The following is a 43,154-nucleotide window of genomic DNA, read 5'->3' on the forward strand; positions in this document are numbered from 1 at the left end:
TTCTTTTATCGATCCAAAATCAAATATTTCTTCACTGAATTGCAGGGGCTTCGCTACTTGCGCAAAAACACCTGTACTGCACACCAGACAAAAGAAGAAGAATTTAATACGCATCATTTCAATTTTTAATATCCTACAAATTTAAAACTAATTCGGTTCAGCTTTATTTTATTTCTTTGCAGTATGGCAAGAATTCTTACAGGCATACAAAGCAGCGGAAGACCTCATCTTGGGAACCTGCTGGGTGCTATCATCCCGGCAATACAGCTTTCTCAAAAACCAGGAAATGAATCATTCTTTTTTATCGCCGACCTGCACTCACTAACAACCATCAAGGATGCAGCGATTAGGTCGGCCAATGTTCGGGCAGTTGCTGCTGCATGGCTGGCTTTTGGTTTCGACATTGAGAAAAATTATCTGTATCGACAGTCCCGTATTCCTGAGGTTTGTGAGTTGGCGTGGTATTTAAACTGCTTCACTCCATTTCCCATGCTGGCAAATGCACATTCATTTAAAGATAAGTCTTCCCGTTTGGCCGATGTAAACGCCGGTTTGTTTACATACCCTGTCTTAATGACCGCCGATATCATTTTATATGATGCGGAATTTGTACCTGTCGGAAAAGATCAGCGGCAACATGTTGAAATGGCCCGCGATATTGCTACTGCTTTTAACAATACATTCGGTGAGACCTTCGTCGTACCTGAAGCCAAAATTGAAGAGCAAGTAATGACTATCCCGGGAACGGACGGGCAGAAAATGAGCAAATCTTATGGCAACATCATCGATATTTTCTTACCAGATAAAGAACTCCTGAAACAAATAAAGTCGATCAAGACCGACAGTACGCCAATGGAGTCTCCAAAAAATCCTGAAGGGGATAACGTTTTTGCTATCTACAGCCTACTAGGAACGGCAGATCAAAAAGAATCACTCCGACAAAAATATCTCGGCGGTAATTATGGGTATGGACATGCCAAGCAAGAGTTATATGAATTGATTGTCACTAAATTCAAAAAAGAGCGTGAAGCTTTTAATCATTTCATGAACAACCCTGATGAGTTGGAAAAGAAATTAGAAATCGGAGAAGGAAAAGCGCGGGTGATTGCAGTGGACGTTTTAAACAGGGTAAGAAAAAAATTAGGCTTCCGGTAAAGAGGAAGCCGATTGAATTCAAAATGTTTGTCCTGCGTCGACCAAAATCGTCTTAGACTTTCTCAGAAGTCCAGACCACTTGCTGTTTATCTTTATTGACGCTTAAAATAATCCGCGTAGGGTTAGGTGCAAGAATCAAACGCGTATCTTTTCCGGGCAACTTGTCAACTTCCACGGGTATACCTTGTCCCAGATATCCTATAGGCATCAACACATCATTGTCGGGACAATATTCGTCGTGCACTTGTTGTAAAGCTTCTTCCAGGTATTCTCCATATTCATCTTGGAAATCATCCTCCAGATCATGCAATTCTTCTTCAAGATTATCGTAAGTGGGATCGTTATAATTAATTTTGCTCAACTCCTCCCGCTTCCTGATTATTTCCAATAGCGCTTTATTCAGGGCTTTAACATCCATATCTGTATTTTTCGTAAAGATTAAAGAAATCGCCGAATTACAAAAGATTTATAATGAGGTCATGAAATAATAATTGACAAAAAATTTTGGTAAAAAGTCAAATATGATTTTGCCTTCTTTATTTTTGGCACACTATTAAAATATTCCAATGGATAAACTGTTACAACTTGTTCAAAGTAAAGCGCAAACGTGGCTTAATAGTCCTGTTATTGATGAGGCAACAAAATCGGAAGTGACTTCCCTTCTGTCTAAAAACGATTCGAAAGAACTAATTGATAATTTTTATAAGGACCTGGAATTTGGGACCGGCGGCTTGCGGGGAGTCATGGGCGCGGGATCCAATTGCATGAACCAGTATATGGTGGGCATTGCCACACAGGGGCTTGCGAATTATTTGAATAAGACATTTCCTGGAAAAAAGATTAAGGCAGCAATTGCGTATGACAGCCGAAACAAAAGTGCTTTTTTCGCACAAGTAACAGCCGATATTTTTTCTGCCAATGGCATCGATGTTTATATGTTTTCCGAACTCCGTCCGACGCCATTACTATCGTTTGCTATTCGCTATCTCCAGTGCGATTCAGGTATTGTAATTACGGCTTCTCATAATCCAAAAGAATACAACGGATACAAGGCATACTGGAATGACGGCGCGCAGGTGGTTCCGCCTCACGATAAAAACATTATCAATGAAGTGAAATTGATTACCTCTTTTGAACAGGTAAAATTTAAAGCCGATAAATCCAAAATACATACCATCGGACCAGACGTGGAAGCAGCTTACTACGAAGAAGTAAAAAAGCTGATTCCCAATAAAGCAGTCATCTCCAAGCATAAGCATATTCCATTGGTGTACTCAAGCATTCATGGTGCCGGTATTACCATGGTTCCTGAGTGTTTAAAACAAATAGGGTTCACCAATATCCATGTCGTTGAAGAGCAAGAAAAACCGGATGGGAATTTTCCAACGGTTCAGTCTCCAAATCCCGAGGAAAAATCCGCGATGGAGTTAGTGATTAAAAAAGGTAAAGCTGTTGGAGCAACCATGGTGATGGCAACAGATCCTGATACAGACCGTGTAGGCATAGGGGTACGCAAATCAGATGGCGATTTTATCTTGTTGAATGGCAACCAGGCGTTCAGTCTGATGATGTATTTTATCCTGAAAAATTTGAAAGACAAAACGGATGCATACATCGCTAAGACTATTGTAACTTCTGAACTTGTTGATACGATGGCGGCCAAGCTTGGCGTCGAATGCTACAATACGCTGACCGGTTTCAAGTACATCGCTGAATTAATGGGTAAGTTGGATGGTGAAAAACGTTTTGTGGCTGCAGGTGAAGAAAGCTATGGCTATATGGTGGGTGATTTTGTCCGCGATAAGGATGCTGTTTCTGCCTGCGCATTTTTTGCAGCCATGGCAGCAAGCGCTACCGACGAGAATAAATCCATGTACGACTGGTTAATCGATATGTATGTGGAGTTTGGTTATTATAAAGAAACTTTGCTTAACATTACGAAAAAAGGCCAGCAGGGGGAACAAGAAATAAAATCCATGATGGAGAAATTTCGAAATAATCCCCCTGAAACAATTATTGGAAGTAAGGTTGCCCGTTTGTTGGATTACAAAACGTTACAAGAGAAAAATTTATTGACTGGTAAAACAAGTGCGTTGAATTTTCCAGTCTCCGATGTGCTGCAGTTTTATTTGGAAGATGGTAGTAAAGTATCTGTGCGACCCTCTGGTACGGAACCAAAAATTAAATTTTATATGGCTGTACAAGCACCGTTAAAATCACGGGAGGATTTTGCAGCTGTTACAGCTCAACTCGATAAGAAAATTAAAGGTCTCGAAGAATACTTACTTTCAGTTTAATGCGGTTAGACATGATCATCATCCTTGAAACACTCTTAAAATTATTCGATCGCGATTTACAACGGCTGGAGGAAGAAATTAATCTATATCCCTCTGAAGAAGCTATTTGGAAAGTTAGTGGCGATATAAAAAATCCTGCCGGTAATTTGTGCCTTCACATTTGCGGCAACCTGCAGCACTACATCGGCGCTAATCTCGGGCGAACTTCCTATGTTCGAAATCGTGATTATGAATTTGCAGCAAAGGACATTTCAAAGGCAGCGCTGAGTGCTGAAGTTCAAAAAACGAAACAAGTCGTTCGCGAAACACTCGAAACGCTTAAACCCTCTAGCCTGGAGGCTGAATATCCGGAAAAGGTTTTTGAATATTCAATGACAACAGCCTATTTCCTGATACATCTCTCCTCCCATTTGGGATATCACCTTGGACAAATTAACTATCATAGAAGGATTCTTCAGTAGAGAATGCGGTCGCCGGCGTCGGTCGCCAAGATCGGTGATCGTTAATTATTTTCCATGTGCTAAGTAATCATCGCGTAACCCTTCTGGCTCCGTCTGTCATCGTTCGAGCTTTCGTAACGCTTCGATCGAGCTTCCATCATCCTTGCATAAAATCAGCTTTTATGCAACAACCCTGCATCCAAACGGGTGCTTGACGGAAACTCCATCGAAGGTAAACGCTAGTCAGATCGGGGCGCACGGCTATCAATGGGAATGCTCGAAAGTACGTTGGCTGTTTGATATCGAAACCATGCCCACCTCTCACTTCATGGCAGTCCGGGAAATAAGACGACAGACCTTTGCGCAATTTTCCCGTTCCCAATATCCTGATTACCTTTGCGGATTGCCATGAAAAAAGTCGCGTTTTACACACTGGGATGCAAGCTTAATTACTCTGAGACCTCCACAATTTCAAGGTTGTTTGAAGAAAAGGGCTACCGAAAAGTCGAGTTTACAGAGACACCTGATATTTTTATTATCAACACCTGCTCTGTAACAGAAAATGCCGACAAGAAATGCCATAAAATTGTGCGGGAGGCTCGAAGTATTTCCCCTGATGCTTATGTGGCTATAATTGGATGTTATGCCCAACTAAAACCGCAGGAAATCGCCACTATACCCGGCGTGGATGCGGTGCTGGGTGCAGCCGAAAAATTCAGGTTAGTAGAATTACTGGACGGTTTTGTAAGACCGCCGGAAGCACAGGTTTTTGCTTCGGATATTGAAACAGCAAACAGGTTCAACACATCCTATTCGCTGCACGACAGAACCCGTACGTTTCTTAAAGTACAGGATGGATGTGATTACTCATGTTCTTTCTGTACGATACCATTGGCACGCGGGGCAAGTCGAAGTGATAGCATTGCCAATATTGTCAGGACAGCAACTGAAATTGGAAAAACAGACGTACGAGAAGTTGTACTCACGGGGGTAAACACGGGCGATTTTGGCATCCAGGAAGGAAAACGTGTAGAGCGATTTATTGATCTCATCAAGGCGCTGGACAACGTGCCGGGTATTGACCGTTTCCGGATTTCATCTATCGAGCCCAATCTTCTTACCAACGAGATCATACAATTTGTTGCAGAATCAAATAAGTTCGTCCCGCATTTTCATATTCCATTACAGTCGGGCTCCAATAAAGTGTTGAAGCTCATGAAGCGACGGTACCTTCGTGAATTATATGTTGATCGGGTAGCGGAAATAAAATCATGGATGCCCAATGCCTGTATCGGTGTTGATGTCATCGTTGGGTTTCCCGGAGAGACACAAGAGGATTTTTTGGAAACATACGAGTTTTTGAATAACCTGAATATTTCTTATCTCCACGTATTTACCTACTCCGAACGCGAGAATACGTTGGCGGCCACCTTAAACGATGTTGTGCCTAAACATATCCGGGCAGAACGCTCTAAAATGCTGCATATCCTTTCCGACAAAAAGCGCAGAAAATTTTACGAGGAAAATTTAGATCGGGAAGCAATTGTTCTTTTTGAGAACGACATCGAAAATGGAATGATGCATGGCTTTACCGAGAACTACGTTCGCGTCACCGCCAAGTACGATCCGGTGCTGGTGAACGATTTGAAAAAATTGCGTCTAAAGCTTATCAACGAAAAAGGACTTGTTGAATTAGAAGAACCATCTATCGAAATGCTGGCGCATCGATAGGATTGCCCTCCCACATTCGATCCGGCACAACCAATCTATCTAACGCCATCGCCAAATGCATTCGTTTGAATCAATTCCCGACCGTTTAAGGAATGATCCACACGGGCTCTAATCTTAACATAAGTTATTGATGATCAATCCAATTAGCGCCGGTTTGCAACGTTTTAAAGGGTAGATTCGCGATGCGGGAAAGAATAAAGTTCTTATTTTAGGAACAAGCCCGAAAGCTTATGTGTTTAAAAAATCAAGGAACACAACCATACTTACACGATTAATATAATCAACGACTAAAACGGTTGTAGGAATTTTAAGCAAAGTAACTTAGGCCCATATTTTAACCCCGTATTAAAATGATAACTGTATTTTTTATTGGTGTTTTGATCGCCATTTTTAATAGCATTCAAAAACTTCATGTTCGGCCCGTATTTGTTAGAGTTAAAGCGAATAATAACAAGCGGAATTTCAAATGACTAACCGATTTTAAGAAATCTTCGGTTCTTCAATTTTTGTAATCACCCCGTCCTTAAGTTCGATTCTTCGATCTGCCATCTCGGATAGATGTTCGTTATGGGTAACAATGATAAAAGTCTGTCCCGTTTCTTGTCGAAGTTGAAAGAAAAGGCGGTGCAGGTCTTCTGCATTTTTGGAATCCAGATTACCGCTCGGTTCGTCTGCCAGAATCAAATCCGGGGCGTTGATCATAGCCCGCGCTACAGCAGTTCGCTGCTGCTCCCCTCCCGACAATTCAGAGGGTTTGTGATGAATTCGATCTTCCAATCCTAACATTTTTAGCAATTCTTCACCCCGTTGCCTTATTTTCCTTTCATCTTTCTTCCCAATTAGGCCAGGGATGATAACATTTTCCAAGGCTGAGAATTCCGGCAGGAGGTTATGAAACTGAAAGACGAACCCTAAAGATTTATTACGGAATGCAGCAAGATTTTTTGCAGACTGGCTGAATACATCTTTATCATGAATGAAAACTTTGCCTTTATCCGGGCTATCAAGCGTACCCAAAATATGGAGCAATGTACTTTTACCCGCGCCTGAAGCACCAACAATTGCTACAATCTCACCTTTTCTAATTTCGAGATCAATTCCCTTAAGCACAGCCAATTTACCGTAGGATTTTTCAATCTGAGTGGCGCGTAACATTGTTTGAATTTACGTGTTTCTTGAAATAAAGCCGTAAATAAACTAGTTTCGCCCCAAACAAAAAATTTCATGAACATCCACGAATACCAAGGAAAAGAAATTCTTAAGAAGTACGGGGTAACAATTCAACGCGGCATAGTTGCTGATACTCCGGATAGTGCTATTCAAGCGGCAAAGGAACTTCAGGCAGAAACTGGAACGAAATGGTTTGTCATCAAATCCCAGATACATGCTGGTGGACGTGGAAAAGGAAAGATCAGGGAGACAGGCTCGCACGGCGTCGTATTAGCAAAAAGTATCGCGGAGGTACCGGATAAAGTAAAGGCCATACTGGGGGGCACACTAGTAACGCACCAAACAGGCGCAGAAGGAAAAAAAGTAAATAAAGTATTGATTGCCGAGGATGTTTATTATCCCGGGGAAGCTCAGCCAAAAGAATACTACCTGAGTATCTTGCTTGACAGGTCAAAGGCTTGTCCCGTGATCATGGCATCAACTGAAGGCGGTATGAACATCGAAGAAGTTGCTGAAGAACATCCTGAAAAAATTATAAAGGAATGGATCGATCCTGTTGTTGGACTGCAGCCATTCCAGGCACGTAAAATTGCTTTCGCTTTGGGATGGGAAGGAAATGCTTTCAAAGAAGGTGTGAGATTCATCAACTCACTTTACACTGCATACCTCGGCTTGGATGCTTCCATGTTTGAGATCAACCCGTTACTGAAAACATCCGACAATAAAATTCTTGCGGTAGATGCTAAAGTAAACCTGGATGACAATGCGTTGTACAGACATAAAGATCTGGCTGAATTGAGAGATATCACAGAAGAAGATCCTTTGGAAGTAGAGGCAGGTAAAGCCGGGTTAAACTATGTAAAGCTGGACGGCAATGTTGGATGCATGGTAAACGGTGCCGGACTTGCCATGGCGACAATGGACATTATCAAACTGTCGGGCGGAGAACCCGCTAACTTTTTGGACGTAGGGGGTGGAGCAAATGCTGAAACTGTTGAAGCTGGGTTCCGTATCATTCTAAAAGATCCTAATGTAAAAGCTATTCTGATCAACATCTTTGGGGGAATTGTTCGGTGCGACCGTGTAGCCAATGGCGTTGTGGAGGCTTATAAAAAGATTGGTGATATTAAGGTGCCGATCATTGTACGCTTGCAGGGAACAAACGCTGAAGAAGGTGCAAAAATTATTGAGCAATCAGGATTAAAAGTATTCTCTGCCATATTGCTTAAGGATGCTGCTCAGAGAGTTAAAGAAGTATTAAGTTAAATCATTTTTTATCAGTCCTCTAAATTGTTTATATTCACCAAAACTATAGTCTGAAGAAAAGGATGAAGAAGCTTTCAATACTCGTTCTGATTGGATTAACCACACTTCCTTTTGCAGGTAACGCTCAAAGCTTTTTCGCTCTTCGCAGAGATCGAAATTTCCTGGTAAGTATAGGAACAGGTACAGCAACTTACAAAGGGGAAATGGTGAACCCTGGTGACTTTGGGAGTCTACGTCCAAACATTGCCATTGGTGCCGAATATTATTTGAATAGTCGGTTGAGTGCCCGCGCCGAGCTGACCTACTTCCAGCTAAGAGGTGACGATAAAAAAGCTGATGATGATCGATGGGAGAGAAATCTTTCATTTAAATCGGGTAATGTTGAATTGGCATTGTTAGGCGCGGTCAACCTTAGCCCTATGGGCTTACGGTTTTACCAACGCTCTGCCTTAAATATTCATGCTTTTGCCGGCATTGGTGTATTGTATTTTAATCCTAAAGCAGAGATCGACGGAAAGACATACGCCTTGCAGCCGCTTCAAACTGAAGGAAAAAAGTATAGCCGTATTCAACCCGTCATACCGTTTGGATTAGGTGCGCGGATCAAACTGGATCCATTCTTCAACATTTTAATTGAAGGTGGGTACAGGATTACGTTTACCGATTATTTAGACGATGTCAGCATTCGTCGCTATCCTGATCCTGCCACCCTGAAAAACGATTTAGCGCGCCGGTTATCCGATAGAAGACCTGAAATTGGAACACAACCAGATAATCCCACACGAGTTGGTGTCCGTGGCAATCCTAAAGAAAATGATGGCTATTTGATTTTAAATGTTACGTTACAATACTACTTGCCTCAAATGATATTTGAGAATTATAACAAGTTGTATAACGTGAAGCGTAAAGGATATTATCGCAAGCCTAGAAAAAGTTAGTCTGTCTATCAATGGTAGGCAAGATCGCTGCTAACTTCATAAGATCACTTGATGCCTACTCCATCAATATACTCTGGTATTTCTTCGTCTCGCCCAATGTATTGGCAATTCCTTTGGACACCGATAAAAGCGGCTGAGGATCAATATGAACTGGAAGCCGCAGCTTGGTTTCAAATCGCTCGCGTAAGCCTCTTAGCATCGCACTGCCGCCGGTAATATGAATGCCATTTTCATAAATATCACTGGCAAGTTCAGGTGGACAAGTTTCTAACGTCTGGACTACACTATGCTCGATAGCGCTTATTGATTTTTCCAACACGAATGCAATTTCACTGTGATTGACTTTTTTTGTCACAGGAATACCTTCTACCAAATCCTTACCTTTTACAATTAAAGGCTGCGGTATCTCCGGAGGATTATCCATCACCGCGCCCACTTTTATTTTTATCTGTTCAGCAGTTTTTAAACCGATTGCCACATTATAATTTCTTCTGAAATGATCTTGTATTTCTTCGTCAAAAGTATCCCCCGCTACTTTAAGAGATTGAAAAGCGGCAATCCCTGAAAGAGAAATCACAACAATTTCTGTTATACCTCCACCAATATCAATGATCATTTTTCCGTTAGGCTCGCGGATGTTTAACCCGATGCCCATAGCCGCTGCAATAGGCTCATAAACCATGTAAGTATGTCTGGCGCTGAATTGGTCCAGCACATCCCTTAATGCACGTCGTTCAACCTCCGTTGTGTTATATGGAATTCCTGAAATGATGCAGTCATATCCGCTCATAAAAGAACCGCAGCCACACGCCTGACCTACCATTTCGTGAATCATCTGGCGCGCAGAATCATAATCGGCTATCACGCCGCCTCTCAGCGGTTTAACCGGTCGCAGTTCCTCATGATTTTTTTCAAACATATTATAAGCCTTGTCGCCAACGGCCTTTACGGCGTGGCTTCCCGCATCAAAAACAATGTATGAAGGTTGAGAGAAAAGAACACTCTGACGATTACTCACGACGGTATTGTTATTACCCAAATCAAGTGCTACACTTTTGTTCTTAAAGAAATTAAAATTCATGGTTAAAAAGTGTTGAGGTGTTGAAGTTCGAAGTGTTGGAGTTTGTTAGACTCTATGCAAGCACTGGAACTCTTAATCATTCTGCCGGGGTTAATCTAATTTGCTGTTGTTTGTGATGGTGTAAAAGTCGTAACTTCCCTGACTATAACCAACCTTAAATATTCTATGTCAGACCATATACAAAAATCGCGAAGATCTTTTATTAAAAAGGCTATAGGTAGTGCAATTATTACCGGTGTACCTTCCACCATCATTGCACATCCGGAAAGCTACATTGAAACATTGTCGCCCGCTAAAAAATTCATGGCCAACGACCAAGTTAATATTGCGGTAATTGGCATGGGTATCATGGGCTTTAGCAATGCAAAAACCTCTGTACAAGTACCTGGAGTGAAGCTGGTTGCTGCCTGCGACTTATACACCGGGCGCCTTGATCACGCGAAGGAGGTATATGGCAAAGATTTGTTCGTAACTAAAAACTATCAAGAAATTCTCGATAGAAAGGATATAGACGCGGTTTTTATCGCCACCACCGACCATTGGCATGACCGGATTTCCATAGACGCCATGAACAAAGGCAAACACGTGTATTGCGAAAAGCCTATGGTTCATAAACTCGATGAGGGCGCAGCGGTCATCGCTGCACAAAAGAAAACGGGCAAAGTAATGCAGATCGGAAGCCAGCGGGTAAGTTCAATCGTTACGGAAAAGACGCGTGAAATCTACGAATCGGGTGTGATTGGCGAACTCGTCCTCGTGGAAACATGGATGGATCGGCAGGGAGGAAATGGCGCCTGGCAATATTCAATACCAACCGATGCAAATGCTGGCACTGTTGACTGGGAAAGATTTTTGGGTGATGCGCCTAAAGTAGCTTTTGATCCAGTACGCTTTTTCCGGTGGAGAAATTATCAGGATTATGGAACGGGCATCGCAGGAGATTTATTTGTACATCTTTTTTCAGGACTGCATACAGTCATCAGTTCCAAAGGCCCGAATCGTATTTATGCAACGGGTGGGTTACGGTACTGGAAAGACGGCAGAGATGTTCCGGACATTATCACAGGTTTATACGATTACCCGGCTACCGACAAACACCCAGCCTTTACGTTACAAATGAGAGTCAATTTTGTGGATGGCGGAGGTGGAGGTGAAAGGTTACGCCTTGTAGGAAGTGAAGGCGTAATCACCATGGGGTGGAACGAGGTCAAAGTAACGCTGAGTAAAACGCCGAAAGCTCCAGGCTATGGCGGATGGGATTCATTCAATACGTTTACCGAAGCCCAACAAAAAGAATACGAAAAGTGGTACCAGGCAAAATACGGAAACATCGCCAAAGAAGAGGCAAAGCCAGGTCCGGAATATCGTGCACCGCAGGGTTACAGTGCCAACACCGATCACCACGTTAATTTTTATAAAGGCATTCGCGAGAAAGCACCAATCAAGGAAGATGCATTATTTGGAATGCGCGCCGGTGGACCTGCATTAGCAAGCAATAAAAGCCTGTTTGAGAAAAAGATAATTGAATGGGATCCTGAAACAGCCACAGTAAAAGCTAGCTAAAACATGCGGCGGTCGCAAGCTTCAAGTACAATTTGGGGCTTGTGACTTAACACATATAACTTCTCAGTTGGACCACCAAAAAAATATGCCGGGTCGTATTATTGACACCATTAGGATTGGATTGAGTTTAGAAAAGCAGCGGGACTATAGGAATATAGTACTGGTACAGGTTATTATTATTGTATTTGGTCTTACGTTAACTGAATTTTTGCAGAATGGATCCCAAACTCCAATCGCAAAACTTATTATTACCATCTTCTCTATTTTCGGCATCACTTACGCTTTCTTGCTCTGGGATCTGCTAAAGAACTTCACTAAGAACAAGCTGCTGATACGTATTTACTTCGTCATTCTTATAGGCATTACGTTGATGGGTTCACTGGTGGAATTTCCTTACTATAAATTTCTTGAGGTCACAAACAGACAGCTCTACCTTTTTATTATTCACGGGTTGTTGTTTCCAATTGAGATCACCGTTATCACCTTCGCCATTCGAGATATCTTCTCCGGAGAATTTCTCACGCCCGACAAGCTGTGGGGCGCAGCTTGCATTTTTCTCATGACAGGAATTTCATTTGGCAGTTTATATGACCTGATCTGCATCGTTACACCAGGAAGTCTGGGAAAAGAAATTGAGTCAGGACTCCCCAATTACGCAGAGTGTGTTACGTATAGCTTAAGTATCTTAGGCGGTACCGACGGTGGATATCCTAATGTGAGCAGACTTATTCGTAACATCGGCGTGCTTGAAGCAGTATGGAGTAATTTATTCGTAGTTTTGATCATCGGCAAACTTATGGGATTGCCGCGACCTCCGAAAGAATGATTGTTGGAGGTTCAAGCTCAATTGGCTTAGGCTTCAAACAATAGGTACCCGCCGCACGTCAAAATTATTACGGCATCTTATAACACACATCTCGTTAAACCACAAACCATATGAATAATAGAAAATTTTTGCCCTTCATCATTGTAGGTATAATCGCCCTCTTTATTGTGATGGGAATTTCATCCAGTATTTTTTACACACTTGAAGCAACAGAACGCGCTGTGATATTTTACAAATTCGGCAGCGGCCTTGATAAAGAAAATGTTTTTCAACCGGGCTTTCATATGAAAGCACCATGGAATGACCTTATCGTCTTTGAAGTATCCGAAATTACATCCGAAGAAAACATGGACATCAATGACAAAAACGGCTTGCCTATTCATGTGGATGTAACAGTTCGGTATACACCTTACAATGACAAAATCGGCTTCATCTACGAAAAATTTAAAACCGACTATGCCGGTCGCCTGGTGATACCCGAAGTAAGATCCATGACGCGTCAGGTGCTGGCTCGTTATACGGCTGAAGAAATCTATTCTACTAAACGCGCTGAAGTCGAGAATACAGTTAAGAGTGAAACAGAAAAGGTTTTGAACGCAAACTTTATCGACGCCAAAGCTGTGTTGATCCGATCGATCAAGCTTCCCGATCAGATTCGAATGGCCATCGAAAGCAAATTACAACAGCAACAAGAGGCCCTCGCCTACCAATACCGCCTGGATAAAGAAAAAAGTGAGGCAGAGAGAAAAAGAATTGCTGCCGAAGGTGAGTCGCGTGCAAACAACATCATAAACAACAGCTTGACCAATAACTTGTTGAAAATGAGAGGTATTGAAGCAACGCTCGAACTATCCAAATCCCCTAATTCCAAAGTAATCGTCATCGGTTCGGGCGCGGATGGAATGCCATTGATCCTGGGCAACAATTAAAAATTCTTTTTTTAGCGTAATTTTTCGCCGTCAACAATCTAGCCTGTATCTTTAAAACCGCTGATAAACTATTAAACATGTCTAAAACTGCTAAAACTGCTGAACTCATAATTGACGGAAAATCATATACATTACCCCTGATTGAAGGAACAGAGAATGAGGTGGCGATCGATATTAGTGAGCTCATGGAAAAAACCGGCGCCATTACGTTGGACCTAGGTTATAAGAATACAGGGGCAACTAAAAGCGCAATCACTTTTCTCGATGGCGACAAGGGGATACTTCGTTACCGCGGTTATGGAATCGAAGAATTGGCTGAAAAGTCAAACTTCCTGGAAGTGGCCCACCTGCTGATTTTCGGAGAGCTTCCGACAAAGAAACAATTCGATCAGTTTAGTCATGATATTAAAACACACACACTCGTTCACGAAGACATCAAGAAAATCCTGGATGGCTTCCCCTCTACAGCCCATCCTATGGGTGTACTTGCATCCCTGTTTTGTTCCCAGACTGCTTTTTATCCAGAATCTTTAGACCCCAATCGCCCTACCGACGGAATTTATTTGAGCATTGTACGATCTATGGCAAAGATGCCAACCTTTGCGGCATGGGCTTATAAAAATGCAATGGGCCACCCTGTTAACTACCCGGATAATCGGTTGGACTATTGTGCCAGGTTCCTCAAAATGGTGTTTTCGTTACCTGCTGAAGAATATCAAGTAGACCCCGTAATTGTTGATGCCTTAGATAAGCTGTTGATTTTACATGCTGACCACGAGCAGAATTGTTCGACGTCAACGGTAAGAATTGTAGGCTCATCGAAAGCAAGCATCTACTCCTCTATCTCAGCAGGGATCAATGCCTTGTGGGGCCCGCTGCATGGTGGTGCCAATCAGGAAGTGATTGTCATGCTGGAGAACATCCGTAGAGATGGAGGGGATACGGAAAAATGGATCAACAAAGCAAAGGATAAAAACAGCGGCTTCCGTTTAATGGGATTTGGACACCGTGTGTATAAGAACTTCGATCCACGCGCAAAAATAATCAAAAAGGCAGCGGATGATGTTCTCAAAAAATTGGGGGTAAATGATCCTGTTCTGGAGATCGCACTTAAGCTGGAGGAAGCTGCATTAAAAGATCCTTACTTTGTCGAAAGAAGACTTTATCCAAATGTTGATTTCTACTCTGGCATTATTTATCGTGCTCTAGGCATTCCGGTAGAAATGTTTACCGTCATGTTTGCCATGGGAAGACTGCCAGGTTGGATAGCGCAATGGAAGGAAATGAGAGAGAATAAAGAACCAATTGGAAGACCAAGACAGATCTATACGGGCGCAACGTCGAGACCATATTTGGAAATAGGTAAGCGAAGTTAACTCAACGGTTTGGCGTGCGACGTCTTCGGTTCTTTTCTCCTTAGGAAATGCAAACTAAGACATCGGGTCACATCATTACAAAATCACAACTCGAAACAACGGGCCTCAATCATCAACGATTATGTTAAAAGAACAATTTGAAAGTGCTGCTGCCCGGTCAAAGGAATTTACCAAACGACCTAGCAATGAAGAGTTGCTGGAGCTCTATGCACTTTATAAGCAAGCCACCGAAGGTGATGTGAACGGCGAGCGACCTGGAGGTTTTGATTTTAAAGCAATCGCCAAGTATGACGCGTGGGAAGAGCTGAAGGGAAAAACGAAAGAACAGGCCATGCAGGAATATATTGACCTTGTCAATAAGTTGCAGCAACAATACCTTTAAGCCTGCTTGCTGCGCTGCCAATCACACGGATAGAGTTTCATCGCGTGAATAAATAACCTACGTGAATCTTTTTTTTCAACCACAGATCCCTCAAGGTATACTGCATCTTGATCCGGACGAATCCCGCCACGTCGTTAAAGTACTCCGAAAAAAACAAGGTGATCAGATCCGGTTAACGGATGGAAAAGGTGTTTTCTATGATGCAGTCATCACCAATCCGGATTCTCATCGCTGTGAATTTGCTGTTCAGAAAGAGACCCACGAAACCCAAAAATCTTTTAATATTCACATCGCCATCGCTCCCACGAAAAATACCGATCGCATGGAGTGGTTTGTTGAAAAATCTGTGGAGTTCGGAATTGATGAAATAACCTTAATACAATGCGATCATAGCGAACGTCAACATTTAAAAATCGAGCGGTTACAAAAAGTGGCGATTAGTGCCATGAAGCAATCGCTCAAAGCCACGCTTCCAGCTATTTATCCTGTAACGACATTTCGAAACATCTTATTAACTTCTTCCGCTACTGAAAAGTATATCGCTTACGTTGACAATGATAATCCACATCAACTGAAAAATCTCATCAGACCGAATACGTCTTACCTTGTCATGATCGGACCTGAAGGAGATTTCTCGGCGGAAGAAATTATGCTGGCCGAGGAAAGAGGTTTTATAAAAGTGGGCCTTGGCCCCTCACGCCTTAGAACAGAAACCGCCGGATTAGCCGCGTGCCATATCCTGAATTTGGCAAACACACCCTGATGCTTTACATTGTGTTCATAACACGAGCAGCATGGTTTTAAACTATATCTGGATTTCATTTTTTCTCATTGCTTTTATTGTAGCGCTCATAAAACTAATTGTGTTTAACGATGCTACAGTTTTTCCCGCCATGCTGCAGTCGACTTTCGACATGGCAAAAACCGGATTTGAAATTTCAATAGGGCTGGCTGGTGTAATGTCCCTTTGGTTGGGACTTATGAAAATTGGCGAGCGCGGTGGAATGATTCCAATTCTCTCGCGGGTAGTCGGACCTTTTTTTTCAAGATTGTTTCCGGAAATTCCTAAGAATCATCCAGCCACAGGTTCCATCATCATGAATTTCAGTGCAAATATTCTTGGATTGGATAACGCTGCCACTCCCCTGGGACTTAAGGCGATGAATGAATTGCAGGAAATCAATCCCAACAAAGACACGGCATCGAATGCGCAGATTATGTTCCTCGTACTCAATGCTTCAGGATTAACGATCATTCCAATCTCTATCATGGCGGATCGCGCGATGTTGCAAGCTGCAAATCCAACCAGCATTTTTATTCCCACCTTGATCGCAACGTTCTGCTCTACGTTTATCGGCTTGCTCTATGTTTGTATCCGGCAAAAAATAAATCTATTTGATCCGGTTATCCTCGGATACATTGTTGGAATGTTGCTACTCATCGTCGGAATTGTATTTTATTTTTCCGGACTAACGCCGGAACAAATACAGCAGCAGTCGTCGCTCCTTACGGGTATCATTATCTTTTCAATCATCGTTTGTTTTATAGGGTTAGGATGGTGGAGAAAGATCCCTGTTTTCGAAACATTCATCGAAGGTGCTAAAGAAGGATTCGCCACCTCTGTTAAGATCATTCCATTCCTGGTTGGAATCCTTGTCGGCATCGGCGTATTCAGAGCTTCAGGCGTATTAAACTATATCGAAGACGGAATAGCCTGGAGCTTGGCAGCGATGGGGCTAAACACCGATTTTGTACCCGCCTTGCCCGTTGCCTTGCTCAAGCCATTAAGCGGTCAGGGTGCGCGCTCTATGATGATTGAGGTCTCGAAAGTATACGGTCCAGATTCCTTTGTAGCGAACATGGCGAGCATCTTCCGGGGCTGCGCTGAAACCACATTGTATTTGCTTGCGCTGTACTTTGGCTCTGTAGGGGTCCGGAACACCAGGTATGCTGTAACAGGCGGGCTAATCGCCGATCTGGCAGGCGTTATAGGAGGGATTTTCGTTGGATACCTTTTCTTTCACTGATCATATCCAACGTATACTGGGTGATACCCACTGGATTTTTTTGAAATCCTGCCATCACCATGCAACAGCCGTTGGCTGGTAACCAACTTCGGCAAAATTTATTCCGTGAGTAAGGGCATTTGTGCTGCTTATTAATTCTTCCATTAATGCTAAAAAAGCACATCCGTTTGCGTAAATTCTACATCGGAATTACCTTGAAATATGGAAAAGAAAGCAGAGATACAAAAAACGATATACGACAATGCCAAGAGCCATTTTCTTGGCAATTTCCCTGATTCATTGCCGATAGAACAAGCTTACGTCCACATCGGTATCTACCTTGGGTGGATCATAGATACCGGGCTGTATTCAGAATATTTTGAGGAAGAAGCCTCCAACCAGATCTTCCGTTTCAAACGCCGCGAAATTTCATGTACGATCTTAAGTGAAATTTGGGATGGCTACCTTGGATTCGAATTGTTTAGCAAGCAAGGAAATATGTTCACTTACTATTACTATGGGGGTGGACTATACAGAAATGATTACGATGAAATATTAGTAAAAGCTCTTCCTTCTATTTACCATGTTACTGATAGTTGGGAAAACTATGAGAAAATGAAAGTCCGGATTGATATGCGCTATTCGGATTGGAAAAAATTAGTCGGATCCTGATTACTTCAATTTACCGTTCTTATCCAACACATTTTGTTGCGTATCTCCTTTAAGAGTAAGCTCACTTGTTTCAGGTTTGAATAAGATTTCCGTTGGCACAAAATCTAATTGATAGTTTGTACTCCATGCCAAACCATCGGAACGGTATATTTTCGCGACGGTAGCTGCAATTTTTCCATCGTCAGTTTCCTTTTCATTGTACAACAACACAAAATACAGTTGTCCGCCGGCATCAGCCGATACAATTCCTTTTATAGAATCAAGTTCCTGAAGTTTGAAGTTTTGTTTATCAACGGGAAAGTCCACTTTGATGTCGATGACACGTGACGGAACGATTGTAGCAAAGTATCCGGACACTTCCACTGAGTCCGTATAGTGAAGGCCAGCCGTATATTTTTCTTCAACGATAACCAACGGCTTATACTTCATCGATGAGGCATCCGCCATCGCTGGAATAGAGTCGCTGGCGGCAATGATCCAACGCAATGCATTTTCAATCTGCAGTGACTCCGACGCTTTCTTTCGCTTCTCCCTTTCGGCGTATTCCTTCAACGCCTTGATGTAACTTTTCAACACAACGGTGTTGCTGTATGCGCTGGTAATGAAATGAGCATAATCCTCGGCTTCACGGTCAATATCCTCACCCATCATCTTTGTTGCAATACTGTCAAGTTTATTTAAGTGTTGCAACTCTTCCTGTAAGAGTTTCCGCCGGTAATGAATGTCGGCGGAATCGCGATGAGACTTATGTTCCAATAACGTGGAGCGATATTCAAGATCAGATACCTTCAGTGTAAAGACATCCATCGGCAATGGATCCTTATCATACTTTTTCAATTTCTCGAGCAGTAACTTGTCAATCAGCTTGGTGAGCTCGTTTTTTACCGATACCGAATCCTTGTTTAATTTTTCCCTTAACTTATTAATTTCCACATCATAGGATACCAGCATGTCGCGCATCGGAAAAACATCTTTTTCCACAGCCACCTTTACCAGATCGGCAAATTTTCTATAATTCCATACTTCAACGTCATCTAAAAAGAAATTGGCAGGAGATGTTCCATCGGTCGCATAATTATTAATGTCATTTAACGAAAGGGCCTGGTCATAACCTGTACGACCAATGGTAGTGGAACTGGAACGATAGTTTTCAAAAGTTTTTACACATGAATCAAATCTGACAGCCAGCGCATTCAGTTTCTTCAAAAGATTTTCATCTGCTCTCAGATATAGTGATTGTTCTTCAGGATATGCCTTTTTAATGGAGGTAAAAGCAGCAACGCATCTTTTGTACAACGTATCCGCTAGCGTAAAATAATGCTTAACCATTTTAACACGATCAATCCGTTCGCGAAGACCTTCCATTTTCTTTTCCAGGTCAAACTGTATGTCAGACAGCTTTACGCCAAATTCACCCGTACGAAGGTCCCTCCTGTTGTAGGCCTGGTAAAACTCGTCGTTCCGCTTAAGTTCCTTTTCGGTAATCGACTTAAATGCTTTATCATAAAAGTAAATGGCAGAATCCATATTGTTAATGGACCGCTTGGTTTGTTTTAACACATCGTCTTTCGCCGATTTCTCCTGATAGATAATACCCATGTACAAGTATGCATTGGGATTATCATCTGTCTCCTTCAGGTATCTTTTTAGAAAAGGTTCAGCTTCTTCATAGCGCTTGGTATTCAACAAACTGAATATATCTTTATACTTTACCTTTTGACCAAAAGCCGCGGAAACAACCAATGACAGGAAAAGGAACTGTATCAGCGTAAATTTTGTCATTATAGAGTTAGATTATCCTCGAAATTAAATAAAATTAAGAGATTAGGGTAAACAAACGCATAAGACTTCACCGAATGAAAATGTCATTTAACAATCAAAAGCTGTTAACCATCTGGAAAAGCATCCGGCCCTGGGTATTTACCCTGGCTTTGCTTGCATGTCTACGCTATACCGGCCTGCTTGCGGGGGTATCGTACGTTACCGGAAGCATGCTGCTCAAGACGGGCGTTATGAATGCCAATACGGAGGAAACGCCAGTTGCAAAATCTTTTAACTACGATTTCAAAGTGAAAGATCTGAACGGAACCGTTATCGACTTCAATGATTTTAAAGGAAAAACTATTTTCTTAAATGTGTGGGCTACCTGGTGTGGACCATGTCGCGTGGAAATGCCTTCGATTCAAAAGTTATACGAGAAAGTTGATGGTGAAAAAGTTGCTTTTATTATGCTGGCGGTTGATGATAGAAAAAATTTCGATAAGGTTGTAAACTTCATTAAAGAAAAAGAATATTCATTTCCCGTATTTGTGCCGCACGAATATTTACCAGAGCAATTGATGGTGCGTACAATTCCCACAACTTTTATCATTAACACAGAGGGAAAAATTGTTACGAAAGAAACAGGTGCAGCCAATTATGACACAGAAGAATTCAAAACATTTTTAGAAAAGTTAGCGATCGATTCAAATGCGAAAAAATGATTTTGTAAAAAAAAATGAGTACCGGATTACGCATTCTTTTTAACAAACTTCCACGGATCCCACGCATTCATATAATCTTGTTTGCTGACTATTAATGCTTTTTCGACTGCATGTTCAAGGAGTGGCGTGAACGCATAATCATAGCAGATATAGTAAATCTGCTTGTTTGCAGTGACGAAGATCGAAGAAAAGATTCTGACATCATACCCCATTGCATCGAGCACCTCCCTCCTAACGGTCGCTTTTCCAACCGGACATAATTTTTTTAGGATTGCACGATTTTTACGCAAAGTTTTATTGACATCCAGAATAGGACGCTCAGCAACAGTTTTCTGTTTGTTGTTAGCCATATAACGACACTGATCTGAGCAATATTTTTTATCGGCTCTGCCAGTCACAGGGCAGTTACAAATAGGGCATTTGATTTTACTCACAACGTTCTAATGTTTCACTTACCAACGGACTTTTTTTACGCACAACGATTTAGTATTCGGGTATATCCGAATTTACACGGGTAATAACACGGTTAAGATAAGGTGTTTTTATAGGATTGTCTACACATCACAAAAAACAAAACCTTATGAATCAACTACCAGTAATCACCTTACGTCATTTGATGATCAATGGTACCAAATACATTGGGATGCAATTTTATGCTTCCAAAATTGTTCATGCACTTATCAAAACATTAGATTCACCAAAATGGTCGCCTGTTCACAATATGGTTTATATCGCCAACACTCCCGCAAACCTCTATTCGATCTTTAAAACCTTCAAAGGATCCGCATGGATAAATTGCCGGTACTTTTATAGAAACAAGCCGGTATTTCCGCACGCGCAAGCTGCCGACCTCAGTTCGCTAAAAGAAAAAATGATAGGGAATAAGCCGGCTTGCCCTGCTGAATACATCGCGTTGCTGGAGACAAAACACTACAGCCTCAACACTGCCAAAACCTATACCGGACTTTTCTCCGAGTTCATGCACTACTTCGAAGGCAAGCCGCTGAATGAAATAGACGAGACTGATATCAAAAAATACATGCACAAAATTGTAAAGGATGGCAAATCACTTTCACATCAAAATCAGGTTATTAATGCCATTAAATTTTATTATGAACAAGTGCTGGACATGCCTCAGCGGTTCTATGAAATTGAAAGGCCTAGGAAAGCACAGAAATTACCTTCCGTACTCAGTGAAGAAGAAACTCAAAAACTCATTGACGTAACGATTAACTTAAAACATAAGGCCATCCTTGTCACCATTTATTCGTGTGGGTTAAGGTTATCTGAGCTGTTAAACTTAAAGTTAACCGACATTCAAAGTGACCGCCGCTTATTATTAATCAGAGATGGAAAAGGAAGTAAGGATCGCCATACCCTTCTCTCGGAGACTACCCTTGCTTTATTACGAAAGTATTACGTTGCTTATAAACCTAAAGAATATTTATTTGAAGGTCAGGATGGAGGGCAATATGGAAGCAAAAGTGTTCAAAACATTGTCAAACATTCTTTACGGTTAGCAAACATCAAACGACCGGCCTCCACCCACACCCTCAGACATTCCTTTGCCACACACCTTCTCGAAAACGGAACCGATTTGCGATACATACAGACGCTTCTAGGCCACAGTTCACCCAAGACTACGGAGATCTATGCCCATGTTTCTACAAAAGGTCTCCGGGATGTTGTAAGTCCGATAGAAAAATTAAAAATTAGCTTTTAAGAGCCGACAGATAAAAAAGAAATATGCGAATTCGCATATATTTGGTTGGCTAAACGTAATACGTATAGTAGGTTGTTATGCACAATGGCTCTTATGACAACTTGGCCACATATTAAAATTGACAACTGGACTGACTTTGTTAAGTTCATAGACTCTCTCAACGTTGAGAGTAGTTACTTGTCTCATTGGGCTTTTCGTGGACAATCGGTTTCTAGTTGGACATTAAAATCTTCGATCTCTCGACTACTTGAGAGACATAGTATCGGGCGACAGCTTGGTGACAGATTTGAATTAACGATTTTTCGCGAGTTTCTTTCGAAAGCGCACTTATACGAAGATTTTAAGCTTCGACAATTTGAGACCGGGAACACATTCCTCACTTTTACAATAATGCAGCACTACGGCTGTCCAACGCGATTATTGGACTGGACGTCTTCACCATATGTTGCACTGTACTTTGCAGTTAATAACGACTTTTCAAATGATGGTGCCGTGTACCTATTTAATGAGACAGCTTTAAACAATGAGAATAAAGATGAAAGGTTTACCAACGGGGACGCGATTTTCTTCAATGACGAAGAGAGTGATCATATTCAAGTCTTTATGGCAAACTTTGCAACACGGAGACTAAATTCACAGCAAGGTGTTTTTAGCATTGGAGCAAATATTGACAAAGACCATGAGGAGTTGATCTATAAATCTCTGATTAATAAAAACACGAAGGAGAGATCATACTTTGTTAAATTAATAATCGACAAACAAATTAAGATCGAGTGTCTAGCAAAATTAAAGACTATGAATGTCCGAGCAGACCAATTGTATCCTGACCTGTATGGATTTTCGTCTTCCTTGAAAGATTTATTAGAGATAAGAGGTTGGGAAAAAGGACAGCAGTAAGAGCCACTGTGCATAACAACAGCTATAATACATATGCTATATCGTAGGTTCTTAAAGTGTGTGCTATTAAATTTCGGCAGCAACGTGGGACAAAGATGTAGGTATTTACACGCATACGTCTTATAGCTAGGCGTTGAACAAAACCTTCGGTAGATTTGCTGGGTTTTCACGGAATAATCATCTTCAATAATTCGTAACTTCAGTCATAAACTTTAAATTTTATGACTATGGAAAAAAAACACTGAGGCAACAGATGTTGCAGGAGATGCGGATCAGGAACTACTCAGAACGTTCCATCGCATGTTACATTCACTGTTTAAGCAGGCTTTCGCTTTATTACAAATGCTCACCTGATCGTTTGAGTTTAGACCAGGTTAAATCGTACCTACATTATTGCATAACAGAGAAACAGGAATCGACTTCGACGTTAAACCAAATTATCAGTGCTGTTAAAATTCTTTTTGTTGACGTTCTTCATCGCTCATGGGAACCTGTTAACCTCAAGCGGCCACGAAGAGAAAAAAAGCTTCCTGTTGTGTTTTCAAAGGAAGAGATGACTGCCTTTTTTGAGGGCATAAAAAATCTAAAACACAAATCCGTTTTTATTGTCGCCTATTCTTCGGGATTGCGGCTTAATGAGGTACGTATGCTTAAGCCAACTGATGTCGATAGTGATCGAATGCAAATTTGTATTCGAAACGGCAAGGGAAGAAAAGATCGGTTTACTCTTCTATCGGAAAAGACCTTGGAAATACTTCGCAGGTATTATAAAAAATTTCGTCCAAAGAAATATTTGTTTGAAGGTCGAATTTCAGGAGAGCCAATGCATCCCAGGACGATCCAAAAAGTTTTTATGGATACTGTCTTAAAATCAGGAATAAAAAAGGATGTTTCCTTCCACAGTTTACGACATTCTTTTGCTACACACTTACTGGAGCAGGGTACAAATCTAAGATTGATTCAGCAACTGTTAGGACATAATTCTCTCCGTACTACTTCGGTTTACCTTCATCTGAGTCGTTTTGATCCTAAAGATGTGAGCAGTCCTTTTGATAATCTCTAAGCATAATATATGGAAAATTCAAGAGATAATAGTTTAGAGCTAGCTACTGTCTTCAAGCAATACGCCCATGCATATGAGGCAAGCATCAATTGTGTTCAAGCCAGCGTAAGGCATACAATGCGATTATGCATTGTCGTACAGCTGCATTAGGATCGCATCAGTCTGTTTGTGATAAGTGTGGCTTTAAAAAGATAAGCTATAATTCATGTCGCAATAGACATTGCCCAAAGTGTCAATACATCAAGCAACTTCTATGGGTAGATAAACTGAAGAGCCGCTTGCTACCTACTCGGTATTTTCATATTGTTTTTACAGTACCTGAATTTCTAAACAGGCTTTTTTACATCAATCAACGAGCATGTTATGATATGTTATTTAAAGCATCCTCTTATGCTATTCAAAAAACGGCTTGCAATCCTGTTTTTCTAGGCGCACAAAGTGGCAACGTATCAGTCTTGCATACATGGGGTCAGTCTTTAAATTACCATCCTCATATACATGCCTTAGTGCCTGCAGGTGGAATAGATGCAGATGGTCAAGAATGGATAAATGCGTCCAAAAAATTCTTTGTACCGGTGAAAGCATTATCAAAGATTTTCAGAGCAAAGTTTTTCGAGCTATTACAACAAGCCATTACTAAGGAGATGCTGGTTATTCCTCAGCAAGATAGTTTACTATATGGCGCGCCAAAGAGCTTTAAAAAAATGGTTTATCGCAAGCTCTGGAATGTGCACATAAAAAAAACTTTTAAAGGTGCGGGACAAGTGATTAATTATCTTGGCAGGTATACCCACCGGGTGGCAATTAGCAATAATAGACTTCTGTCAATGAGTAATGACATCATCCAATTTCGGTGGAAGGATTACCGAGATAATCGACAGAAGATTATGAACTTGAATGTACATTGTTTTATCAACCGTTTCCTTCAGCACATATTACCATGTGGCTATTATAAGATTCGGTATTATGGAATCTTTGCAGCCGTTCATTCCAAAACAAGCATGGTTCAATGCTTTGCTCTGCTAGGAGCTGCACCTGGCATTTCACAATATGAAGGGCTTCCAATGTTGGAAATGTTACAGTTGATAACAGGAAGAAATCTTATTAAATGTTCTCAATGTAAAAATGGAATTATGATTCCTATTCAGATGGCCGCTGAAGTGCCAGAAGACTCATAGATAAATGTAGAGCTGTTCTTTGAAATAAAATTAATCTTCAAGAATGGAAAAAAATCCATAAGGGAAGAAGTGTGCTTAAATTATCGCAGCATATGAATTGAATCCCATCATTAAATCTATATTGTTCAAACCGGCATTGTTACTTTTCTACATGTTGTGCCGCTCTCCGAAAAAACAGAAAAGAATACCCATAGCCAAGAGGTATCGTTCAACAACGTTTTACACGAAATCCATGAACGCATGTAGCAAAATCAAATTGTGCCATTCCATTGCTAATCTTCCTTTAAAGAATTATTTTTTTGCCTGGATTTCGTATAAAACACTTTTTTGTTAGGCAACATAAAACTAAAAGCATGGACACTCGTACTGATTATTCCGGTCAACAGACTTCCTGCTTTTGTGCAAAATACCAGCCTTTGGAACTGTCCCGCGAGCAAATAGCAGAACGAATTAAGGAAACTAGGAGTATCCAAAGACGTCTTGACCTGAAGTGTAAGTCCACAAAAGGACACCACTTATTTCAATGTAGACTTTGTAAGCAGCTTTGGCAATTAAGCAGTGCTTGGAATTGGGGCGGACAAGATTACCTATTCAAGGTTCCTGATATTGAAATACCCGAGTGGATGGAGAGTCCGTACATGTCACCTGCTGATATGATGATTTATTCTGCATCAATGAAAATATACTTCGAAAAAAATAGGCTATCTGACTCAAATAATTTGTGCAAAATTGAAAACTGTGTTCAGAATGCCCTACTAAATAATGTGCTATGTAAAGTTCATTTCATTGAAAGCTTGCAAAAGTTTGGACTTTTACCTCAGCCGCCTGCTGGTAGATTATTTGATCCCTACACTCTAAGTATTTAGAGTTAGATGCGTTACGTTGCCTAACACAATGTATACCCAATAGCGCGTAGTTCTTGAAAGTCCGAAGCGGAAAACGTAGATTTGACTGAACTTCGTATTTTGTATTTCATAGCATTGGCGCTACTGGGCATACATAAACGTTAGCGGTCATTGCAAATCGGATATGAATAGAATTTTAAGTCTCCCTCTAGTTCTCGCCTCGGTTATTGCGTCTGAAAGCCTAGGGGCACAGGATTATTTTCCGTTAAGACCGGGAAATAAATGGTACTATGACTGGAATGGATCCGAAATAACTTTAAAAGTCGATTCGAAACCTCACGAGTTCAACGGAAATACATACTGGGCGATCGTCGACAGCACTCCTGAAGTTGTGTACGATAGCTCCCGCATAGTATTCGAGGGAACGACTTATTGGATTTATAGGAAGGCGAGATTGGGAATGCCGATAGCAACTATGTTTTACAGAAAGGATGCCGACGGGAATATATATTCGTATGATGATGAATTGAATATTGAAAGTCTGCTTATACCTAAACAAATTAAAAAGGGGGACATGTGGATGAGTAGTGACGGACGTGTCGAATATAAAATCATTAGCAGAAAAGAAACTTTTAAATCTAAGTCATCGGTATTCAATGATTGTCTGGTAATTTCGACAAAAGTATTGAGGCCAAGGTATCATGAGCACTCTTTCGATCCTTCCGCCGTTTTCTTGCACTATTATTGTGAAGGTGTCGGATACGTTGGTTCTAAACCTGAGGAGAAATTCGGCATGGCCCTTCTAAAATGGGAGATAAGCAACGACCGCTAACAAAGTATAGGCGCAATTTAAATTTTGTTGTTTATTTTAAAGGTAAATTTAAACTGCGCCTATACTGACGTTGTGCAACATGCGGCTCAAGAGAAGAAATGGGACGATTATGATAACATCGCATTCCGCAATTGGGTGCATTCTGACTGCAATCTTGGTGGTATGTTGTGTTCCGAAGGACCAGCAAATTATTTACAGAGAGCCATCCTCAATAAGACAGAGTAAGTCGCGACTGGATAGTATGTATAAGGACTCATTAATGGTCTTCTTTGAGCAAGGGTTTAATGGTACCTTGGTAGAAATAAAAAGGCAAGATAAGGTCATTTACCAGGAAAAGTTCACCACCGCTCAAGAGATACAATTAGCAACTGTAAAGAACTTGGGATATAACAAGGAGGTTCGAGAATTCAGCATAAGAATCAACAATGGAAATGAGGTGCCGATAAGATTGAAAGCATCTTTTAAATATGTTGCAGTCAATTACGTCAATGATACTATATATATTGACTTCTTAAAATATTATCCGATGTATGAGTAGCATTGCCGCACGATGCACAACAACAAATATGCGCCATTGCAGTTTTGTTGTTAATTTTGAAAGGAAAACTACAACGGCGCATATTTAAGCGTTGTGCGCAACCCCCTTGGACGAGATAGAAGTATGCCAACAATAGAAATAGTTTCGATTGACAGTGATTTAAGTGTAGACCAAAAAGACTTTGATGTTGCAATTCGAGTTGATAAGAAACTGGAGAGTCATCGTGGACTATTTTACAACTTTCTAATTAAGCAAACGGGGACAATTATTCATGTAGGTAATCCAGACTTCAAAAATGACGAAAACGGTGGATTTTTTGGAGGAGCAATAATTGACTGGGGACTTGAATCAAATGATTTAAATATTCCACAGGTTGACCCAAACGATCCCGCAGACAACTGGGGAGCAAATCAATCATTCAAGTATAGGTTTTCAAAGTTGTACAAACCTGACATTGACAGACTAATTAGGACTGCTATAAGCGAATCGAAAATTAAAAAAGTATATTTCCTGACTGACTATCAATTTGGACCGGAGAAATCAAGCCATGAGATTATTTACACATTGATGGACTTATGGGATCGACACGACAACGAAGGACTGGAGTGGAATAAGTTATATGAAATCTATTCGGTGTGACGGGGGCAGCGCACATCAAAGTGCATAATCAATGGCGGGGTTCAGTGTAAATTTGTAGTTTAGTTTTTCAAAATACGTTTGGTGTCGGGGGACAGTGACGCGCTTCGAATTCCCGCCACTGATTATGCACCAACGTTAGCGCACATTAGTTTATATAAAAGTTACAAAGCCTAGGGAACGGAAGTCGAAGAGAAAACGAGAACTAGAATTAAATGAGCGAGATTGTAATTGTAGTTGGACTTGTAATATTTCTTGGTGGAGTTTTCTACTTCTTAGCTCGACAACACAATCAACAATTAGATAATATAAACGAGTATGTTTATAAGGAGGCAAAAACGCGAGGACTTCAAATCAAAAGTATGATTAATCCAACGTTTCAAGAGTGGCTGGATTCGCCGTTTGAAAGAGAAATAAAAGTAGGGACTTTGGGATTTGAGGGAATCCCATATAACCGAGAGTACTACAGAGTTTTAAAATGTCTAGACACGAATTCGAATTTGGATGTGACAATGTGGGTCAAAGTGACAAGAAGTTATAAGACAAATAAATTGACACTTGAATGGTTAGTACAAAACTAACGTGCGCTAACAACAAATATGCGCCATTGCAGTTTTGTTGTTAATTTTACGGGATAAACTGCAACGGCGCATATTTAAACGTTAGCGGCCAGTTTTGGAACGAGACAAAAGCACATGAGAAATACTTGGATACTGTTTTTAACCGTTTTACTTATGACAAGTAACTGTGAGCAACCTAAGACGGTAGACTCTGACTCCGCAGACGATATTTATGACTTTAAAAAATACAACCGATTTATTTTGGTCAAGGGTGGAAATGCATTTGCATCTGGAGCGAAAATTTCGGACTTCGGACAATTGCCAAAAGAAGGTGATGTCTATAATCATGTTTTCAGCTTTGGAGAAATTTCGGAATGGGAATTAATTAAAGTAAGTGACGAATTGGATAATGTATATTTCTATAACATTGCTTATTGGTTATTGGGCTTTGGTGACGATGACCCAAATCACGGAGATAAATCAGTAATCGTTTTAACAGACAAAGAGACAAATGACATAAAATACTTGGGACTTATCGACTCCGAGATAACAAAGATTGACGACTCAATGCTCTTACTTTCTGACAAGGGCGAACAATTCATTGTCGAGATTCCGTTTCATACATTTAAAACCGTTAACAAAAAGTTTAATTATAATATAAAGAGCTTTTTGACCAGCAATTCAATAACGGCTGACAATTTTAAAGAACCAATACTCGAGACAGTAACAATTAGGTTCAATGAGAAAACCGGCCGCTAACAGTATGTATGCATCATAGCGCTTTGCCAATTGGGAATGTGAATATGAAATGTAAATTTGTAATACTTCGTTTGTTGGTGTTCCATAGCTTTGGCGCTATGCTGCATACATAAACGTTGGCGGTAATTCATTTTTGAGATGAAGAGCGTAATTTTAATATCAGCTTTATTTATTTTCGGTTGTGTAAATAAAAAACAATCTATTCCTTCCAATTCAGACTCCTTGACAGGGGGTGCAGTGGATACTGTTAAGTTATTGGATTCGAAACGTGATTTGTCGGCACGAAACGATTTTGAACCTGAAGGCAAAGTCGACATTGATTCAATTTTGCAGACAAAAGAAAATGAATACCTAGCAAGTTTTGACAGCGGGATATTGAGTTTGTGTTGTTATGATCTACTCAATATGACAGGTAATCTACCCACATCTACCTTTCGAATGACCAAAGAGGAATATAAGGAGGACGGTGAAGTGAAGACAGTGGACGTGTTTACAATGGACAGCTCCTTCTTTAAAACTTTCTACAATGCTCATCCAGACGTTGAAAGAACGGATTTGGTTTGTGGAGAAATTAGCTCTGACAAGATTGTTTTTGATCACGGGATAAGAATTGGAATGAAAAAATCTGAATTGCTTTCGAAAATATTTAAGCCGTCTAAAATGTTTGATAAGATCAATAAACTAGAAATCTACGAAAATGAGATGGGCGAAGCGTGGACGACTTTGATCTTTACGAACGAAAGACTTACTCGCATTGAATTTGATTCAGATTACGACTGGATTGAAAGAAGCGTCAGAAAATGAACTACCGCCAACAACAAATATGCGCCATTGCAGTTTTGTTGTTAATTTTGAAAGGAAAACTGCAACGGCGCATATTTAAGCGTTAGCGGTAATGCAAACCATGAAGAAACTTCTTCTATTACTTTTGTGCTTGATTCAAGCTTGTTCTACAGTTGAACAAAATGAACTAATTGAGAGCAAGAATCTTGGACTGACAACTTCTGGGAATGTAGTCTACGATCTTTATCAGACAGGCCCAGATAATTACCGTTACGAATTTTCAATTGTCGACAAGGGCGATTCGGCAGCGCTTTTTACCGCTTATTTGAATGATGCATCCTTTGAGAGTGTTGAGCTTTATTTGCTGGAGCAAAATGACACGATCAAAATTAGGCACAATAGAAGTTTAGGGGAGCACACTAAGTTAAACAAGGACAAGGTATATCAGTTGACTAGAAAACCAGACGCATTCGAAGGATTCAGTGCAACGGTTCACGGGGAAAGCGGAAAGATTTCAAATCTGATGATTTATCACGATAGCATTACTCACCTCCCAGACTCATTGACATCAATTCACAGAAAAATATGGGAGTTAGATGACGTTGAACAAATGGCCAAAGAGTTAAAGAAAAAAAACATATTGACGTACACTCTAATTGAGGCTTACCCGACAGACTCTATTAATTATTATACGATTAGCTTTGGACAAGCCCTAAAAGAAAGCCTTCGTGCAATTTGGACTTATCGAATTAGTTTAAGCTCGGGGCAAGTTGAAAAGGCGAGATAAGTTTGGCAACCGGCGAGATTGTGTGAGAATGGCAATACCGCTAACATTATATATAAATCATATGCGGGTTCATTATGTTCTCACGAATTCTGCAAGTAAATTTATGAAGGCAGGGTTTGATAATCGGTGCCATCAATCCGCATACGCATTATATATCGGCGTTGGCTGCAAGGCGTCACACCGACATGAGAGTTATTTATGAGACTATCGTTAGCTATACTTTTGTTTACTTTATTTCATTCGGACACTGAAATAGGTCAAAGGATTTTTCCTGTACTATTAAAAGAAAACCTTAAATTAAATTCGTTCGACATTTCAAAGTCATACCGACTTAATGACGGTGAATTCATTTTAATCGGGAAAAATAAAAAACAGACCCTAGACACCGAAGGACACCGTTTATTATACTTATCGGCAGACTCTTTAAAAGAACGATTTACAATAAAGTATTTATCAAAACCAAAAGGAGAAGCATACGTCTACAACCCATATTTCTTTGAATTGAAGGACGAATTAATAATCGTTGCAGAAGAGGGTTATGAGTATATGTCTGGAATTGATATTTACAGACTAAAAAATAAGAAGGTTGACTTTCTAGGTTACGTGCCTGTTTCTGGAGATGAAAGAAACTCAATTGCAGACAAGATGAAAATAGAAAAAGAAACGGACGACTATACAATTTTGTTTGAAGGACGAATAGAATACAAAGCAGGGACGGACAACTTAATTGACGGTAAGACACTTAAAGTTAGCATTGATAAAAATGGACTAAAAATAAGTACTCATTGAAAGATTTGGACTAGAACGCCCAGCAGCCAACAAAATGCATAATCAATGGCGGGGCTCAGTTTAAGTTTGTAGTTTAGTTTTTCAAACTACGTTTGTGTCGTGGGACAGTGACGCGCTTCTAACACCCGCCACTGCTTATGCACAGACGTGAGCACCAATTTAATGACAGACATTTCCACAATAACAAAGGACTTAGAGACAAAGATAGACGTCGACTGGTTTGACTCAGTTTGCGGACTATTGAAAAAGGAAAGGAACTTGACAGTTCACAAATGGATAAAAATCATTGGCACGGAAAAACCAAATCCGGAAAACAATATTAGGGGTTCAATGTTCCTTATTCCATTCGACAAGAGATTTGACGGTAGCGCCATCAATCCTATCATTGGTGACACTGACATTGATAAACAACTTGACTATTTAAGTTTTTGGGGAAAGAAGTTTAATTTGAGAATTAGTGACATTGTAAACCGATTTTCAAATTACAGAACACAAATAAACATTTATGACGGCGGGACACAGATTTTCTTTTACCCAATTCCAGACAGTTATTCTTTTACCGCAATATCATTCCATACGGACAAAGAATTTGATGAAATAATAAATCCCTTAGACCTAAACGTTCACAGCGTGACTTTTCTGTTTGGGGACAAATTACTTAAAGGGAATATTGGTTATACCATGAGTAGGTGAAACTGGTGCTAACAAGGTTCATAATCAATGGCGGGTTCAGTGTAAATTTGTAGTCTAGTTTTTCAAATTACGTTTGGTTTCGTGGGACAGTGACGCGCTTCGAATTGCCGCCACTGCTTATGCACCAGCGTTGTAGCTCATACGAAAAAAACGAAATGGATATGAAAAATATAATTGTGTACTACTTTGTAGCGATCGTCCCAGTTGCAATCATATTCCTTTTAGAACTGACAAACACGATTAGTTCAACTTGGTTTGTTTACTCGCTCTGCTTCTATATGCTTATTTATAGAACCTACATTGATGGAAAAAGACTATCGGATAAAGGATTAATTGATAAGAAGGACATCTGGAGAATGATCGTTCCGGGACAAAGACTTAGGTTTTTCAAAGACCTTTATCTTCGCTGAGAAGGGGGCCAGCCTTTATTCTGGGACTAAAAAGGAGCTCGTACGATTGCGTACGAGCTACAACATCATATATGCCTCATGCGCTTTACTGCAAGTATAGAAAATGCGTGCAGGCTTACCGCGCTTTTAGTGTTTTAGTGCTTCGAATAAAGCTAGTAGGACTTGCCGCAGCCAGGCGTGCACAAGCTCACTCAAGTTCGTAAGCCAAGTGCGCAATTATGTTCTTCGCAACACTCGCATGAACTTGAAGGCAAACACAAAAAGCGCTAGATTGTAGTTACTAATTGAAAGTGGCGCACGCGGCATACATTGGCGTTGTGCGTAATTGGTTCAAAGAGATGACTAAAGAGCAAGCATTAGAACAATTGAAATTTCACAGTGGTCTGCACCCAGATATCGAATCGACTCGATGGACGAATGGCTTTCTTCCATCTCTTCGACCGTTTAGAGGTTTGAATAGAGAAGCATTTGCAAATCTTATAGAGTGTTTAAATGTGTTGAAGGATGATATTAAGAGCAGCAAGACTTTAGAGAAGGAACTAATGCTCGATTTGTGGACAATTTGCCATTATGCAAAAGCATGGGGAACAGATCCGGAAGGCATGATTCGGCGCAACAATCTAATTTCAGCTGCGGAGTTAAAAGAGTTTGAAGGGTGGATAAACGAAATTTCTTATAAGATTTCATTCTGGCTGGAAGGTCTTGATGAAGATGAATAGTATGGCTTTTTCCGTGAACCAATTACGCACAACACAAAATATAATGCATGCCATTGCGCTTTGATTTGACGAACGGAGATTTAAATTGAAAAACCAACGCGCGAAGGTTGAAGCTTCTATTGAGAGGCACGCATTATATTCGATCGTTGGCAGTAATTTACATGGAACAGTTGATTATAAAAAAACCAAGAAAAAAATTCGTAAAACGATTTGTGCAAACACACATCTTGATACTTATTATTTTTACACTTTGGGGAATAGGCTCGTTCGTTGTGACAGATAGACCGACAAAGGACAATCTTGAATGGGGAGTTTTCATAATCACTCTGTGCCTTTCTTGGAGTTTACTAGTTCGCCTCCTGACGGTATACCACAATGAAAAAAAAACAATAACTAAACTGGAAATTGATGACGAAGGGAATTTGATAATTGAGTACACTGATTTTGACAATATGAAAAGGTTTGTGACCAGCCTAGATAAACTTGATGTCACTTTGAAACGATCTTATTGGCAAGGTGGCAGCAGACTTAATATTGATTTTTGGGTTGACGAGAATAAGAAACTCCTAAGACAACATATTAATACGATTTGGAATGGCCGTGATGTCAAAGAGACATTCTTAATGATCAAGATCTTGAAGAATAGTAAACTGAGCAAGAGGGAAAAAGACATGGTCGATGATGAAGAATTCGCGTGATTTAAAACTACTGCCAACACATAAGTATAAGTCATGCCAGCGAGGTTTGTATTTGATTTTGAAATGGTTTTGCCGGCACGCCTTATATTTTAACGTTGTGGGTCATTGCTTCCGGACAAAGTGGATAACAAAATCAAAATACTATTACTAACAATTTTAATTAGCTGCGATCACGTGGGACAAAAGACTTTTGAATCTTCGCTCGGATGGTTTGAGTTAAACTATCCTGAACATTGGACACAATCTATAGAGGATGATGGAACGTATCTGTTCATGGACAATGAGGAATGGAAAGGGAATCTGCGGATCACGGCAATGAGACTTGAGGACGAGAAAGCCCAGCAGCAACCGGAGAGACTCAAGAAGAATATAAAGGACGAACTTGAAAGAAAACCAAATTCGAGATTAATAAAACTGGGGGACAAGGACGCAGTCTATTGGGAAAAAGAGGTAGAACAGGACGGAGATAGTTTAATGGTTTACAATTGGACAACAGGAGACAAGGGCACATTGTTGATTTGTTCATTCGTAATTGACAAGGATAGAATTGACGAGAAAGAAGTAAAAGAGGAATTGGAATTTGCAATTGGTACACTCAAATCAATTAGAGTGGAGTAAGACGCAACGACCCACACCAACAGCTATAATACATATGCTGTATCGTGGTTCGTAACAGGGCTAACAACATATATAAGTCATATGCGGGTTCATTTTGATATCATCTTACGTGCATGTAAATTTACTGAGACGCATTTTTTTAGAACGTGGTCTTAAACCGCATACGCCTTATATACTAGCGTTGTAGGCAATTATTGACTGAACGACATGATTTCACTCGAAGACTTTTGGAGAATGGACGAGATTATCGTAGCTAAGTTCGGCGCTAGGTTCGGTAAGAAATTATATAATTGTGTTGATTACTGCGGAATAGAACCGGTCAGACATCCTGATGAGGGGTATTTCTGCACACCAAAAAATTCGAGGACGTTTGCCAGGACTGGTGGAGATGGTGTCCATTTTGGAATAATTACCAATGATGTTGGACAGGGCGCCAATAAACCAATAGTTATGACCGTACCAATGGCTACACGAAATAATGTTGTCATCGCAGAAAGCCTTGATGAATTTTTTGGTATTGGATGTCACGTTGGATGGGCTGCTCTTGAACAGCTTGTTTACGACTTTGAGGGTACAATCACTTACTACTCAAATCAAGACGACTCGTTGACTAAGCAACAAAAAACATTTTTGGAAATCGTGCGCGAAGAATTAAAGGCAAATCATGTGCCATTGACCAAGGATCGGTTAGAGGAATTGGACGATAAATACTATAAAATGTTGAATATCGATTCTATTGAATAAACCTAAACTGCCTACAACACGGGTATATAAATCATATGCTGGTTCATTTTGCTATCACAACTTCTGCATGTAAATTTAGCAGCCAACGGTTGATCGCGATTAGTTTTTAAACCCGCATACGCTTTATATACTGACCGTTGGCAGCCATTATTCAAATGAAGAGACTACTAATCATCAAAGCAGCATCAGACGTTTGCCCAACAGAAATTGCACATATAGTGGCTACATGTAAAATATTTAAGATGGAGGTAGACGTCTTAAATGTGGAGAATGAGAACGAATTACGGAATGGTCTAGGCAGCGGGACAAAGTATGACTATATATATTTATGCGCTCATGCTAATCATCAAGTGTTCGGGGACAATGATGAAGAAGGGTTTAATCTATCATGGAGTGACTTCAGTGGAATAATGTGTGAATCTGGATGTATGAATTATGGTTGCATATTTTTATTAGCGTGTTGTAGGACTGGTTTGACTCAAGTGGCATATGATTTGTTTTGTAGTTGTGCTAAAGTCGAATTTGTGTGTGGACCGCGTTGGACATTAAATCCGAATGATTTGACAATAGCATTTGATGTATTCATTTATAACATGGAGGAGAGAAAGGAACAGCCGGACGAAGCAGCCAAAAGAATGTCACTTGCGACCGGATATACATTTTCATGCTATGATCGAGTTGAAGTCGAGATGCGACCGGACTACAGGGAGTGGGAAAAACAGCAATGGGAATATGTAACAACCAACTATAAAGTTCCTGATGAAGAGATTGAAGCAAGACAAGAGAAACCAGATTAATGGCTGCCTACAACATCTATTCTATGAAGATTCTGGTAACGATAATATTTCTATCTTTTGCTACTTTTAGTTTTGGACAGGCGGAGCAATCCAACACCATCGTTATAAACGTGACAGCAGACTATAAGCCTGCAATCATAGAATTAATTAAAAACCACACCGAAATATCATCCTTCCCAACTCTTGGTGAAAAGATAAAGTACAAAGGTTTGGATACAGGGTACTACACTTTCCAAATAAGTGGACATGGGAAAACAAAGATTGTTTCAGATAGTATTTATGTTATGAATGGGCAATTATTGGAATTGCATGTCACGGTAACAGGACCTTGCTTATACGACCATCCCGCTGACCAAATCCCCATTTGCCCAAATGAGCATACCGATAATATTATCCCAATTGTTTATGGACTAATAGGACAGACAAGGGACTCAGCTTCCACAGTTAACAAAGTTCATTTAGGAGGTTGTGTTGTGACTGATTGCGACCCTAAATACTATTGCACAAAACATAAAGTGGAGTTCTGAATAACGGCTGCCAACAATGGTTATAAAACATATGCTATTGTGTAGGTTCTTAAAGTGTGTGCTGTTAAATTATGCCAGCAACGAGGGACAAAGATGTAAGTATTTACACGCATACGTCTTATAGCCGAGCGTTGGCAGCAATTCTATTGGATAGAGTAGACTTAATAAAAATAAATGATTAAACTAACGATCTTCTTAACATTAGGACTATTTACCGTTTGTTACGCACAAACCAGGCAGATTAAAGCCAAAGGAATTTACAAAGAAATAGACGTTGAGAAACACAATGGGATCGTAGAAATTTTAAAAGGCGGCAATGTCATTTCAAAAGATAAAATGATTGACAGTGTTCTAAACAATCCTAATTATTATAATCCTCCCGTTGTTTTTGCATTGTCAAACGAGCTTTTTAAACGTGGTCGTAAGCGAGAAGCCGCGTATTGGTTTTACGTGGCTCAACTAAGGGCACGTTATGACGCTAATTTATGCTTAGACAATACTGCTGAACAGGCGACCTCCATTCTAACCGATATTTATGGCACAGAGATTAACAAATTTGCTTTAGAAAATATCGATTCCCTCAGAGCAACTGTTAACAAAGTGGTGGAATTTGTTAGGACCAACGACGAACATTATGACCACAGGTGGATAAATCTTCACGGCATGGACGCTGCGCAAAATAAGAAAACAAAGGAGCTCAGTCATCCAAAGAGCAAATGGACAGAGATAAAAGCCAGGACTATTGACGACTACTACCAACGGTTTCTTGAAGCGGTTAAGTCGATGAAATAGAAGCAGCTGCCAACAGCATATATAAATCATATGCGGATTCATTTTGCTATCTCCGTTTCTGCAAGTAACTTTATTCAGCTACGCTTGATGGTAATGTGGTGTTAATCCGCATACGCTTTATATGTCAGCATTGTGGCTCATACTTTTAGGACAGTGACTCAAGACAAAAAAATAGATATTAGATTCATAGGTTGGACCATCTTGACATGGATGAGTATCAATTTAGTTTTGAATTTAACTGGACTGGTTGTTAAGGATTGGTTAAGTGATGAGTATGATTTTAGTTTTGACCTTTATTGGCATGGCTATCACATAGGTTATCAGACATTGACTTTTGGGTTGGTATTCATATTTGTCTATTGTGTTTTCAGACATACAAGGATTGCTATATATTCATTTGTTGCCTTGCAGTTAATCATGTTTCATATAATCTTCTTTAGTAATCTTGAGACATACGAGAATACAACTCGATTTTCAGCGTCTTGGCCATCATTTGATTTAACTTACTTAGAGTCTAACGGGCAAGAACTAGTTGATATAATAAGCATCTACGATCCGATGACAGGGATATTTGACTGTGGTATATTTTCGCCTGAGAACACTTCCAGGTTTTACTTAGTATGGATTCTTTTGCCGCTTTTATACTTCCTAGGTATTTGCCGATTGACTGAAGACATAGCCAAAAAAAACGTATCAAAGGTTGGAGCGTAAAAGCACGAGCCAAAACAATATGTATGCGCCATTTAAATTTTAATTATTTTTAACACCAAGGTAAATTTAAATGGTGCATACATCGGCGTTAGGCGCAAGATTTTTGCTATGGACACACAACAAACTAAGATAAAACTTTACGACAGACAAGAAAAAACCACGACAACAATGTTTGTCCAAAGAATCTCTGATAATGTATTCAGAATGATAGACAACGATGCTTTCAATTGTAAATTGACTCGGGGGACTGAGTTTGAGACAAAAATTAATGAAGAGGGAGATCATGAAATTTTGAGAATTATTAAGAAGTCCGATTTCATCACTAGGCGGTTTGTACTGACAATTGAAACAAATCAAACCGACTATTTATTCCTTGGACAAGAACTTACAAAAAATGGAGGGTTTTGGCAGGTTGACTTTGGAGGAATCGCTACAGTCAATATCCCACCTGACAAAGTAGCCGTTGTGGACAAGGTGATGCGAGATTTAAATTTGAACCTTACCGAATTGACGGAGTAAAGCCAGCGCCTAACACAATGTATGTGCCATTGCTGGGTTCGGTTTAAGTTTGTAGTTTAGTTTTTAAATAGCGTTTTGTTCGTGGGACAGTTTAGTGTTTCAAAACCAGCAACGTCACATACATAAACGTTAGCAAGCATTTATTATGGTTCTTCTGAATTATCACGCAAAGCCAATAAGAATCCCAAAGAAACCAGAGGATATTGCTGGAGCATGGATCAATTGTTGGATAAACTGCGAAGACGTCGATGATGCAACGAAAAGGGCACTTAGAATGATGCGAGACAACGGATGGAAAGAATTTGAAATAGAAGATGTTTTCAAGGTTGATCGATCGGATTACGAGGGAAATGAAAATCAACTTCGGTATTTTGACCAAGCATTGCTTGATGATGAAGTCTTGGTAGTCTATACCTATCCATTAGTGGAGAGAGATGAAGAATAGCACGAGTGGTACAGAAACGCTTGCTAACATCGTGTATGCCCCATGCGCTACACTGCTGTCAATTCACTTCGCCGGCCTCGCCGCAATTTTTGTGTTTTTCTGTATCAAATTATTCCGCAGCTCTTACCGAAGCCACGGACGGTAGCCCTCACTCAAGTTCGGCCAAGTGTGCATACAGGATCTTTTGCAAGTCCGTGGACATTGAACGAAACACTAAAAATTGCTAGATTGTATGTATCTGACGGCGTGGCGCACGGAGCATACACGCACCTTAGTGGCCATTTTAAACGGAAAAATAATGACATGAGAATATTGCTTTCAATTTTACTATTAATATCAACAGCTAGTACATTACTTGGACAAAGTAATGCACCGACAACTAAAGTAAACCCCAAATCCTTCCCGACAAATATTCATATTGGTAGTGTAGAGGAACTTAATAAGTTTGACGGAAAAATAATTGCCTTTGATGGGATGATAGAAAAAATTGAAAATAGTAGAAACAATACGCCATTTTACAAACTTAAAATTAGTGCTGATAATCATCTATGGACAGTCTTAGTGTTTAAGAACGAATCTAATGAAGTTGGTGACAAAGTAAGGATTGTGGGCTATCTGATACCTTCCGAACCGAATGAAGTTGAAAAACAGTATTTAGACACAAAATATATGGTAATTGCTTTTGGACTTCTTGACTTTGAAAATTCAAATTTGCTTATGGCCGAAGGCAAGCAAAAACAAGAATGGATGGAGGGGAAAATTCCAAGTTCAAAATAGGGACAGCCACTAACAACATGTATGCGCCATTTAAATTTTTAATATTTTTAACGCCAAGGTAAATTTAAACGGCGCATACATCGACGTTGGCCACAAGGCATTCGCAGATAAAAAGATTTCAACTAAATGATTAAGATTAGTTTCAAAATACAAAAGACAGACTGATTTGACAAGAAACTTAAATATTCTAATTGGGACAACTTTTTTAATCCTAACATGGATTTTTGTCGGAATTTTTAGAGACGATGAATTTTATGAACCTACAATATTCATAAAACATCGACCGACATTTAAAGTGAATTTTTACTCTCCAATTGGAATGTCTGATTTACAGCTCAAAGATTTGACAATGGAAAAACAAAAAGAACTGTTAGCATTTGATGAATTTGTAATTAAAGAAGGTATTCAATACAACAGCAATGACAAACTTTGGTATCTTCCGTTTGTACTCATTCAGATAACATTGACATCTTTTACATTCGGAATTTTAAACTCAAAAGCTCATAAAATATGGAGAATGATTTTTCACTTTAGCATATGCATTTTTCCAACAACTTTCGGGCTTGTATTTATATTAGCATTTGACCGAATATTTATGACGATATCTTTGGGATTATTGATAGTTGGGGTCAACTGTTTGATTTTATATTTATTAACGAGACAAAGAAAACCAATTGAAATTGCTTCATAGTATTTGTCTCACTGGACAATTCCGTCTGACCTTTGATTTAACGGCAGTCAACTTTTCGTTTGGCTGCCAAGGCTTGTAAAACGACTAAGATTAGTGAATTTTAAATGGTCGTGTAAGCTCCCCCGAAAATTGGGCCACTCAAAAGTTTCGTTTTTTATTTGATTAAGCAAAATTGGATTGAATTTAATTTTACGTTTTCTGTCATAAAGAAGCGGAGCGAAACGCATTGGTTTAGATGTTGATATATGGATAACTCCAACATTTGACTTCTGCGTTGAAAAAAACATATGCTGTTGGAGTAATCCACATTTCAACATCGTAATAATAATAGTCTTCAGCTTTTTGGTGAGTTAGCAAAGTACCTCTAATAGATCTATCGGTGCTTTGTAATTAAGGGATTGATGCGGTCGTTCGTAATTATAATCCAACATCCATTCTTCGATTTTCTCTCTTACCTCATGAAGTGAATAAAATATATTGGCGTTGAGTAGTTCCTTTCTTACGCTGCCATTACAACGTTCCACATAGCCATTTTGCATAGGCTTACCGGGCTGAATGTATACCAGTGTAATTCCATTCTTCCGGCACCACTCATCAAGAACGTGAGAGATAAATTCCGGACCATTGTCAACGCGAATCATTTTTGGAAGCCCTCGAAATTCCTTCAGGTATTCTAACACTCGTATCACACGAAGCGTCGGCAAGGAAAGATCTGCCTCCAAAGCCAAAATTTGTCGGTTAAAATCATCTACAATATTTAGAAGTCGAAACTTACGCCCATCCCATAGGCTATCGCTCATAAAATCAATAGACCATACTTCGTTGATAGCGCATGGTTGATATAAAGCTTGCTTTGCTCTGGTAGGCAAACGCTTTCTAAATCGTCTTCGAATGTTAAGTTGTAATGCTGTATATATACGATATACTTTTTTGTGATTCCACATAAATCCTTTTCTTCTTAATCGGAAATATGACTGCCAAAACCCAATCGCTGGATGCTTTTCAGCCAATGATTGTAATTCATTGATTACCGGAGTATCATTTTTTGGTTTGGAAATATATTGATAGGAACTCCGTGGCACACTCAACGCTTTACACGCCTGACGTTGGCTCACACCATGTGCTTCCATCATGTGACGAACCAGCATGCCTTTTTCATCAGGCGTTATAGCTTTTTTGCTACCGCGTCCTTTAGTGCTTCATGTACCAGGCTCAGGTCTGCATACATTCTCTTTAAGCGTAAATTTTCTTCCTGAAGCTCTTTCATCCTCTTAACTTCGCTTGCCTCCATTCCACCATAGCGCTGGCGCCACTTATAAAATGCGGCCGTCGTAATACCCATTTCTCTGCAGATGTCTTCTGCCTTGCGACCAGCTTCATGTTCCTGGATCGCTTTTACAATTTGTGTTTCTGTGAATTTTGTTTTTTTCATAATAACCATTTTAAAATTGAACATTTATAGTCAACTTTCAAATGGCCGAACTTCGGGGGAGCTTACAGTCGGACAGAAATGCCCAGCGGCCAACACGAGTATATAAATCATATGCGGGTTTACTTTGTTATCATCATTCTCCCGATTAAATTTATTGAGCAACGGCTGACCGAGAGGTGCTTTCAACACCGCATACGCTTTATTGTCTTAGCCCCCTAAATGACTGTACAAAATCTAACAAACAGATTTGTAACAGTTAAATTTAGGAAAATATGCCAAGAACAAAACGATCCTTTACACCTGAAGACAGATTGAGCCTACTTCAGGAAGCTGAACGGGAAGGCTATATGCAGACTTGTCGGAAATACAATTTATCTCCTGCCTTATTAGCCAAGTGGAAGCAACGATATCTTAACAAAGGCTCTGAAGGGTTAAAACCAGCTTACAAAAGAGTTGATCCTGCCCTTCGTGCTTTGGAAGAGGAAAATGAAAGGCTGAAACGAATTATTGCTAAGCAGGCTCTAGAGCTTGAGGTTAAAACCGAGATGCTAAAAAAAACTCCTATCCAACCCAAGAGAAAGTAAGTATGGTAAAAGATTATATACATCAAGGTTGTATACAAGACCTTGTAAGATGGGTCGGACTACCTCGGAGTAGTTATTATTACAAATCCCATCCTGGACCCCGTGGCAAGGTAGCTACTACTCAGACAATAAAGCATGGAGTACTGGTGAGCAACGCGTTAGTGCCCCAAGACATCAAAGGAGTGATTAGTGATCCTTATAACGCCTACGGTTATGATATGGTGAACGATGAACTGCGGCTTCTTGGATACGATATAAACAGAAAGAAAACCTATCGCCTGATGAATGAAAA

48 protein-coding genes and 1 pseudogene (1 of these 49 cut by a window edge) are annotated in these 43,154 nt (G+C 40.1%); 42 read left to right on the top strand and 7 right to left on the bottom strand.

Translation table 11 applies throughout. The annotated features are described in order from the left end of the window. Positions 1-117, bottom strand: the start of a protein-coding gene (locus P2W71_RS22680; RefSeq protein WP_276373687.1) for a DUF1573 domain-containing protein. 963 nt of this gene lie to the left of the window's left edge; 117 of the gene's 1,080 nt are visible here — the first part of the coding sequence; the start codon lies at positions 115-117; its stop codon lies off the left edge, out of view. Between the two features lie 66 nt (positions 118-183). On the opposite strand from P2W71_RS22680, the gene trpS reads away from it, so the two are divergent. Then, entirely contained in the window at positions 184-1,155 is a 972-nt protein-coding gene (gene trpS / locus P2W71_RS22685; RefSeq protein WP_276373688.1) for a tryptophan--tRNA ligase, read from the top strand. 52 nt (positions 1,156-1,207) lie between these two features. Here trpS and P2W71_RS22690 read toward each other — a convergent pair whose 3' ends face one another. Next, positions 1,208-1,573, bottom strand: coding sequence for a hypothetical protein (locus P2W71_RS22690; RefSeq protein ID WP_276373689.1), 366 nt, complete (start codon positions 1,571-1,573; stop codon positions 1,208-1,210). Between the two features lie 148 nt (positions 1,574-1,721). Between P2W71_RS22690 and P2W71_RS22695 the strand changes: the two genes are divergently transcribed. The 3 genes from P2W71_RS22695 to mtaB all read left to right on the top strand — a co-directional run bounded on the left by P2W71_RS22695 (position 1,722) and on the right by mtaB (position 5,623). Next, entirely contained in the window at positions 1,722-3,452 is a 1,731-nt protein-coding gene (locus tag P2W71_RS22695) for a phospho-sugar mutase (protein ID WP_276373690.1), read from the top strand. 11 nt (positions 3,453-3,463) lie between these two features. Next, entirely contained in the window at positions 3,464-3,913 is a 450-nt protein-coding gene (locus tag P2W71_RS22700; protein ID WP_346659971.1) for a DinB family protein, read from the top strand. Positions 3,914-4,300: 387 nt separating this feature from the next. Continuing rightward, positions 4,301-5,623, top strand: coding sequence for a tRNA (N(6)-L-threonylcarbamoyladenosine(37)-C(2))-methylthiotransferase MtaB (gene mtaB / locus P2W71_RS22705; protein WP_276373691.1), 1,323 nt, complete (start codon positions 4,301-4,303; stop codon positions 5,621-5,623). 480 nt (positions 5,624-6,103) lie between these two features. Here mtaB and P2W71_RS22710 read toward each other — a convergent pair whose 3' ends face one another. Continuing rightward, positions 6,104-6,778, bottom strand: a complete 675-nt coding sequence (locus P2W71_RS22710) for an ABC transporter ATP-binding protein (RefSeq protein ID WP_276373692.1) — start codon at positions 6,776-6,778, stop codon at positions 6,104-6,106. A gap of 69 nt (positions 6,779-6,847) precedes the next feature. Between P2W71_RS22710 and sucC the strand changes: the two genes are divergently transcribed. Continuing rightward, positions 6,848-8,059: an ADP-forming succinate--CoA ligase subunit beta gene (sucC, locus tag P2W71_RS22715; protein WP_276373693.1), complete on the top strand. Its 1,212-nt coding sequence runs from the start codon at positions 6,848-6,850 to the stop codon at positions 8,057-8,059. 62 nt (positions 8,060-8,121) lie between these two features. Then, on the top strand, positions 8,122-8,997 hold the full coding sequence (locus P2W71_RS22720; RefSeq protein WP_276373694.1) for an outer membrane beta-barrel protein: 876 nt from the start codon (positions 8,122-8,124) through the stop codon (positions 8,995-8,997). A 55-nt stretch (positions 8,998-9,052) separates the two neighbouring features. Here P2W71_RS22720 and P2W71_RS22725 read toward each other — a convergent pair whose 3' ends face one another. Continuing rightward, positions 9,053-10,078 carry a rod shape-determining protein gene (locus P2W71_RS22725; protein WP_276373695.1) on the bottom strand — a complete coding sequence of 342 codons (1,026 nt, stop codon included), beginning with the start codon at positions 10,076-10,078 and terminating at the stop codon, positions 9,053-9,055. 165 nt (positions 10,079-10,243) lie between these two features. Between P2W71_RS22725 and P2W71_RS22730 the strand changes: the two genes are divergently transcribed. From P2W71_RS22730 to P2W71_RS22765, 8 genes are all read left to right on the top strand, one after another. Continuing rightward, positions 10,244-11,641, top strand: coding sequence for a Gfo/Idh/MocA family oxidoreductase (locus P2W71_RS22730; protein WP_276373696.1), 1,398 nt, complete (start codon positions 10,244-10,246; stop codon positions 11,639-11,641). An 85-nt stretch (positions 11,642-11,726) separates the two neighbouring features. Next, positions 11,727-12,467: a hypothetical protein gene (locus P2W71_RS22735; protein WP_276373697.1), complete on the top strand. Its 741-nt coding sequence runs from the start codon at positions 11,727-11,729 to the stop codon at positions 12,465-12,467. Between the two features lie 110 nt (positions 12,468-12,577). Further along, complete coding sequence (locus tag P2W71_RS22740; RefSeq protein WP_276373698.1) at positions 12,578-13,396, top strand: prohibitin family protein; 819 nt, start codon at positions 12,578-12,580, stop codon at positions 13,394-13,396. Positions 13,397-13,473: 77 nt separating this feature from the next. After that, complete coding sequence (locus tag P2W71_RS22745; protein WP_276373699.1) at positions 13,474-14,772, top strand: citrate synthase; 1,299 nt, start codon at positions 13,474-13,476, stop codon at positions 14,770-14,772. A 118-nt stretch (positions 14,773-14,890) separates the two neighbouring features. After that, positions 14,891-15,154, top strand: a complete 264-nt coding sequence (locus P2W71_RS22750; RefSeq protein ID WP_276373738.1) for an acyl-CoA-binding protein — start codon at positions 14,891-14,893, stop codon at positions 15,152-15,154. Positions 15,155-15,215: 61 nt separating this feature from the next. Continuing rightward, positions 15,216-15,917, top strand: coding sequence for a 16S rRNA (uracil(1498)-N(3))-methyltransferase (locus P2W71_RS22755; RefSeq protein WP_276373700.1), 702 nt, complete (start codon positions 15,216-15,218; stop codon positions 15,915-15,917). Between the two features lie 31 nt (positions 15,918-15,948). Next, a complete protein-coding gene (locus P2W71_RS22760) occupies positions 15,949-17,181 on the top strand; it encodes a nucleoside recognition domain-containing protein (RefSeq protein ID WP_276373701.1) in 1,233 nt (410 codons plus the stop codon). Positions 17,182-17,382: 201 nt separating this feature from the next. Next, positions 17,383-17,832, top strand: coding sequence for a hypothetical protein (locus P2W71_RS22765; RefSeq protein WP_276373702.1), 450 nt, complete (start codon positions 17,383-17,385; stop codon positions 17,830-17,832). Here P2W71_RS22765 and P2W71_RS22770 read toward each other — a convergent pair whose 3' ends face one another. Beyond that, a complete protein-coding gene (locus P2W71_RS22770) occupies positions 17,833-19,614 on the bottom strand; it encodes a hypothetical protein (RefSeq protein WP_276373703.1) in 1,782 nt (593 codons plus the stop codon). It lies immediately after the preceding gene. A 74-nt stretch (positions 19,615-19,688) separates the two neighbouring features. Between P2W71_RS22770 and P2W71_RS22775 the strand changes: the two genes are divergently transcribed. Further along, positions 19,689-20,315 carry a TlpA disulfide reductase family protein gene (locus P2W71_RS22775; protein WP_276373704.1) on the top strand — a complete coding sequence of 209 codons (627 nt, stop codon included), beginning with the start codon at positions 19,689-19,691 and terminating at the stop codon, positions 20,313-20,315. Between the two features lie 26 nt (positions 20,316-20,341). On the opposite strand, the gene P2W71_RS22780 is transcribed toward P2W71_RS22775, so the two are convergent. After that, positions 20,342-20,665: a hypothetical protein gene (locus P2W71_RS22780; protein WP_276373705.1), complete on the bottom strand. Its 324-nt coding sequence runs from the start codon at positions 20,663-20,665 to the stop codon at positions 20,342-20,344. Positions 20,666-20,895: 230 nt separating this feature from the next. Between P2W71_RS22780 and xerA the strand changes: the two genes are divergently transcribed. The 25 genes from xerA to P2W71_RS22905 all read left to right on the top strand — a co-directional run bounded on the left by xerA (position 20,896) and on the right by P2W71_RS22905 (position 40,846). After that, positions 20,896-22,038 carry a site-specific tyrosine recombinase/integron integrase gene (xerA, locus tag P2W71_RS22785; protein WP_276373706.1) on the top strand — a complete coding sequence of 381 codons (1,143 nt, stop codon included), beginning with the start codon at positions 20,896-20,898 and terminating at the stop codon, positions 22,036-22,038. Between the two features lie 93 nt (positions 22,039-22,131). Further along, positions 22,132-22,935: an FRG domain-containing protein gene (locus P2W71_RS22790; protein ID WP_276373707.1), complete on the top strand. Its 804-nt coding sequence runs from the start codon at positions 22,132-22,134 to the stop codon at positions 22,933-22,935. A gap of 253 nt (positions 22,936-23,188) precedes the next feature. Continuing rightward, positions 23,189-23,998, top strand: a complete 810-nt coding sequence (locus P2W71_RS22795; RefSeq protein WP_276373708.1) for a tyrosine-type recombinase/integrase — start codon at positions 23,189-23,191, stop codon at positions 23,996-23,998. Between the two features lie 125 nt (positions 23,999-24,123). Then, positions 24,124-25,176, top strand: coding sequence for an IS91 family transposase (locus P2W71_RS22800; RefSeq protein ID WP_276373709.1), 1,053 nt, complete (start codon positions 24,124-24,126; stop codon positions 25,174-25,176). A gap of 1,029 nt (positions 25,177-26,205) precedes the next feature. After that, positions 26,206-26,853, top strand: coding sequence for a hypothetical protein (locus P2W71_RS22805; protein ID WP_276373710.1), 648 nt, complete (start codon positions 26,206-26,208; stop codon positions 26,851-26,853). A gap of 109 nt (positions 26,854-26,962) precedes the next feature. After that, a complete protein-coding gene (locus P2W71_RS22810; protein ID WP_276373711.1) occupies positions 26,963-27,391 on the top strand; it encodes a hypothetical protein in 429 nt (142 codons plus the stop codon). 123 nt (positions 27,392-27,514) lie between these two features. After that, complete coding sequence (locus P2W71_RS22815) at positions 27,515-28,030, top strand: hypothetical protein (protein ID WP_276373712.1); 516 nt, start codon at positions 27,515-27,517, stop codon at positions 28,028-28,030. Between the two features lie 212 nt (positions 28,031-28,242). Further along, positions 28,243-28,608, top strand: a complete 366-nt coding sequence (locus tag P2W71_RS22820; RefSeq protein ID WP_276373713.1) for a hypothetical protein — start codon at positions 28,243-28,245, stop codon at positions 28,606-28,608. 153 nt (positions 28,609-28,761) lie between these two features. Further along, a complete protein-coding gene (locus P2W71_RS22825) occupies positions 28,762-29,346 on the top strand; it encodes a hypothetical protein (RefSeq protein WP_276373714.1) in 585 nt (194 codons plus the stop codon). 138 nt (positions 29,347-29,484) lie between these two features. Further along, positions 29,485-30,150, top strand: coding sequence for a hypothetical protein (locus P2W71_RS22830; RefSeq protein ID WP_276373715.1), 666 nt, complete (start codon positions 29,485-29,487; stop codon positions 30,148-30,150). A gap of 100 nt (positions 30,151-30,250) precedes the next feature. After that, a complete protein-coding gene (locus P2W71_RS22835) occupies positions 30,251-30,916 on the top strand; it encodes a hypothetical protein (protein ID WP_276373716.1) in 666 nt (221 codons plus the stop codon). A 198-nt stretch (positions 30,917-31,114) separates the two neighbouring features. Further along, positions 31,115-31,705, top strand: coding sequence for a hypothetical protein (locus tag P2W71_RS22840; protein ID WP_276373717.1), 591 nt, complete (start codon positions 31,115-31,117; stop codon positions 31,703-31,705). A 162-nt stretch (positions 31,706-31,867) separates the two neighbouring features. Next, the gene (locus P2W71_RS22845) at positions 31,868-32,398 is read left to right on the top strand and encodes a hypothetical protein (protein ID WP_276373718.1); all 531 of its coding nucleotides are present in this window, start codon (positions 31,868-31,870) and stop codon (positions 32,396-32,398) included. A gap of 161 nt (positions 32,399-32,559) precedes the next feature. Continuing rightward, complete coding sequence (locus tag P2W71_RS22850) at positions 32,560-32,808, top strand: hypothetical protein (protein ID WP_276373719.1); 249 nt, start codon at positions 32,560-32,562, stop codon at positions 32,806-32,808. A gap of 338 nt (positions 32,809-33,146) precedes the next feature. Beyond that, positions 33,147-33,527: a hypothetical protein gene (locus tag P2W71_RS22855; protein WP_276373720.1), complete on the top strand. Its 381-nt coding sequence runs from the start codon at positions 33,147-33,149 to the stop codon at positions 33,525-33,527. 161 nt (positions 33,528-33,688) lie between these two features. Continuing rightward, positions 33,689-34,225, top strand: a complete 537-nt coding sequence (locus P2W71_RS22860) for a hypothetical protein (RefSeq protein ID WP_276373721.1) — start codon at positions 33,689-33,691, stop codon at positions 34,223-34,225. A 174-nt stretch (positions 34,226-34,399) separates the two neighbouring features. Beyond that, positions 34,400-34,843, top strand: a complete 444-nt coding sequence (locus P2W71_RS22865) for a DUF3805 domain-containing protein (protein WP_276373722.1) — start codon at positions 34,400-34,402, stop codon at positions 34,841-34,843. A 207-nt stretch (positions 34,844-35,050) separates the two neighbouring features. Next, positions 35,051-35,587, top strand: coding sequence for a hypothetical protein (locus P2W71_RS22870; RefSeq protein ID WP_276373723.1), 537 nt, complete (start codon positions 35,051-35,053; stop codon positions 35,585-35,587). Positions 35,588-35,742: 155 nt separating this feature from the next. Beyond that, complete coding sequence (locus P2W71_RS22875; protein WP_276373724.1) at positions 35,743-36,384, top strand: hypothetical protein; 642 nt, start codon at positions 35,743-35,745, stop codon at positions 36,382-36,384. A gap of 23 nt (positions 36,385-36,407) precedes the next feature. Beyond that, positions 36,408-36,911, top strand: coding sequence for a hypothetical protein (locus P2W71_RS22880; RefSeq protein ID WP_276373725.1), 504 nt, complete (start codon positions 36,408-36,410; stop codon positions 36,909-36,911). Positions 36,912-37,085: 174 nt separating this feature from the next. Next, the gene (locus tag P2W71_RS22885; protein WP_276373726.1) at positions 37,086-37,703 is read left to right on the top strand and encodes a hypothetical protein; all 618 of its coding nucleotides are present in this window, start codon (positions 37,086-37,088) and stop codon (positions 37,701-37,703) included. Positions 37,704-38,522: 819 nt separating this feature from the next. After that, positions 38,523-38,933, top strand: coding sequence for a hypothetical protein (locus P2W71_RS22890; protein WP_276373727.1), 411 nt, complete (start codon positions 38,523-38,525; stop codon positions 38,931-38,933). Positions 38,934-39,078: 145 nt separating this feature from the next. After that, a complete protein-coding gene (locus tag P2W71_RS22895) occupies positions 39,079-39,378 on the top strand; it encodes a hypothetical protein (RefSeq protein WP_276373728.1) in 300 nt (99 codons plus the stop codon). A 303-nt stretch (positions 39,379-39,681) separates the two neighbouring features. Further along, positions 39,682-40,155: a hypothetical protein gene (locus P2W71_RS22900; RefSeq protein WP_276373729.1), complete on the top strand. Its 474-nt coding sequence runs from the start codon at positions 39,682-39,684 to the stop codon at positions 40,153-40,155. Positions 40,156-40,321: 166 nt separating this feature from the next. Continuing rightward, complete coding sequence (locus P2W71_RS22905; RefSeq protein ID WP_276373730.1) at positions 40,322-40,846, top strand: hypothetical protein; 525 nt, start codon at positions 40,322-40,324, stop codon at positions 40,844-40,846. A 350-nt stretch (positions 40,847-41,196) separates the two neighbouring features. Here P2W71_RS22905 and P2W71_RS22910 read toward each other — a convergent pair. Further along, positions 41,197-42,278 (bottom strand): IS3 family transposase gene (locus P2W71_RS22910; protein ID WP_276373731.1). Its coding sequence is split into 2 segments (ribosomal slippage): positions 41,197-42,026 and positions 42,026-42,278, totalling 1,083 coding nucleotides; the frame shifts between segments, so codons are not numbered across the junction. Between the two features lie 272 nt (positions 42,279-42,550). Between P2W71_RS22910 and P2W71_RS22915 the strand changes: the two genes are divergently transcribed. After that, positions 42,551-42,862 carry a transposase gene (locus P2W71_RS22915; protein ID WP_276373732.1) on the top strand — a complete coding sequence of 104 codons (312 nt, stop codon included), beginning with the start codon at positions 42,551-42,553 and terminating at the stop codon, positions 42,860-42,862. Positions 42,863-42,864: 2 nt separating this feature from the next. Then, positions 42,865-43,154, top strand: a pseudogene (locus P2W71_RS22920) (hypothetical protein); the annotation flags it as partial.

This window comes from Chryseolinea sp. H1M3-3, from assembly GCF_029360725.1.
Classification (GTDB): domain Bacteria; phylum Bacteroidota; class Bacteroidia; order Cytophagales; family Cyclobacteriaceae; genus Chryseolinea.

Bases quoted from the DNA above. Each gene is read 5' to 3' on its own strand.
- trpS (WP_276373688.1), top strand. From the start codon at position 184: ATGGCAAGAATTCTTACAGGCATACAAAGCAGCGGAAGACCTCATCTT.
- P2W71_RS22690 (WP_276373689.1), bottom strand. From the start codon at position 1,573: ATGGATGTTAAAGCCCTGAATAAAGCGCTATTGGAAATAATCAGGAAG.
- P2W71_RS22695 (WP_276373690.1), top strand. From the start codon at position 1,722: ATGGATAAACTGTTACAACTTGTTCAAAGTAAAGCGCAAACGTGGCTT.
- P2W71_RS22700 (WP_346659971.1), top strand. From the start codon at position 3,464: ATGATCATCATCCTTGAAACACTCTTAAAATTATTCGATCGCGATTTA.
- mtaB (WP_276373691.1), top strand. From the start codon at position 4,301: ATGAAAAAAGTCGCGTTTTACACACTGGGATGCAAGCTTAATTACTCT.
- P2W71_RS22710 (WP_276373692.1), bottom strand. From the start codon at position 6,778: ATGTTACGCGCCACTCAGATTGAAAAATCCTACGGTAAATTGGCTGTG.
- sucC (WP_276373693.1), top strand. From the start codon at position 6,848: ATGAACATCCACGAATACCAAGGAAAAGAAATTCTTAAGAAGTACGGG.
- P2W71_RS22720 (WP_276373694.1), top strand. From the start codon at position 8,122: ATGAAGAAGCTTTCAATACTCGTTCTGATTGGATTAACCACACTTCCT.
- P2W71_RS22725 (WP_276373695.1), bottom strand. From the start codon at position 10,078: ATGAATTTTAATTTCTTTAAGAACAAAAGTGTAGCACTTGATTTGGGT.
- P2W71_RS22730 (WP_276373696.1), top strand. From the start codon at position 10,244: ATGTCAGACCATATACAAAAATCGCGAAGATCTTTTATTAAAAAGGCT.
- P2W71_RS22735 (WP_276373697.1), top strand. From the start codon at position 11,727: ATGCCGGGTCGTATTATTGACACCATTAGGATTGGATTGAGTTTAGAA.
- P2W71_RS22740 (WP_276373698.1), top strand. From the start codon at position 12,578: ATGAATAATAGAAAATTTTTGCCCTTCATCATTGTAGGTATAATCGCC.
- P2W71_RS22745 (WP_276373699.1), top strand. From the start codon at position 13,474: ATGTCTAAAACTGCTAAAACTGCTGAACTCATAATTGACGGAAAATCA.
- P2W71_RS22760 (WP_276373701.1), top strand. From the start codon at position 15,949: ATGGTTTTAAACTATATCTGGATTTCATTTTTTCTCATTGCTTTTATT.
- P2W71_RS22765 (WP_276373702.1), top strand. From the start codon at position 17,383: ATGGAAAAGAAAGCAGAGATACAAAAAACGATATACGACAATGCCAAG.
- P2W71_RS22770 (WP_276373703.1), bottom strand. From the start codon at position 19,614: ATGACAAAATTTACGCTGATACAGTTCCTTTTCCTGTCATTGGTTGTT.
- P2W71_RS22775 (WP_276373704.1), top strand. From the start codon at position 19,689: ATGAAAATGTCATTTAACAATCAAAAGCTGTTAACCATCTGGAAAAGC.
- P2W71_RS22780 (WP_276373705.1), bottom strand. From the start codon at position 20,665: ATGGCTAACAACAAACAGAAAACTGTTGCTGAGCGTCCTATTCTGGAT.
- xerA (WP_276373706.1), top strand. From the start codon at position 20,896: ATGAATCAACTACCAGTAATCACCTTACGTCATTTGATGATCAATGGT.
- P2W71_RS22790 (WP_276373707.1), top strand. From the start codon at position 22,132: ATGACAACTTGGCCACATATTAAAATTGACAACTGGACTGACTTTGTT.
- P2W71_RS22795 (WP_276373708.1), top strand. From the start codon at position 23,189: ATGTTGCAGGAGATGCGGATCAGGAACTACTCAGAACGTTCCATCGCA.
- P2W71_RS22800 (WP_276373709.1), top strand. From the start codon at position 24,124: ATGCATTGTCGTACAGCTGCATTAGGATCGCATCAGTCTGTTTGTGAT.
- P2W71_RS22805 (WP_276373710.1), top strand. From the start codon at position 26,206: ATGAATAGAATTTTAAGTCTCCCTCTAGTTCTCGCCTCGGTTATTGCG.
- P2W71_RS22810 (WP_276373711.1), top strand. From the start codon at position 26,963: ATGATAACATCGCATTCCGCAATTGGGTGCATTCTGACTGCAATCTTG.
- P2W71_RS22815 (WP_276373712.1), top strand. From the start codon at position 27,515: ATGCCAACAATAGAAATAGTTTCGATTGACAGTGATTTAAGTGTAGAC.
- P2W71_RS22820 (WP_276373713.1), top strand. From the start codon at position 28,243: ATGAGCGAGATTGTAATTGTAGTTGGACTTGTAATATTTCTTGGTGGA.
- P2W71_RS22825 (WP_276373714.1), top strand. From the start codon at position 28,762: ATGACAAGTAACTGTGAGCAACCTAAGACGGTAGACTCTGACTCCGCA.
- P2W71_RS22830 (WP_276373715.1), top strand. From the start codon at position 29,485: ATGAAGAGCGTAATTTTAATATCAGCTTTATTTATTTTCGGTTGTGTA.
- P2W71_RS22835 (WP_276373716.1), top strand. From the start codon at position 30,251: ATGAAGAAACTTCTTCTATTACTTTTGTGCTTGATTCAAGCTTGTTCT.
- P2W71_RS22840 (WP_276373717.1), top strand. From the start codon at position 31,115: ATGAGACTATCGTTAGCTATACTTTTGTTTACTTTATTTCATTCGGAC.
- P2W71_RS22845 (WP_276373718.1), top strand. From the start codon at position 31,868: ATGACAGACATTTCCACAATAACAAAGGACTTAGAGACAAAGATAGAC.
- P2W71_RS22850 (WP_276373719.1), top strand. From the start codon at position 32,560: ATGAAAAATATAATTGTGTACTACTTTGTAGCGATCGTCCCAGTTGCA.
- P2W71_RS22855 (WP_276373720.1), top strand. From the start codon at position 33,147: ATGACTAAAGAGCAAGCATTAGAACAATTGAAATTTCACAGTGGTCTG.
- P2W71_RS22860 (WP_276373721.1), top strand. From the start codon at position 33,689: ATGGAACAGTTGATTATAAAAAAACCAAGAAAAAAATTCGTAAAACGA.
- P2W71_RS22870 (WP_276373723.1), top strand. From the start codon at position 35,051: ATGATTTCACTCGAAGACTTTTGGAGAATGGACGAGATTATCGTAGCT.
- P2W71_RS22875 (WP_276373724.1), top strand. From the start codon at position 35,743: ATGAAGAGACTACTAATCATCAAAGCAGCATCAGACGTTTGCCCAACA.
- P2W71_RS22880 (WP_276373725.1), top strand. From the start codon at position 36,408: ATGAAGATTCTGGTAACGATAATATTTCTATCTTTTGCTACTTTTAGT.
- P2W71_RS22885 (WP_276373726.1), top strand. From the start codon at position 37,086: ATGATTAAACTAACGATCTTCTTAACATTAGGACTATTTACCGTTTGT.
- P2W71_RS22890 (WP_276373727.1), top strand. From the start codon at position 38,523: ATGGACACACAACAAACTAAGATAAAACTTTACGACAGACAAGAAAAA.
- P2W71_RS22895 (WP_276373728.1), top strand. From the start codon at position 39,079: ATGGTTCTTCTGAATTATCACGCAAAGCCAATAAGAATCCCAAAGAAA.
- P2W71_RS22900 (WP_276373729.1), top strand. From the start codon at position 39,682: ATGAGAATATTGCTTTCAATTTTACTATTAATATCAACAGCTAGTACA.
- P2W71_RS22915 (WP_276373732.1), top strand. From the start codon at position 42,551: ATGCCAAGAACAAAACGATCCTTTACACCTGAAGACAGATTGAGCCTA.